General features: G+C 54.0%; 59 protein-coding genes and 1 tRNA gene (1 of these 60 cut by a window edge). 32 read left to right on the top strand and 28 right to left on the bottom strand.

The window, feature by feature from the left end:
- Window positions 1–1,414, top strand: the 3' portion of a protein-coding gene (locus V7Q41_RS06975; protein ID WP_333844676.1) for an aminotransferase class III-fold pyridoxal phosphate-dependent enzyme. 218 nt of this gene lie to the left of the window's left edge; the window shows 1,414 of its 1,632 coding nt (coding positions 219–1,632); the start codon falls outside the window, past its left edge; its stop codon occupies window positions 1,412–1,414.
- Between the two features lie 56 nt (window positions 1,415–1,470).
- On the opposite strand, the gene V7Q41_RS06970 is transcribed toward V7Q41_RS06975, so the two are convergent.
- Window positions 1,471–2,079 (bottom strand): hypothetical protein, encoded by a 609-nt coding sequence (locus V7Q41_RS06970; RefSeq protein ID WP_333844673.1) that lies wholly within the window; start codon window positions 2,077–2,079, stop codon window positions 1,471–1,473.
- Window positions 2,080–2,226: 147 nt separating this feature from the next.
- On the opposite strand from V7Q41_RS06970, the gene V7Q41_RS06965 reads away from it, so the two are divergent.
- From V7Q41_RS06965 to V7Q41_RS06955, 3 genes are read left to right on the top strand one after another with little or no spacing between them, the layout of a single operon-like run.
- Complete coding sequence (locus tag V7Q41_RS06965; protein WP_333844671.1) at window positions 2,227–3,420, top strand: glycosyltransferase family 4 protein; 1,194 nt, start codon at window positions 2,227–2,229, stop codon at window positions 3,418–3,420.
- 32 nt (window positions 3,421–3,452) lie between these two features.
- Window positions 3,453–4,145, top strand: a complete 693-nt coding sequence (locus V7Q41_RS06960) for a hypothetical protein (RefSeq protein WP_333844668.1) — start codon at window positions 3,453–3,455, stop codon at window positions 4,143–4,145.
- Window positions 4,146–4,156: 11 nt separating this feature from the next.
- Entirely contained in the window at window positions 4,157–5,101 is a 945-nt protein-coding gene (locus tag V7Q41_RS06955; RefSeq protein WP_333844665.1) for a cation diffusion facilitator family transporter, read from the top strand.
- On the opposite strand, the gene lplT is transcribed toward V7Q41_RS06955, so the two are convergent.
- The 3 genes from lplT to V7Q41_RS06940 are packed head-to-tail and all read right to left on the bottom strand — an operon-like array spanning window position 5,083 to window position 7,962.
- Window positions 5,083–6,324 carry a lysophospholipid transporter LplT gene (lplT, locus tag V7Q41_RS06950; RefSeq protein ID WP_333844662.1) on the bottom strand — a complete coding sequence of 414 codons (1,242 nt, stop codon included), beginning with the start codon at window positions 6,322–6,324 and terminating at the stop codon, window positions 5,083–5,085. The genes V7Q41_RS06955 and lplT overlap by 19 nt on opposite strands.
- 19 nt (window positions 6,325–6,343) lie before the next feature.
- A complete protein-coding gene (locus V7Q41_RS06945) occupies window positions 6,344–7,114 on the bottom strand; it encodes a UDP-2,3-diacylglucosamine diphosphatase (protein WP_333844660.1) in 771 nt (256 codons plus the stop codon).
- Window positions 7,114–7,962 carry a GNAT family N-acetyltransferase gene (locus V7Q41_RS06940; protein ID WP_333844658.1) on the bottom strand — a complete coding sequence of 283 codons (849 nt, stop codon included), beginning with the start codon at window positions 7,960–7,962 and terminating at the stop codon, window positions 7,114–7,116. The genes V7Q41_RS06945 and V7Q41_RS06940 overlap by 1 nt, the downstream gene beginning before the upstream one ends.
- Window positions 7,963–8,106: 144 nt before the next feature.
- Here V7Q41_RS06940 and V7Q41_RS06935 point away from each other — a divergent pair, with 144 nt between their 5' ends.
- Complete coding sequence (locus V7Q41_RS06935; RefSeq protein ID WP_333844656.1) at window positions 8,107–8,865, top strand: lysophospholipid acyltransferase family protein; 759 nt, start codon at window positions 8,107–8,109, stop codon at window positions 8,863–8,865.
- A gap of 6 nt (window positions 8,866–8,871) precedes the next feature.
- On the opposite strand, the gene V7Q41_RS06930 is transcribed toward V7Q41_RS06935, so the two are convergent.
- Genes V7Q41_RS06930 through V7Q41_RS06920 form a run of 3 tightly spaced genes read right to left on the bottom strand, consistent with a single transcriptional unit; the run spans window position 8,872 to window position 12,635 of the window.
- Window positions 8,872–10,674, bottom strand: coding sequence for a TRAP transporter large permease subunit (locus tag V7Q41_RS06930; protein WP_333844654.1), 1,803 nt, complete (start codon window positions 10,672–10,674; stop codon window positions 8,872–8,874).
- Complete coding sequence (locus V7Q41_RS06925) at window positions 10,674–11,699, bottom strand: TRAP transporter substrate-binding protein (RefSeq protein ID WP_333844651.1); 1,026 nt, start codon at window positions 11,697–11,699, stop codon at window positions 10,674–10,676. Before V7Q41_RS06925 ends, V7Q41_RS06930 begins: the two co-directional genes overlap by 1 nt.
- A 9-nt stretch (window positions 11,700–11,708) precedes the next feature.
- Complete coding sequence (locus V7Q41_RS06920; protein ID WP_333844648.1) at window positions 11,709–12,635, bottom strand: TRAP transporter TatT component family protein; 927 nt, start codon at window positions 12,633–12,635, stop codon at window positions 11,709–11,711.
- Between the two features lie 76 nt (window positions 12,636–12,711).
- Here V7Q41_RS06920 and ppk2 point away from each other — a divergent pair, with 76 nt between their 5' ends.
- From ppk2 to V7Q41_RS06900, 4 genes are read left to right on the top strand one after another with little or no spacing between them, the layout of a single operon-like run.
- Complete coding sequence (gene ppk2, locus V7Q41_RS06915; RefSeq protein ID WP_333844646.1) at window positions 12,712–13,593, top strand: polyphosphate kinase 2; 882 nt, start codon at window positions 12,712–12,714, stop codon at window positions 13,591–13,593.
- A 49-nt stretch (window positions 13,594–13,642) separates the two neighbouring features.
- The gene (locus tag V7Q41_RS06910) at window positions 13,643–14,038 is read left to right on the top strand and encodes a diacylglycerol kinase (protein WP_333844644.1); all 396 of its coding nucleotides are present in this window, start codon (window positions 13,643–13,645) and stop codon (window positions 14,036–14,038) included.
- Between the two features lie 51 nt (window positions 14,039–14,089).
- A complete protein-coding gene (locus V7Q41_RS06905; RefSeq protein ID WP_333844641.1) occupies window positions 14,090–15,388 on the top strand; it encodes a CorA family divalent cation transporter in 1,299 nt (432 codons plus the stop codon).
- 9 nt (window positions 15,389–15,397) lie between these two features.
- On the top strand, window positions 15,398–15,625 hold the full coding sequence (locus V7Q41_RS06900; protein ID WP_333844639.1) for a hypothetical protein: 228 nt from the start codon (window positions 15,398–15,400) through the stop codon (window positions 15,623–15,625).
- On the opposite strand, the gene phoR is transcribed toward V7Q41_RS06900, so the two are convergent.
- The 7 genes from phoR to pstS form a co-directional block, all read right to left on the bottom strand.
- Window positions 15,622–16,968 carry a phosphate regulon sensor histidine kinase PhoR gene (gene phoR / locus V7Q41_RS06895; protein WP_333844637.1) on the bottom strand — a complete coding sequence of 449 codons (1,347 nt, stop codon included), beginning with the start codon at window positions 16,966–16,968 and terminating at the stop codon, window positions 15,622–15,624. The two genes, V7Q41_RS06900 and phoR, sit on opposite strands and share 4 nt — an antisense overlap.
- Before the next feature lie 18 nt (window positions 16,969–16,986).
- Window positions 16,987–17,673 carry a phosphate regulon transcriptional regulator PhoB gene (phoB, locus tag V7Q41_RS06890; RefSeq protein ID WP_333844635.1) on the bottom strand — a complete coding sequence of 229 codons (687 nt, stop codon included), beginning with the start codon at window positions 17,671–17,673 and terminating at the stop codon, window positions 16,987–16,989.
- A 14-nt stretch (window positions 17,674–17,687) separates the two neighbouring features.
- A complete protein-coding gene (phoU, locus tag V7Q41_RS06885) occupies window positions 17,688–18,392 on the bottom strand; it encodes a phosphate signaling complex protein PhoU (protein ID WP_333844633.1) in 705 nt (234 codons plus the stop codon).
- An 11-nt stretch (window positions 18,393–18,403) separates the two neighbouring features.
- A complete protein-coding gene (gene pstB, locus V7Q41_RS06880) occupies window positions 18,404–19,180 on the bottom strand; it encodes a phosphate ABC transporter ATP-binding protein PstB (RefSeq protein ID WP_333844630.1) in 777 nt (258 codons plus the stop codon).
- Between the two features lie 20 nt (window positions 19,181–19,200).
- Window positions 19,201–20,055 carry a phosphate ABC transporter permease PstA gene (gene pstA / locus V7Q41_RS06875; protein WP_333844627.1) on the bottom strand — a complete coding sequence of 285 codons (855 nt, stop codon included), beginning with the start codon at window positions 20,053–20,055 and terminating at the stop codon, window positions 19,201–19,203.
- A gap of 9 nt (window positions 20,056–20,064) precedes the next feature.
- Complete coding sequence (pstC, locus tag V7Q41_RS06870) at window positions 20,065–21,057, bottom strand: phosphate ABC transporter permease subunit PstC (protein WP_333844624.1); 993 nt, start codon at window positions 21,055–21,057, stop codon at window positions 20,065–20,067.
- Window positions 21,058–21,155: 98 nt separating this feature from the next.
- Window positions 21,156–22,187, bottom strand: a complete 1,032-nt coding sequence (gene pstS / locus V7Q41_RS06865; RefSeq protein WP_333844622.1) for a phosphate ABC transporter substrate-binding protein PstS — start codon at window positions 22,185–22,187, stop codon at window positions 21,156–21,158.
- A 179-nt stretch (window positions 22,188–22,366) separates the two neighbouring features.
- On the opposite strand from pstS, the gene V7Q41_RS06860 reads away from it, so the two are divergent.
- The 3 genes from V7Q41_RS06860 to V7Q41_RS06850 are packed head-to-tail and all read left to right on the top strand — an operon-like array spanning window position 22,367 to window position 24,023.
- On the top strand, window positions 22,367–22,891 hold the full coding sequence (locus V7Q41_RS06860; protein WP_333844619.1) for a DUF2878 domain-containing protein: 525 nt from the start codon (window positions 22,367–22,369) through the stop codon (window positions 22,889–22,891).
- Window positions 22,891–23,436, top strand: coding sequence for a DUF3833 domain-containing protein (locus V7Q41_RS06855; RefSeq protein ID WP_333844617.1), 546 nt, complete (start codon window positions 22,891–22,893; stop codon window positions 23,434–23,436). The genes V7Q41_RS06860 and V7Q41_RS06855 overlap by 1 nt, the downstream gene beginning before the upstream one ends.
- 5 nt (window positions 23,437–23,441) lie before the next feature.
- Entirely contained in the window at window positions 23,442–24,023 is a 582-nt protein-coding gene (locus V7Q41_RS06850) for a histidine phosphatase family protein (RefSeq protein WP_333844615.1), read from the top strand.
- A gap of 12 nt (window positions 24,024–24,035) precedes the next feature.
- Here V7Q41_RS06850 and V7Q41_RS06845 read toward each other — a convergent pair whose 3' ends face one another.
- On the bottom strand, window positions 24,036–24,740 hold the full coding sequence (locus V7Q41_RS06845) for an SDR family NAD(P)-dependent oxidoreductase (RefSeq protein WP_333844613.1): 705 nt from the start codon (window positions 24,738–24,740) through the stop codon (window positions 24,036–24,038).
- Window position 24,741: 1 nt separating this feature from the next.
- Window positions 24,742–25,239, bottom strand: coding sequence for an RrF2 family transcriptional regulator (locus V7Q41_RS06840; protein WP_333844611.1), 498 nt, complete (start codon window positions 25,237–25,239; stop codon window positions 24,742–24,744).
- Between the two features lie 120 nt (window positions 25,240–25,359).
- Between V7Q41_RS06840 and V7Q41_RS06835 the strand changes: the two genes are divergently transcribed.
- Entirely contained in the window at window positions 25,360–26,346 is a 987-nt protein-coding gene (locus V7Q41_RS06835) for a MerR family transcriptional regulator (RefSeq protein WP_333844608.1), read from the top strand.
- Here V7Q41_RS06835 and V7Q41_RS06830 read toward each other — a convergent pair.
- Window positions 26,343–27,101, bottom strand: a complete 759-nt coding sequence (locus V7Q41_RS06830; RefSeq protein ID WP_333844606.1) for a hypothetical protein — start codon at window positions 27,099–27,101, stop codon at window positions 26,343–26,345. The genes V7Q41_RS06835 and V7Q41_RS06830 overlap by 4 nt on opposite strands.
- A gap of 146 nt (window positions 27,102–27,247) precedes the next feature.
- Here V7Q41_RS06830 and V7Q41_RS06825 point away from each other — a divergent pair, with 146 nt between their 5' ends.
- Genes V7Q41_RS06825 through V7Q41_RS06815 form a run of 3 tightly spaced genes read left to right on the top strand, consistent with a single transcriptional unit; the run spans window position 27,248 to window position 28,667 of the window.
- On the top strand, window positions 27,248–27,616 hold the full coding sequence (locus V7Q41_RS06825; RefSeq protein WP_333844603.1) for a DUF2237 family protein: 369 nt from the start codon (window positions 27,248–27,250) through the stop codon (window positions 27,614–27,616).
- Window positions 27,607–28,269, top strand: coding sequence for an SOUL family heme-binding protein (locus V7Q41_RS06820; RefSeq protein ID WP_333844601.1), 663 nt, complete (start codon window positions 27,607–27,609; stop codon window positions 28,267–28,269). Before V7Q41_RS06825 ends, V7Q41_RS06820 begins: the two co-directional genes overlap by 10 nt.
- Entirely contained in the window at window positions 28,266–28,667 is a 402-nt protein-coding gene (locus V7Q41_RS06815; RefSeq protein WP_333844598.1) for a dihydroneopterin aldolase, read from the top strand. Before V7Q41_RS06820 ends, V7Q41_RS06815 begins: the two co-directional genes overlap by 4 nt.
- 60 nt (window positions 28,668–28,727) lie before the next feature.
- Here the strand turns inward: V7Q41_RS06815 and V7Q41_RS06810 are convergent, their stop codons facing one another.
- Genes V7Q41_RS06810 through V7Q41_RS06795 form a run of 4 tightly spaced genes read right to left on the bottom strand, consistent with a single transcriptional unit; the run spans window position 28,728 to window position 31,745 of the window.
- On the bottom strand, window positions 28,728–29,117 hold the full coding sequence (locus V7Q41_RS06810; protein WP_333844596.1) for a COG4315 family predicted lipoprotein: 390 nt from the start codon (window positions 29,115–29,117) through the stop codon (window positions 28,728–28,730).
- Window positions 29,118–29,174: 57 nt separating this feature from the next.
- Window positions 29,175–30,437 (bottom strand): Y-family DNA polymerase, encoded by a 1,263-nt coding sequence (locus V7Q41_RS06805; protein ID WP_333844594.1) that lies wholly within the window; start codon window positions 30,435–30,437, stop codon window positions 29,175–29,177.
- 19 nt (window positions 30,438–30,456) lie between these two features.
- Complete coding sequence (locus V7Q41_RS06800) at window positions 30,457–31,311, bottom strand: endonuclease (RefSeq protein ID WP_333844591.1); 855 nt, start codon at window positions 31,309–31,311, stop codon at window positions 30,457–30,459.
- On the bottom strand, window positions 31,305–31,745 hold the full coding sequence (locus tag V7Q41_RS06795; protein WP_333844588.1) for a LexA family protein: 441 nt from the start codon (window positions 31,743–31,745) through the stop codon (window positions 31,305–31,307). Before V7Q41_RS06795 ends, V7Q41_RS06800 begins: the two co-directional genes overlap by 7 nt.
- A gap of 55 nt (window positions 31,746–31,800) precedes the next feature.
- Here V7Q41_RS06795 and V7Q41_RS06790 point away from each other — a divergent pair, with 55 nt between their 5' ends.
- The 4 genes from V7Q41_RS06790 to V7Q41_RS06775 are packed head-to-tail and all read left to right on the top strand — an operon-like array spanning window position 31,801 to window position 35,449.
- On the top strand, window positions 31,801–32,112 hold the full coding sequence (locus tag V7Q41_RS06790) for a 4a-hydroxytetrahydrobiopterin dehydratase (RefSeq protein WP_333844585.1): 312 nt from the start codon (window positions 31,801–31,803) through the stop codon (window positions 32,110–32,112).
- A gap of 12 nt (window positions 32,113–32,124) precedes the next feature.
- Window positions 32,125–32,292 carry a DUF2256 domain-containing protein gene (locus V7Q41_RS06785; protein WP_333844583.1) on the top strand — a complete coding sequence of 56 codons (168 nt, stop codon included), beginning with the start codon at window positions 32,125–32,127 and terminating at the stop codon, window positions 32,290–32,292.
- Window positions 32,289–33,872, top strand: a complete 1,584-nt coding sequence (locus V7Q41_RS06780) for a cryptochrome/deoxyribodipyrimidine photo-lyase family protein (protein WP_333844581.1) — start codon at window positions 32,289–32,291, stop codon at window positions 33,870–33,872. The genes V7Q41_RS06785 and V7Q41_RS06780 overlap by 4 nt, the downstream gene beginning before the upstream one ends.
- An 11-nt stretch (window positions 33,873–33,883) precedes the next feature.
- On the top strand, window positions 33,884–35,449 hold the full coding sequence (locus V7Q41_RS06775) for a cryptochrome/photolyase family protein (RefSeq protein WP_333844579.1): 1,566 nt from the start codon (window positions 33,884–33,886) through the stop codon (window positions 35,447–35,449).
- Window positions 35,450–35,518: 69 nt separating this feature from the next.
- On the opposite strand, the gene V7Q41_RS06770 is transcribed toward V7Q41_RS06775, so the two are convergent.
- Window positions 35,519–37,750, bottom strand: coding sequence for an NADP-dependent isocitrate dehydrogenase (locus tag V7Q41_RS06770; RefSeq protein WP_333844576.1), 2,232 nt, complete (start codon window positions 37,748–37,750; stop codon window positions 35,519–35,521).
- Between the two features lie 245 nt (window positions 37,751–37,995).
- Between V7Q41_RS06770 and V7Q41_RS06765 the strand changes: the two genes are divergently transcribed.
- From V7Q41_RS06765 to V7Q41_RS06720, 10 genes are all read left to right on the top strand, one after another.
- Window positions 37,996–39,786: a nitrite/sulfite reductase gene (locus V7Q41_RS06765; protein ID WP_333844812.1), complete on the top strand. Its 1,791-nt coding sequence runs from the start codon at window positions 37,996–37,998 to the stop codon at window positions 39,784–39,786.
- An 18-nt stretch (window positions 39,787–39,804) separates the two neighbouring features.
- Window positions 39,805–40,176 (top strand): DUF934 domain-containing protein, encoded by a 372-nt coding sequence (locus V7Q41_RS06760; protein WP_333844574.1) that lies wholly within the window; start codon window positions 39,805–39,807, stop codon window positions 40,174–40,176.
- A 6-nt stretch (window positions 40,177–40,182) separates the two neighbouring features.
- The gene (locus V7Q41_RS06755) at window positions 40,183–40,938 is read left to right on the top strand and encodes a phosphoadenylyl-sulfate reductase (protein ID WP_333844572.1); all 756 of its coding nucleotides are present in this window, start codon (window positions 40,183–40,185) and stop codon (window positions 40,936–40,938) included.
- 23 nt (window positions 40,939–40,961) lie between these two features.
- Complete coding sequence (gene cysD / locus V7Q41_RS06750) at window positions 40,962–41,912, top strand: sulfate adenylyltransferase subunit CysD (RefSeq protein WP_333844569.1); 951 nt, start codon at window positions 40,962–40,964, stop codon at window positions 41,910–41,912.
- Window positions 41,912–43,198 carry a sulfate adenylyltransferase subunit 1 gene (locus V7Q41_RS06745; RefSeq protein WP_333844566.1) on the top strand — a complete coding sequence of 429 codons (1,287 nt, stop codon included), beginning with the start codon at window positions 41,912–41,914 and terminating at the stop codon, window positions 43,196–43,198. Before cysD ends, V7Q41_RS06745 begins: the two co-directional genes overlap by 1 nt.
- Before the next feature lie 95 nt (window positions 43,199–43,293).
- Window positions 43,294–43,620, top strand: a complete 327-nt coding sequence (fdxA, locus tag V7Q41_RS06740; protein WP_333844563.1) for a ferredoxin FdxA — start codon at window positions 43,294–43,296, stop codon at window positions 43,618–43,620.
- 19 nt (window positions 43,621–43,639) lie between these two features.
- Entirely contained in the window at window positions 43,640–44,707 is a 1,068-nt protein-coding gene (locus V7Q41_RS06735; protein ID WP_333844560.1) for an NAD(P)/FAD-dependent oxidoreductase, read from the top strand.
- Window positions 44,708–44,942: 235 nt separating this feature from the next.
- Window positions 44,943–47,084 (top strand): TonB-dependent siderophore receptor, encoded by a 2,142-nt coding sequence (locus tag V7Q41_RS06730; RefSeq protein WP_333844558.1) that lies wholly within the window; start codon window positions 44,943–44,945, stop codon window positions 47,082–47,084.
- A gap of 133 nt (window positions 47,085–47,217) precedes the next feature.
- Window positions 47,218–48,192 carry a tripartite tricarboxylate transporter substrate binding protein gene (locus tag V7Q41_RS06725; protein WP_333844556.1) on the top strand — a complete coding sequence of 325 codons (975 nt, stop codon included), beginning with the start codon at window positions 47,218–47,220 and terminating at the stop codon, window positions 48,190–48,192.
- A 36-nt stretch (window positions 48,193–48,228) separates the two neighbouring features.
- Window positions 48,229–49,191, top strand: coding sequence for a fumarylacetoacetate hydrolase family protein (locus V7Q41_RS06720; RefSeq protein WP_333844553.1), 963 nt, complete (start codon window positions 48,229–48,231; stop codon window positions 49,189–49,191).
- Window positions 49,192–49,407: 216 nt separating this feature from the next.
- Here V7Q41_RS06720 and V7Q41_RS06715 read toward each other — a convergent pair whose 3' ends face one another.
- The 5 genes from V7Q41_RS06715 to V7Q41_RS06695 all read right to left on the bottom strand — a co-directional run bounded on the left by V7Q41_RS06715 (window position 49,408) and on the right by V7Q41_RS06695 (window position 53,908).
- Window positions 49,408–50,010, bottom strand: coding sequence for a DUF3299 domain-containing protein (locus tag V7Q41_RS06715; RefSeq protein ID WP_333844550.1), 603 nt, complete (start codon window positions 50,008–50,010; stop codon window positions 49,408–49,410).
- 1 nt (window position 50,011) lies between these two features.
- Entirely contained in the window at window positions 50,012–51,256 is a 1,245-nt protein-coding gene (locus V7Q41_RS06710) for an ABC transporter permease (protein WP_442918818.1), read from the bottom strand.
- A gap of 46 nt (window positions 51,257–51,302) precedes the next feature.
- A complete protein-coding gene (locus V7Q41_RS06705) occupies window positions 51,303–52,004 on the bottom strand; it encodes an ATP-binding cassette domain-containing protein (RefSeq protein ID WP_333844545.1) in 702 nt (233 codons plus the stop codon).
- A complete protein-coding gene (locus V7Q41_RS06700; protein WP_028820670.1) occupies window positions 52,001–52,504 on the bottom strand; it encodes a ZrgA family zinc uptake protein in 504 nt (167 codons plus the stop codon). Before V7Q41_RS06700 ends, V7Q41_RS06705 begins: the two co-directional genes overlap by 4 nt.
- A gap of 597 nt (window positions 52,505–53,101) precedes the next feature.
- Window positions 53,102–53,908: a molybdate ABC transporter substrate-binding protein gene (locus V7Q41_RS06695; protein ID WP_333844541.1), complete on the bottom strand. Its 807-nt coding sequence runs from the start codon at window positions 53,906–53,908 to the stop codon at window positions 53,102–53,104.
- 458 nt (window positions 53,909–54,366) lie between these two features.
- On the opposite strand from V7Q41_RS06695, the gene V7Q41_RS06690 reads away from it, so the two are divergent.
- Window positions 54,367–54,442 (top strand) — tRNA-Asn (locus V7Q41_RS06690).
- Window positions 54,443–54,591: 149 nt separating this feature from the next.
- Here the strand turns inward: V7Q41_RS06690 and V7Q41_RS06685 are convergent.
- Window positions 54,592–54,870, bottom strand: a complete 279-nt coding sequence (locus V7Q41_RS06685; RefSeq protein WP_333844809.1) for a tyrosine-type recombinase/integrase — start codon at window positions 54,868–54,870, stop codon at window positions 54,592–54,594.
- 319 nt (window positions 54,871–55,189) lie between these two features.
- Here V7Q41_RS06685 and dcm point away from each other — a divergent pair.
- On the top strand, window positions 55,190–56,104 hold a 915-nt coding region (gene dcm, locus V7Q41_RS06680; protein WP_333844539.1), incomplete at its 3' end, for a DNA (cytosine-5-)-methyltransferase.

Here is a 56,104-nt window from a genome sequence, read left to right as displayed (position 1 = left end):
CTTCTTCAAAATTGCAGAGGTGCTCAAAGCCCGCCACCCCTTGAGCATCCAAGCCAGCGCGGCGGCCCGTGAAGACATCACGGACATGCAGTTCATCGCGGCCTACCGCGTGCCCTTTCAATTCAGCCCCTTGGTGCAAGAGCACCTCAAGGTGGGCTCTTTCTTGCAGTCAGCCAGCGGCGTGCATGTGACAGACTTGGATGGCCAGTCGTTTTATGACCTGACCGGCTCCTATGGCGTCAATGTGTTTGGTGCGGACTTTTACAAAAAAACCATGGCCGATGGCCTTGCCAAAACACAAAGTTTTGGCCCCACGCTGGGCGTCTACCACCCCTGCGTCGCCAGCAACGCCGCGCGCTTGAAAACCATCTCGGGCATGGATGAGGTGTCGTTTCACATGTCGGGCACCGAAGCCGTGATGCAAGCCGTGCGCTTGGCGCGCTACCACACCAAGCGCAAAAACTTGGTGCGCTTTTGTGGTGCTTACCACGGCTGGTGGGAAGACGTGCAGCCTGGCCCGGGCAACCCCATGCCTCCTCGCGAAACCTACACCTTGAGCGACATGAGCGAGCGCAGCTTAGAGGTCATTCGCACGCGCAAAGACATTGCCTGCGTGCTGGTCAACCCGCTACAAGCCCTGCACCCCAACGTCAACGCACCTGGCGACTCCACCTTGGTCGACAGCAGCCGCAAAGCGGCCTATGACCGTGACGCCTACACCGCATGGCTGCACAAGCTGCGCCAAGCCTGCACCGACAACGGCGTGGTGTTGATTTTTGACGAAGTCTTTTTGGGCTTTCGCTTAGCGCGCGGCGGGGCACAAGAATATTTCGGCGTGCAAGCCGACTTGGTCACTTACGGCAAAACCCTGGGCGGTGGCTTCCCCGTGGGTGTGGTGTGTGGCAAGAAGGAATGGATGCACCGCTTTCACCCCGATCGCCCAGCAGACATTTGCTTTGCACGCGGCACGTTCAAAGAACACCCCGCGGTGATGGGTGCGATGGCGGCCTTTTTGGATGAGATCGAAACACCAGAAATTCAGGCCATTTACGACGGGCTAGACGAGCGCTGGAATGCGCGCTGCAAGATGTTCAATGACGCCATGAAGGCCCACGACATTCCCCTGCAAGCAGCCAACATGTCCAGTGTGTGGACGATGTTCTACACACAACCCAGCCGCTACAACTGGATGCTGCAGTACTACCTGCGCGTGCAAGGTTTGGCATTGAGCTGGGTGGGCACAGGCCGCCTGATCTTTAGCCTCAACTACAGCGACGCTGACTTTGAGGCTGTCTTGCAACGCTTTGTGGCAGCCACCACGCAGATGAAGAACGATGGCTGGTGGTGGTACTCGCCCGAGATGACCAACAAGAGCATTCGCCGCAGCATCTTGAAGGAAACTTTGTTCAGGTAAAGCAAAAGGCGTTCAGGTCCTCAAACCTGAACGCCTTGGTCTTGGGGGCGAAGCGCTTAGTTGCTGGCCTTCAAGAACTCTTGATCGAATCGCTGACCACGCAGCAACTGAAACGGTGCCTTGTGGTACAGGTACACATCATGAAAGGGGTCGGTGACGATTTTGGTCATCCACACCAAGCCAGTTTGTACATCTTTGATGAAGCACAGATGGATGGTGCGAAACAACAAACCACCCACACCCAAAGCCAACCATGAGTAACCCACTGCCTCTGAAAACTCCACCCATGTTTCATGGGTTGGCACCACATCAAGCGAGCCTGGGAAGTAGTAGATCACCAAAGGCAACAGCACCCAAATGCTCAGCAAAATAACTTTGCGGCGCAAGTTGTAGCCCACTTTGATTTCTTCTTTGAAGTCATTGGTGGCTTCATTCACATGGTCATAGCCCAGTGGCTCAAAAAAGAAGTGGCCCGATTGACGCGCTGTCATCGAAACCAACCAAGCCAACAAAGCAGCCCAAGCAGGGTTCACAAACAACAAGGCGTAGGAAACCAAAAAGCAAAGTGCACTGAGCAAATGCAAAGACTGGTTGATGCGGCAGTGGTGGTAGTAACGGTGGTCATCCCAGCGTTGAATGCGCAATTCTTCTAGAAAGTTTTTCACGTCTGTTCCTCATGTGTTTCAAGACACAGTAATGATGTCTCTGTCATGTGAAAATTTGGTGACAACTAAAAGAAATATAGATGAAATTATTTCCAGCCATCACCAAGTTGTCATCAAGTTGTTAAATTAATTAGCCATCATGGGTGTATGGACTTAACAAGCACGCCCCCTATTTTGGTCGAAAACTTCGAACCTGCGCAACGTTTTTTACGTATTGCAGTTGTGACAGAAACATGGCCGCCAGAAGTCAATGGCGTGGCAGTGACGCTCTCTAAGCTCATCCATCACCTAGGGCAACGACAGCACACCATCCAAGTGATCCGTCCGCGTCAAGACAAACATGATGCAGGTGTTGAAAACGCGGGTTGGTCTGAACTGCTGCTGCGAGGCTTACCCATACCCCGCTACCCCCAACTCAAGCTAGGGTTACCGAGCAAAAAAGCGCTGATCAAAGCTTGGAGCACGCGCCGTCCCGACTTGGTTCACATTGCAACCGAAGGCCCATTGAGCTGGTCTGCCCTGCAAGCAGCGCAGATACTTCGGCTGCCCGTGACTTCTGATTTCCGCACCAACTTTCACAGCTATTGCCAACACTACGGCGTAGGCTGGCTCAGCAAGCCCATCGTGGCTTACTTGCGAAAATTCCACAACCGAACTGCCTTCACCATGGTGCCCACCTTGGCCATGAAACACCAACTTGAGACCATGGGTTTCAAAAACCTCAAAGTGGTGGCACGCGGCGTGGATACGCAACTCTTTCACCACAACAAGCGCAGCCTGGCCATGCGTGAAAGCTGGGGCGTCACCCCAGACACCATGGTGTTGCTGTCTACAAGCCGTTTGGCCGCAGAGAAAAACCTCAACCTGACGATCCAAGCCTACCAAACGCTTTTGGCGCAGGGTAGAAAAGTCAAGATGGTGTTTGCTGGCGATGGCCCCATGCGTGCCCTCACCGAGGCCAAATGCCCCGATGCTGTTTTCGTGGGCATGTGCACGCATGAGCAATTGGCCACGCTTTATGCCAGCGCCGACTTGTTGCTCTTTCCTAGCCTCACAGAAACCTTTGGCAACGTGACACTGGAATCGCTGTCATGCGGCACGCCCGTATTGGCCTTTGACTGCGCAGCCGCAGGGGAGTTCATTCAAGACCGAAAAAATGGTTGGCTGGTGCCCAGTGACGAGCCGCACACCTACTTGCAGCGCGCACTCGAAATCACACAATCTAGCGCCACACTTGAGCAGGCACGAGAATTCACGCGCCCCAGTGTGGCGCACTTGGGCTGGGATGAAATCGCAGGCCAAGTGGAAACCATTTTTCAACGTGCCATCGAACTGGGCTAAGCTAACCAAGGCTTATTTTTCCCTCGTTCATCATGCGACACCTTGCAATTTTCCTGTCACTGATCATTAGCTTTTCTGCCTTTGCAGCCCGCCCTTTCATCACAGATGATGCGCGGTTGACCACGGCTGGAAGCTGCCAGCTAGAAAGCTGGACCCGGGTCTACAAAAGCAGCCTTGAGAAATGGGCCCTGCCCGCTTGCAATCTGAGCGGCAATTTTGAAATCACAGCGGGTGGCGGCAGCTCCAAAAACTCAGGTGAACCCGGGCTCAATGACTATGTGTTGCAAGGTAAATCTTTGTTTCGCGAACTCAACACCAATGGATACGGTTGGGGTTTGGCGGTGGGTCATATCAACCACCCCAGCGCAGCAGTTGGCCCCAACAGTCTGGGCAACACCTATGCCTACATTCCTGTGTCAATTTCCACGCTCAATGACAAGGTCATCTACCACACCAACATTGGCTGGTTGCGAGACAAACTCACGCATGAACATCGCATGACGTATGGCTTTGGCGCAGAAATTCAAACAGGCGAAAGAATGACGCTGATTGCTGAAGCCTTTGGCGACCACAAAGCCAAGCCCTTCTGGCAAGCGGGTGCACGTTTTTCCTTGATTCCCAATTTGTTACAAATCGACACCACGATAGGTCAGCAATACAACGGCTCAAGCAACACCCGCTGGATCTCGTTCGGTCTGCGCTACATTCCAGAATCTATTTTCTAAATCACCCACCTATGAACTTTTCTGAGTTCGAGCACGACTCGGAAGTATCGCCATCAGATGCCCAGGCGCGCTCGCAAGCGGCTTCGCGTTGTACCTGGGTGAGCGTAGGTGTCAACTTGGTGCTCACCTGTGTGCAAATTGCAGCGGGGATTTTTTCTAAATCTCAAGGCTTGATCGCTGACGGCATTCATTCCTTGTCAGATTTGGTGGCCGATTTCGTGGTGCTGATCGCCAACCACCACAGCCAAAAAGATGCCGATGAAGAACACCCCTACGGCCATCAACGGTTTGAAACTGCAGCCTCTTTGATTTTGGGTTTGCTGCTGTTGGCTGTGGGCGTTGGCATGCTGTTTTCGGCGGTTGACAAAGTTCAACATCCTGAGTCTTTGCAACAAGTCCATGTGCTGGCAATTTATGTCGCGGCAGGTGCGCTGGTGGCCAAGGAGTTGTTGTTTCGCTATATGTTGACGGTGGCAAAACAAGTCAAATCTAGCATGTTGGTGGCCAACGCTTGGCATGCAAGGTCTGATGCTGCTTCATCTTTGGTGGTGAGCATTGGCATCGCAGGCAACCTCTTGGGCTACCCCATTCTTGACCCCATTGCAGCCTTAGTGGTGGGCCTGATGGTCACCAAAATGGGGTGGCAGTTTGGATGGGATGCCTTGCACGATTTGATGGACCGCTCGGTCGACGAGGCTGAAGTGGTGGCGATTCGACACACCTTGCTGGAGACACCTGGCGTCAAAAACACCCACGACATCAAGACCCGAAAAATGGGCGACATGATCGTGGTCGACGCACACATCGAAGTGGACGCGGCCATCACGGTGGAGGCAGGTCATGACATTGCGGTTGAAGCCAGGCGACGCGTCATGCAACGCCACCGCGTGCTTAACTTGATGGCCCACATCGACCCTTGGCAAAAGCCAGATGCAGATCACCTCTCACGCACTTGACGCCAGAGCAGCAAGCACAGCGGCGTTATGCCGGCGATCAAGACGGCGGCAAACATCAGCATGATCCACGACAGCGACACGCCAAAGGCCAGCAAGCCGCTGTAAATACCCAGCATCACCAGCACACTCATGTTTTCGTTAAAGCCCTGGACAGCAATGGAACGGCCAGAGCTCAACACCTGCATGCCACGGTGTTGCAACAAAGAATTCATGGGCACCAACAACATGCCACCAGCCAGACCCGCACACAGCAGCAGCGGAATGGCCAACCAAACTTCTGTGACCCACACCATCACGGGCAGCAACACGGCCAGCAGCAAACCCCAAGGCAAGGATTGACGCGCAGAGTGCAACTTGAAGCTTCGGCCAGCCAAAAAAGCGCCCAAAATCACACCCAGGGCGACCAGTGCTTGTAAGTAAGCGCCTGACTTCAAGGTCAACTTCAAAGTTTGCTCGGCCCACAACAACACCGCAAACTGCATCACCGCGCCCACCCCCCAATACAAGGTGGTGACGTACAACGAGACACCGCCTAAAGGATCACGCCAAAGCCTCAGGTTGGTTTTCCAAAAAGCGCTCCAGCTGATGGACTGCCAAGTCATGGCCACCATGGCCACACGCCTTTGCATGGGCCGCAAGCCAAAGTTCAAGGCTGCCGCTGTCACATAGACGCACAACACCAAGGCCATCGCTGGCAAAGTTTGGGTCTGAACCAAAACACCCGAGGCAAACGAGAACAATTCGGCAAATTCAGCTGCAACGCCAGATTCCGTCAAACCCGTCAAAGCCCCTCCTAGGGCAATGCCAAACACCGCCGACAGCACCACGGACGCCTCAAGCCAGCCATTGGCGCGCACCAGCAAGCGAGGTTCTACTGATTCAGTGGCCAGCCCGTATTTGGAAGGTGCATAGACCGAAGCAGCCAAGCCGATCAAGGCAAAAGCCAGCATGGGCTGCACGCCTAGGAGCAACAACAACACGCCCACCATCTTGAGGGCGTTCATGTAAGCCATCAAACGGTTCTTTGGAAAAGCGTCTGAAAAAGGCCCCACCAAGGAGGCCAACAGCACATAGGCCAAAGTCAACGAAAACTTCAACAAAGGGGCCCACCAACCTGGGTAACCCTGCTCGTTCAAAAAGTAGATGCCAAGGATGAGAAGCGCGTTATCAGCCAGACCCGATGCAAACTGTGCACCGATCAAAAAATAAAAACCTTTGGGCATTCAGCTTACAACTGGCGTATCAAGCTACGTTGACTAATTCGGGGTTGGTAACCAACACAGGTTCAGTTTCCCAAAAGATCAAGGACAACTCGCCAGATTCGCTCTCCACCAAGGCGCTGCGGCTTTCCACCCAATCGCCATCGTTGCAATACAAAACACCATCCACGTCACGAATCTCTGCGCGATGAATGTGACCGCACACCACACCTTGATAACCGTGTTTGGCAGCCTCATGCGCGACAGCTTTTTCAAAATCGGTGACGTAGTTCAACGCTTTTTTCACCTTGTGCTTGAGGTAAGCCGAGAGTGACCAATACGGCAAACCCAAACGACCGCGCAAGTTGTTCAAGTAACGGTTGAGCTTGAGGGTGAACTCATACAAATAGTCGCCCACATAGGCCAGCCACTTGGCTTGCTGCACCACGGCATCAAAATAGTCGCCGTGGATGACCCACAATTTGCGACCGTCGGCGGTTTGATGCACCGTCTCTTCCAACACTTCAATGCCACCGAAATGGTGATTTAAGAAATGGCGCGCAAACTCATCGTGGTTGCCCGGCACATAAATCACACGCGTGCCTTTGCGCGCTTTGCGCAAAAGCTTTTGAATCACGTCATTGTGTGCTTGCGGCCAGTACCAACGGCGGCGCAATTGCCAGCCATCGATGATGTCGCCGACCAAATAGAGATAGTCGCTGTCATGCTCTTTCAAGAAGTCCAGCAAAGCCTCAGCTTGGCAACCGGGTGTGCCTAGATGCAAATCGGAGATGAAGATGGCTCTGTAATGCATCACGCACCCAAGAAGTGTTTGCGATAACGCGGGGGCATGTCATTGATTTTCATCAACATGGGCAGATCAGCTGTGTTGAAGTCTGGATCCCAGGCGGGTGCGCCCAATACTTTGGCGCCCAAGCGCAAGTAACCTTTGATCAACGCAGGAGGCTCAAACGCGGGGTTCACTTCCCACTGCTCCACAGGCAATGCCAAACGTGGTGTGACTTGATTTTCGATGTCAGCCAGATGTGTTTTCTTGAGTTGGTGCCAAATGCTGGCAGCCACTTCGCCGCTCACCACGCCTTGGTGCAACATGGGGATGCTGGCACAACCGATCATCACGTCTAGCTTGTTGCGCACCATGAACTCAGCCAAGGCGCCCCACAAGGCCATGATCACGCCGCCGTGGCGATGCTCTGGATGCACGCAGCTGCGACCGAGCTCGACCATGCGTTCGCGGTATTGACGCAAACGCGTCAGATCAAACTCCAGGTCCGAATAAGTGCTGCCAATGCGTTTGGCTTGGGCGGGTGTCAACACACGGTATGTGCCGATGACTTGCTCAGTCACATCATCTCGAATGATCAAATGTTCACAAAAGTCATCAAATAAATCAATGTCGTGACCGGGAATGCTGTCCTTCAAACGAGCGCCCATCTCAGTGGCAAACACGTCGTAGCGCAGACGTTGTGCCTCACGCACCTCATCTTGGTGCTTGGCCCACTCAACGATCAGGGTTGGACGTGTTTGAGTTTTTTGGGCAGAGACAGCAACTTCTTGAGTGTCATGATCGTTTCGATGAAGTGACCCCCGGGGCACATCGATGAACGACAAAGGCATCGTTGGATTTGGCAGTTCTTTCATGGTCTGTCCTTAATGAATCAATAACAAGGATTCTTGACAAAGCATGTGAATTCACCGCGAAGGTTGTGTGAAATATTCGTGACAAAATGAATTTCTAAATTCACCAAAATGTCACATATCAAAACTAAACTCATCCCCCTAAACATGTTGATGAAATACTTACGCCTCCTCTATACCTTTGGCGATGCCTTTTGGATTTTGTGGATCAAATTTCCTCGCTTGAGCCAAGAAAGCCAGCTTGAAGAGATCCGAAACTGGTCACAAAGAACTTTGGATGTATTGGGTGTCCAAGTGGTGCACGACACCTCTCTGCGCGTCACCGCTCAAGACGCTTCGCCCCGCTTGCTGGTAGCCAACCATGTGTCTTGGGTCGATGCGCTGATCATTCAAACCATTCAACCCAGCGTGTTTGTGGCCAAAGCTGAGGTCAAGCGTTGGCCCATCGTTGGCAGCATTGCAACTGGATGCGGTGTGGTGTTTGTCAACCGTGGCTCGCCAGCCTCTGCCCGCAACATGGTGGATGAATTGTCGAAAGCTCTGCACCAAGGCTATTGCGTGGCCGGCTTCCCCGAAGGCACCAGCAGTGATGGTGGTTCGGTCAAGATGTTTCACGGCAATTTGTTTGAAACAGCTGTCAAACACCAAATCCCTGTGCAACCTGTGGCCATCCGCTACAGCAACCCGCACACGGGTTCGATGTGTTTGAAAGCCGCCTTCATTGATGACATAGGATTTGTCCAATCCCTGCACCAGGTGTTGAGCGCTAGCGGCATTCATGCCAAAGTTTTGATAGGCGAGACGCTCTCGCCTGAAGGACATTCGCGAAGAAGCTTGGCACACTTGGCGCAACGCAGCGTCAGCAGTCAACTCGAGTTGCTCAGCACACAGCCCAAAGCGAATTGATAGAGCTTACTTAGGCGTCGACATCAGCAAACTAGGCAAACCTGTGGCGAGCAACGGTAGCCAAGAAATGAACAAGGTGCCAACAAAGATGGCTAGCAAGGCGGGTGCCACCGAGGCAGCCACCGTGCGAATCGGCTGTTTGAACACCGCAGATGCAAAGTAAATGTTCATACCCGCGGGGGGACACAAAAAGCCCATTTCCATGTTGGCTAAAAAGATGATGCCAAAGTGCACAGGGTCAATGCCGTAGCTGATCGCCAAAGGCAACAACAAAGGCACCAACACCACAATGGCAGCGTAGATTTCCATCAACGCTCCCGCAGCAAACAAGAACACATTGAGTGCCAGCAAAAACACCCATTTGTTTTGCGTAACGCCTTGTACCCAATCGGTTGCCAAATCTGGAATACCAGCATCCACCAAATAGTTGGTCAGACCCAAGGCCATGCCCAAGATCAACATCACACCGCCAATGATTTGGGTGCACTGCGAGAGGCAATCGCCTAGTTTTTTGGCATCCAATTCATGGTGCGCAAACGCTTGGGTGAGCACCGCATAAATAGCAGTGAGCGCAGCGCTTTCGGTGGGCGTGGCCAGGCCGCTGGCCAAAGAACCAATAGCCACCACCGGCGCCAACAGCTCCCACTTGGCTTGCCATGCAGCCTGACGCAAGGCAGACATGCTGAACTTGGATGAGCCGCTTGATGTTGAACCCACCACGTCTTGGCGCAAGTAACCCCCAAAAATCAGCAAACACACCACCATGACCACGGCTGGCACGATGCCCGCCAAAAACATGGTGTTGATCGGCACACGCGCGATGATGGCATACATGATGAGCGGCACCGATGGGGCCAACAACACACCTAAAGCACTGGCACTCGTCACCAAGCTGATGCCCTTGCGTTCGGGGTAGCCCACGCCTTGCAACAGCGGCAGCAGCAACCCGCCCAGAGCCAAAATCGTCACGCCACTGCCACCCGTGAAGGCGGTGAAGCAAGAGCACAGCACCGTGGCCGCAATCACAGTGCCTATTTTTCCGCCACCAAACAAGGCCACAAACACAGCGCCCAAACGCTGAGCGGCACCCGTGCTCGCCAAGATCAATCCCGCCAAGGTGAACAAAGGCAAGGCCGGCAACGAGGGGTTGACCGTAATTTGGTAATGCGACAAGGCAACAGAGGCCAAGGGCAAACCATCCTGCCAGAACAATGCCAGCGCCAAACCACCCAACACCACAAAAATAGGTGCACCACATGCCAGCAGCAACATCAGTCCAAACAACCAAGGCCACAGCGGCAGCACTTGCCCATCAAAGCTCAAGGCCAGCCACGCACCCATCAAAGGCGCAGCCACTGCACCAAGCCACCGCAGGCCCCAGTGCTGCGCGCAACGCGCACCGAGCTTGAATCCAAGCAATGCAAAGCCGATCGGCATGGCTGCTTGAAACCACCACACCGGCACGCCATAGGCCAGCATTTGCTCGGCCGTCATTTCGCTGAGCACCAGCTGGCCGCTGGCGCACGCCAACACACCGCACACCGCGGCAGCACCCAACTGACCCACTGCATAAAAACGCGGCACCAACACACCCAAACTGCTGAGATGGCCAAAGCGCTCAGCGGCAATGGCCCCAGCCATGGCCATGAGCAAGCCTAAGTGCTGCACCACCACCGGCGCGTTTTCCACACCCTTGCCCATCATGGGACGAGCCAAGATTTCAACCAAAGGGATCAAGGCCATCAAAGCCAACGCCAACGCCGCCAGCATGGTGTCGGCCTGCGTCAGGCCTTTGAGAAGCCTCACCATTATTTACCTTTGCCCGCGCGGTAGACCTTCAAGTGGCGAAACACCTCGTCAAAGGTCTCAGCCGGCACCAAGGTGCCGCGAATGCGGGGGTACAGCTTATCGGCCAAGTCGTTCCAAGCGCGCATTTGTTCGGCATTGGGTTTGTTGACAATCAGCCCGCGCTTTTTCATGGCGTCCACAGCCTCATCCACTTCAAGCCGCGCTTTGGCACGCAATTGCACACCCGCTTTGTCACCCGCAGCACGCACCGCCAATTGGGTCTCTGGGCTCATGTCGTCCCAAGCTTTTTTGGTCACCACCAAGGCGCCCACAATGGGGGCCCAGTTGATTTCCAACATATGGGGAGCCATGGTGTAGACCTGGCTGGCCAAGGCAAAGTAAGGCGTGGACGGCACCACATTGATCATTCCCGTTTGCACCGAGGGCAAGATGTCGCTGGTCTCAAGCGGCACCGGCGTGTAGCCCATGCTCTTCATGATCTCTTGTTGGTCGGCCTCGCCACCCCACGCAAAAAATTTCATCTTCTGGTAGTCGTCAGGCTTGAAGGCGGGTTCTTTCGAAAAGAAGCGCACCCAGCCTGCATCCCCCCAAGCCAACACCACAAATCCTTTGTCAAGAAACTTTTTCTCCATGGCAGGACGCATTTTTTCGCGCACGTAGTCCACTTCTTCCCATGTTTTGAACAACAAGGGCATGGATTGCAAAGCAGCAATGGAAGGCTCAATTTCACGCAGTCCCACCACCGACAGCAAGGCACCTTGCAATTGACCAATGCGCATGCGACGGGCCAACTCGGTCTCACCGCCTTGGCTGCCATCGGGATACACCACAAACTTGGCATTACCGCCTTGGGCGTTGCGCCAGACCTCACCCACCTCCATCAACTGGCGGTGGTAGAGCGAATTTTTGGGGGCCAAGGTGCCCAAGCGCAACTGACTCGCAGGGGCCGACCAAGACGTGGTTTGCCCGCACAACAAACCCAGGGCCACGCACACTTGCAAAAAAGATTTCAACAACTTAGACATTCACGGCTTTCAAAATAGGTCATCCACGGATGAGAGCAACCACTGCGCACGTTCGCGCATCACTTCATTTTGCAGGCTGCGGTGCTGTTGGCTGATGTCAATGGCTTGCCTCAACAACTGCTCAAACTGTTTGCGATCCTCAGCGGGCAATGCCACGCCCTCAGCTTTGGCCACAAATGGCCCCGCCTCTTGCCCCTTGCCAAACGCAATCGCTTGGTCGTAATAGGCCAAGGCTTTTGAGCGAGACCCCCCCACCTTGGCACTTTCCAAGGTTCCCATCAAACTGGCCAGGGCACCTTGTCCATACGCGGGCTCTACTTGCCAAGCCAACTCGGCCAAGCGCATGGACAGCGGCAAATCAGCCACCACTTCGGGATCGTCTTTGGACATTGAAACCCAGCCCCCCAATGATGCAGCAGCCCAATAGGCCAAGGGCACTTGGGCTGGCGTCAAACGGGGTTGTTGTTTGGCGTCCGCCTGTCGCAAAGCAACAGCAAAGCCAGGCTGGCTGAGCTCGAGCGCCCGCATGGCATGGCGATGTGCGCGAGCATACATGCGTCCTGCGCGTAAGCGCATGTCCGCTGCGATGGGGGGACTTTTGGCATCCATCTTCTCAGCATCAAAGGCCACAAAGGCGTAGGCGTATTGCGTAAAACCGGCCGACACCGATTCGGCTAATTTCAAGTGGCCAGGGGTTTGTATGAGCACCGACTCAGAGAACTTCAAATAAAAAGCACTGGCCTCACGTGCGAGTTGAAGATCATCTTCATTGGACATGCCCTGACCCGACAAGGCTTGCGCAGTCTGGTCCAACACAAAAGGGCGCACAGCACAGCCAGACAAGATCAGACATAGGGCCAAACAAGAAATGAAGCGATAAGTAATAAGCTCACCTTTTGGAGTGCGTTGCAATGGCAAATCTAAAATGTAAGTCATTCATGTGAATATTCAGTGACAAAGCGTCATGAAGTTGAAACAGTCATTGGAGACAATTCACGCAAAGGAAATTGCTATGACGGACCAACACAAACTCGACGAAGCACAAATTCAGCGCTTGCGCGATGACCTCTTGGACACGCTCGATGAAGAGCTGGAGATGTCCATCGATGAAGAGGGCAACAACGCCAACCGTGTCACCTACTTCCGCGAGTTGCTGCGCTTGCAAGGCGAGTTGGTGAAGTTGCAAGACTGGGTGGTGGCGACCAAACAAAAGGTGGTCATACTTTTTGAAGGCCGTGATGCAGCAGGCAAAGGCGGCGTGATCAAACGCATCACACAACGCTTGAACCCTCGCGTTTGTCGTGTCGCTGCCCTGCCGGCGCCCAACGACCGCGAACGCACCCAATGGTATTTTCAGCGCTACGTGGCGCACCTGCCTGCGGCTGGGGAAATTGTGTTGTTTGACCGCAGCTGGTACAACCGTGCAGGCGTCGAACGCGTGATGGGCTTTTGTAACGATGACGAGTATGAAGAGTTTTTCCGCACCGTGCCCGAGTTTGAAAAAATGTTGGCGCGCAGCGGCATCACGCTGATCAAGTATTGGTTCTCCATCACCGACGACGAGCAACATGCCCGCTTTTTAGGCCGCATCCACGACCCGCTCAAGCAATGGAAGCTCAGCCCCATGGACTTAGAGAGCCGCCGCCGTTGGGAAGACTACACGGTAGCCAAAGAAACCATGATTGAGCGCACCCACACACCCGAGTCACCCTGGTGGGTGGTGCAAGCAGTCGACAAGAAAAGTGCACGCCTGAATTGCATTCGTCATTTGTTGGACCATTTCGATTACCATGAAATTGAGCATCCCGAAATAGAACTGCCTGCCCGCGTCCGCAACCCCGACTACATTCGCCACCCCGTGCCACAAAACATGATGGTGCCTGATAAGTATTAAGTCACCGACTTCCCATCTGCGTCACAACCACGGGTTACAACTGCACCCAATGAACGACATTCATGAGAATCTGCAAAAGCAACGACGTGGTTTGAACCGAGTCATTCATGCACTGGGGTATTCATTGCAGGGTCTGCAAGCAGCCATGCATGAGACAGCATTCAAACAAGAAGCCTACTTGGCCTATGCATTGATCCCGCTGTCTTTTTTCTTGGGCAACAACTGGGTTGAAATTTCACTTCTTTCAGGATCGGTTATTTTTGTTTTGACAGTCGAACTCTTAAACACGGGCCTTGAGTCCGCCATTGACCGTGTGGGCCCGCAGTGGCACGACCTCTCCAAACGCTGCAAAGACTTGGGCAGCGCTGCTGTGTTGTTGAGCATTGTGTTGTGCATGGGCATTTGGCTGTCAGCTTTGTTTGTTAAGTTTTCTCATTACCTCTGAAGTCCCATTGCATCAGACAGAGGCGATGTTCATCGGCTGTTGGGTTATTCAATGTCACTGAAAAATCTCATCGAGATGCTGAACAAACAAAAACTGGTGGATGGCATGGTTCAAAGTCAGCACATGCACAAACACGACTTTGTCGCATCCTTGCTGCAAAAGCAGCACGACGCCGAGTTGCACAACTTCATTGCCAAGCAAACCGCCACTGAGCTGGGCGGCTACCTTGATGCGCTGCCACTCGAAGAAGCACAAAAGTTGTGGCGCAAACTCCCCACTGAGCGAGAAAATGATGTGCTGTGGGAGCTGTCCGAGGCAAGACGCACCGACCTGGCGGGTGACCGCCAGCCTGGCTTTGAGGACAGCAAAATCAATGTCTATGAACTCATCGAGGGTCGGCTTAAAAATATCCCCATCTCAGGTCGCAAAGACTTAGAAGGGGCCAAGCCCGTTTGGGTGGACTTGATCAACTCCACCAAAGCTGAGCGTTTGTTTGTGGGTTCACACTTTGGCGTTGCCTTGCCCGATCCAATTGAAGCCACCGATCTAGAGGTGAGTGCGCGTTTTCATGTGGATGAAAACGACGACATCCACCTGCACTCCAACTTTCTGCTCGATCGGGATGGCAACTCTAAAAGCGTGCCAGTTGCCTTCATCTTGCATGGTGGTGTTTTGTTTTCTCTTCGCAACGAAGAGCTCTCTGTCTTTCGGTTGCAACGTCGGCGCGCCCTCACGCAGCCAGGCTATGTGACTGACAGCGTGGATTTGCTGCTCGACCTCTACGGCGCAGATGTGGAGGTGTCTGCTGATTCGCTTGAAAACATTTACGCCAAGCTAGGCGTGGTGGGACGTCATGTGCTGAGTGAAGCCATCACCGACCAAGAAGCAGCGAGCATATTGGCAGATATTGCCGAAGAGGAAGATCAAAACGGTCGCATTCGCAGCAATATTTTGGACACCCAACGTGCGCTGAGCTTTTTGATGCGGGGCCGTTTGCTGACTGCAGATCAAATCTCTGACTCAAAACAAATTCTGCACAACATTGAATCACTCAACAGCCACACTGCCTTCTTGTTTGACAAAATCAATTTTTTGATGGATGCCACCATTGGCTTTATCAACATCAACCAGAACAAACGCGTGAATCAGCTGACTGTGTTCAGTGTGGTGTTCATGCCCATCAACATCTTGGCTGGCATAGGCGGCATGTCGGAGTTTTCGATGATGACCGAAGGAACGCCTTGGCCTTTGGCATTTGGCGGCTTCATCATTGGCTCTGCCGTGATTGGCTTGGTCACCTATGTGTTGCTGAAACATTTTGAAAAAAAACGTCTGAAAAAATCCATCTGATTGAACACCATGTCACACCACAAACACGAAACAACCCAAATCAGCGGCGACGGACTGCGCTACAGCAGCAAAAAAAATGGCTCGCCCTTTGAAGGCACGGGCAGAACTGGCGAAATGATGAGCTGCATCAAATGCGGCATTCACAAGCCTCGCGCCACAGGCTCGTTTCGCCGCTTCCTCAATGCCAGCCACTTCTTTTGCGGCGACTGCCGCGTGGTGCCTGCGGTCAGCGCTTAATCCGTGATGCGCCAGCGCTTGGCTGGAAAAACCAACTTGAAGCAGGAGCCCTGCTCAAGCTCGCTGGTGATCGACAGACTGCCACCGTGGCGCTGCATCACATGCTTGACAATGGCAAGGCCCAAGCCTGTGCCACCTGACTCGCGAGAACGGCTGCGGTCCACACGGTAAAAACGCTCGGTCAAACGCGGCAAATGCTCGGCGGCAATGCCAGCGCCTGTGTCACTGACCGCAATCGACAGACTTGCGTCAGCGGCTTGTTCCACACGCACATCGATGCGCCCGCCGACTGGCGTGTAACGCACCGCGTTGGTCAACAGATTGGATAAGGCACTTTGCAGCTCACGTTGCTCGCCCAAGAGCTCAGCTTGAGCCAGCGTGGGATGAATGTCGAACGCAATCACATGCGGCGACTCTCCCTTGGCAAGGGTGTCGGACAAACCACGCGCTTCAGACTCACAAGCCGCCAACAAGCTTGCTAATGGAATGCTGTTGACAAAGTTGGGCACAGGACTACCCTCTAAGCGCGACAGGGTTAGCAAGTCTTCCACCAAGCCTTGCATGCGAACGGCCTGCGTCGCCATCAAATTCAAATAGCGGTTTTGGTCCTGGGCTTCCAAGTCCAGAGTCTGTAATGTTTCTATAAAACCAGACATGACCGTGAGCGGGGTACGAATTTCGTGCGAGACGTTGGCCACAAAGTCGCGGCGCATGGCCTCGGCTTGCTCGAGCATGGTGACGTCGCGGGTCAACAACAGTTGTTTACCTTCGCCGTAACGATGACGCTGAACCGAGATGCGAACAGGGCTTGAAACACGGTGTCTGTGACCCGCCATCACCACCGGCTCCATCGGTTGCTCGACCGCCATGTAAGCCGTAAACACCGGGTCTCGCAACAGGTTGCCCACACGTTGCATCACATCACGCTCAGGATGAATTCCCAAATGCATGGCCGCGGTGAGGTTAGACCACTCAATCTGCGCATTGGCGTCCAGCATTACCACGCCATTGGGAGAAGCTTGAATAGCGGACAGGAAATCTTTGAGACGCTGCTCACCCATGGCAATGCTGCGTTCACGCTCACGCAAGAGCTTGCGGGCACGATCAGAAAGCACCCCCCACCAGCCATCCATCTGCGGCGCCGTAGCCAAATCGCCTTGACGAAGCCAAGACCGCACACGGTAGCCACGCCAAGAATCAAGCAACACCCACAAAAGCCCTGCCAACAAGGCACCCGCAAGCAAATACAGAGACTGCTGCTTGTCTCCAATCACAGCCCACGAATAACCGATTGCGGCGCCAAAAACTAACAGGGAAAGAAACGAGAGAAATCGACTGATCACAGAAACCTTGTGTCGGTTTTAGGGCTGGTGCGTGATCCTATATCCTACGCCACGCACGGTCTCCACCATGCTGCCCGCTTCACCCAAGGCTTCGCGCAAACGTTTGACATGCACGTCGACCGTGCGCTCTTCGATGAACACATGGTCGCCCCACACACGGTCCAGCAATTGACTGCGGCTGTGCACGCGCTCAGCGTGGTGCATCAAATAATTGAGCAACTTGAACTCTGTAGGCCCGAGTTTGATGCCATGCTCGTTGAAGCTGACACGGTGAGTCGAACCATCCAACTGCAAAGCGCCAATGCGAACCACATCACTGGCTTGCTCAGGTGCACGTCGGCGCAGCACCGCTCGGATGCGGGCCAACAATTCTTGGGTTGAAAAAGGCTTGGTGATGTAGTCGTCTGCGCCCGCATCGAGGCCCGCAATCTTGTCGGGCTCATCGCCACGCGCCGTGAGCATGAGAATTGGAGTGGTCTTGGTGCGTGGGTCAGCACGCCAGCGACGCGCCAATTCCAACCCGCTTTGACCAGGCAACATCCAATCTAACAAGATCACATCGGGCAGCACCTCATCAATGTGGGCCTGAGCCGCAGTGCCATCTACAGCCAGCACAGCCAACATGCCGTGATGACGCAGATTCACTGAAATAAGCTCAGCAATCGCTGACTCGTCTTCTACCACCAACACGCGTGCGATTTTCATCTTCCCAAAACCTTTTATTTGCTCATGGACGATTCAACATCAGCCAGTGGGATGTGACGAACGTCTTCGCCCTTGACGATGTAGATGATGAATTCGGCAATATTTTTGGAGTGGTCACCAATGCGCTCAATCGCTTTGGCAATGAACAACAAATCCAAACTGGCAGAGATGGTGCGTGGATCTTCCATCATGTAGGTGATGAGCTTGCGCACAAAACCGTCAAACTCTTTGTCAATGTCGCTGTCTTCACGCAAGATAGAAACTGCCATGGGAACATCCAAACGCGCAAACGCATCCAAGGCTTTGCGCAACAAGCCAGAAGCCATTTCAGCAGACACCCGCAAATCCGTTGAAGGCAAAGAACGCGGTGTAGTTCCGGCAATGATGGACTTGACCATGCGAGCAATTTTGGCGGCCTCGTCACCCACGCGCTCAAGGTTGGCGGTGGTTTTGGACATCGCCATGAGCAAGCGTAAATCACCAGCTGTGGGCTGACGACGGCCAATGATGGAGGCGATTTCGCGATCAATTTCCACCTCTAAGCTGTTGACTTTGTTTTCAGTAGACAGCACATCGTCAGCCGCTTCTGGGCTGAACTGAGACAAAGCGTAAACGGCTTGGCGAATTTGAGACTCGACCAAACCACCCAACTCCATCACATGAGAGGAGATGTTGTTGAGGTCAGCGTCGAACTGAGAGGACAGGTGTTTATCAGGCATGGGGTCTCCAATTAGCCAAAGCGGCCGGTGATGTAGTCTTCAGTAGCGGTTTTGTTAGGCTTGAAGAAGATTTGCTCTGTCTCGCCAAACTCAACCAATTCGCCCAAATACATGTAGGCGGTGAAATCGCTGCAACGGGCAGCTTGTTGCATGTTGTGGGTCACGATGGCAATGGTGTAGTCGGCTTTCAACTCGTGCACCAATTCTTCCACCTTACCTGTGGAAATTGGATCCAGCGCAGAGGTGGGCTCGTCCAGCAACAACACAGAAGGCTTCACAGCCACGCTGCGTGCAATGCACAAACGCTGCTGCTGACCACCAGAGAGTGACAAACCGTTTTGACCCAACTTGTCTTTGACTTCAGTCCATAAAGCAGCCTTGCTCAAGGCCCATTCGACGCGTTCATCCATCTCCGTTTTGCCGAGGTCTTCGTACAAACGCACACCAAAAGCGATGTTGTCGTAGATCGTCATCGGGAACGGTGTGGGCTTTTGGAACACCATGCCAATGCGGGCGCGCAGCAAGTTCAAGTCTTGATTGGAGCCCAAAATGTTTTGGCCGTAGAAATTGATCTCGCCTTCGGCGCGCTGACCTGGGTACAGGCTGTACATGCGGTTCAAGGTGCGCAACAAGGTGGACTTGCCGCAACCTGATGGGCCAATGAACGCGGTAACTTTGCGCTCAGCAATGTCCATGGTGACGTTTTTAAGACCTTGGAACTTGCCGTAGAAAAAGTTCAGATTACGAACTTCGAGGGCGTTTTTTTGTGTTGTTTGAGTTTCAGACATGTTGAGATTCCTGATTGAAATTAGGCGCTGACTTTTTCGCGGAAGAACACGCGTGCCAAGATGTTGAGCACGAGCACAGTCAAGGTGATGAGCAGTGCACCGGCCCAAGCCAAGCGCACCCAGTTGTCATAAGGGCTCATGGCGAACTGGAAGATCACCACAGGCAAGTTAGCCATAGGGGCACCCATATTGGTGCTGAAGAACTGATTATTCAAGGCAGTAAACAACAAGGGCGCTGTCTCGCCGCTGATGCGGGCTATGGCCAACAACACACCCGTCATCACACCGCTTTTGGCGGCACGCAGGGTAATGAAAGTAGACACTTTCCAGCGCGGCGCGCCCAAGGCAAAAGCTGCTTCACGCAAGCTGCCAGGCACCAAGCGCAACATGTTTTCTGTGGTGCGCATGATCACAGGCACCGCAATAAGCGACAAAGCCAAGCTACCTGCGTAGCCAGAGAAGTTACCCACCGTGGCCACCGCAATGGCGTACACAAACAAGCCCAACACGATGGAAGGTGCGGACAACATGATGTCGGTCACAAAGCGGGTGAGCTCAGCAGTTTTGCTTTCGTCACCGAACTCGGTGAGGTAAACACCCGCCAGGATACCCACGGGCGTGGAAACCACCACCGTCAAGCCCACAATCATCAAGCTGCCCAAGATGGCGTTGCGCAAGCCACCGCCTTCGGTGCCAGGTGCGGGCGTATCGCTGAACAACAAGTTGGCATCCATGCCGGCCAAGCCGTTGGAAAACAACACGAAAAGAATCCAAAGCAAGACGGCTAAACCAAGAGCCATGGCCGACATTGAAAACACCAAACCCAATGTGCTGACGATGCGACGCTTTGCGTAAAGTTGATTGTTAATTTCCATAAAAACCTCTTAATTGCCTTTGGCTTTTTCTGCACGCATGATCAGCACCTTCGCAGCAGCCAACACCACAAAGGTGATGACAAACAGCAAGAAGCCAAGTGCAAACAAAGTGGAGAAATGCAAGGCTTCGGCCTCGCCAAACTCATTGGCCAAGACTGATGCGATAGATGTGCCAGGAGAGAACAAGGAGGTGGGCATGCGGTTGGCGTTACCAATCACAAACGTGACCGCCATGGTTTCACCCAATGCACGGCCTAGCCCCAACATGATGCCGCCGATCACACCTTTTTGTGTGTAAGGCAACACCACCTTGCGCACCACTTCCCATGTGGTGCAACCCAAAGCATAAGCAGACTCACGCAAGATAGGCGGTGTGATATCAAACACATCACGCATCACCGCAGCGACAAACGGCAACACCATGAAAGCCAGCACCACACCTGCGGCCAAGATGCCCATGCCGTTGGTGGCACCACCAAACAGCCAACCCACCAGAGGCATGCCTCCCAGAACTTCCTTCAGTGGCACTTGCACGTAGTCGGCAAATAAAGGTGCAAACACAAACAAACCAAACATGCCGTAAATGATGGAGGGCACAGCTGCCAACAATTCAATCGACGTGCCCAAAGGACGACGCAGCCAAGTGGGGCAGGTCTCAGTCAAAAACACGGCCACACCAAAAGCCAGTGGAACAGCGATCAGAAGCGCAATGCCTGCACTCACCAAGGTGCCCACGATAGCGATAGCTGCACCAAATTCAGAATTGATGATGTCCCATTCGACACGCCATAAAAAATGAAAACCAAACTTTTGAAACGTTGGCCATGCATTTACAAACAAGGAAATGATGATGCCTAACAAGGCCGCCAAAACGATCAATGAAAAAGATTGCGTGACGCGATGAAAAATAGAATCTTGTGTGCGCTGCGTCTTAGCAATCGCCACCATGTCAGCGCTGACGGCTTGACCTGATTCTTCTTGCGATAAATTTTGTGAGTTCATGACAGACCCTAGACTCATTGAAACACCCTACTTCTTAAAAACTAAAATTCCGTCGGCTTTGAAACCAAGGCCGACGGAATTGGGTAGCTCAATTCAAATTACTTTTGAATTTGTGTCCACACTTTGGCGCGGATAGCCGTTGTCAAATCGTCAGGCAATGCAACGTAGTCGAGGTCAGCAGCCATTTTTTTGCCGTTGGTGAATGACCAATCAAAAAACTTGAGGGCTTCAGCAGCAGCCACTTTGTCAGCAGGTTGCTTGTACATCAAGATGAACGATGCAGTGCTGATAGGCCAGCTGTTGGCGCCCTTGGCGTTGACCATGGACACGCCCATGCCAGGCACGCTGAACCAGTCAGCGCCCGCAGCGGCAGCAGCAAATGTCAAATCATCTGGAGCAACGAACCTGCCATCAGCATTTTGAATTTGCATGAAGTTCATGTTGTTTTTCTTCACGTAGGCGTACTCAACGTAGCCGATGGAGCCTTTGACGCGGTTCACGTTGGCTGCAACGCCTTCGTTACCTTTGCCGCCCACTGATGAGGGAGCTGGCCACTTCACAGCAGCGCCCTTGCCTACAGTGTCAGCCCAGTCTTTGCTGATGACTGACAAGTAGTCGGTGAAGTTAAAGGTGGTGCCAGAGCCGTCAGCGCGGTGAACCACAGTGATCGCTTGGTCAGGCAATTTTTTGCCTGGGTTCAAGGCAGCGATCTTTGGATCGTTGAAGTTGCTGATCTTGCCCATGAACATTTCAGCCAACACAGGTCCTGTGATGCGCACTTCACCTGGCTTGAAACCGTCCAAGTTAAGGACGGGCACAGTGCCGCCGATGATGGCTGGGAACTGAACCATGCCGTCTTTTTCCAAGTCAGCGCCAGACATAGGCGCGTCAGTTGCACCGAAAGTCACTGTCTTGGCTTTGATTTGACGGATGCCGCCAGAAGAACCGATGGACTGGTAGTTCAAGCTGTTGCCGGATACGGCCTTGTAGGCTTCAGCCCACTTGGCGTAAATAGGGAAAGGGAATGTAGCACCTGCGCCAGTGATGTCGGCGGCAAAAGCAGAACCCATAGCCATGGTTGCCATTGCGGCAGCGGCAACGGATTTGATGAATGCGCGTTTCGTGTTCATGGAATTCCTAAAGAAGGTTGAAAGAGATGAAACTCTAACCAAGATTTATGACGGATATGTGACATATATGACAGTTTGAAGCTGCTCAAGTGGTGAACCGCTGCATGGGCTGTGACGAACGCGGCGCGGCGCAATGACCTCTGCCAACCAAAGGTTGCAGACGGTTTTTAGAATTCAGCATGCGTCTATTAATCAATGCCCTGGGTTTTCAAACCGCTTGGTGGGCCTGCATTGCGGGGATTGGTCTTGGGCTAGAGATCCAAGCCCTGCTCTATTGCCTGGTGTTAGCAGGTCTGCACCTTGCCTTTGCTGCACAGCCTTGGGCCGAAGCCAAGCTTGCGGCCATCGCGCTGTTGAGCGGCGTGCTGGCCGACACACTTTTGCAACTACTCCAAGTGATCAGCTTTTACGGCTGGGCGCTGGGCCCTGTGAGCCCGTTTTGGTTGTGGATGCTGTGGGTTTTGTTTGCGATGACCTTGAATACCTCCTTGGCATTTCTGCAAAAGTTGCCTCTTTGGCTATCCGCCCTGGCGGGGCTGGCGTTTGGCCCGGTGACTTACTATGCTGGAGCAAAACTTGGCGCGGCATCGCTTGACGGCTCGCTCCTTCACCTAGGCGCACTCGCCGTGGTTTGGATGATCGCGCTGCCCTTTTTGGTCTTCATGGCCAAACAACTCTTCACCCCCTCCAAAGGTCACACATGATGAACCGTCGAAAACTCTTACTCAGCAGCCTGGCCAGCACGGCAGTGGCCGCCAATCTCAGTGGCTGTGCCAGTCCATCCATTGATGACTTTGCCGGCCAAAAGCCCGTGCTGGACTTGCGTACCTATTTCAACGGCATGGTGGACGCATGGGGCATCTTCACCGACCGCAACGGCAAAGTGGTCAAGCGTTTCACCGTCGAGATGAAATGCGAATGGCAAAACAACCAAGGCATCTTGGATGAAGACTTTGTGTACGCCGACGGCAGCAAAGAAAAACGCATATGGAAACTCACCGACAAAGGCAACGGCGCCTTTGTGGGCACCGCGGGCGATGTGGTGGGCTTGGCCGAAGGACAGACCAAGGGCAACGCTTTCAATTGGCGCTACACACTGGCACTGCCCGTAGACGGCACCGTGATCCATGTGCAAATGGACGACTGGATGTATTTGATGAATGAGCGTGTCATGCTCAACAAAGCGCGCATGACCAAGCTAGGCATTCACTTGGGCGATGTGACCCTGTCGTTCACACGCAGGGCGTGAACACCATGCGTTGGCATTCTCTTGTCCTAGGCGCTGCGTGTTTGATGGCTTCGGTGCTGACCACCGCCAGCGAATTATCGGAAAAATTGCAATCGTCAGATCATGTGCTGCTGATGCGCCACGCATTGGCGCCCGGCTTGGGTGACCCCGCGCGCTACACCTTAGACGACTGCAAAACACAGCGCAACCTCAACGATGAGGGACGACAACAAGCTCAGGCCGCAGGCCAATGGCTGAGGCTCCAAGGCATCACAGCAGCCGATGTTCAGTCCAGCGCTTGGTGTCGATGCAAAGACACAGCCATGTTGTTGGGATTTGGCGGATTCACCGTCGAGCCTGCCTTGGGCTCGTTTTTTGATGAGATGCACAAAGCCAGATCACAAAACCAACAGCTTGAAAAATTCATCGCCAGCCGATTGAAGAACAAGGGCAACAAAGCCCTCATCTTGGTGACCCACCATGTCAACATTTATGAATTCACGGGCGAGAACATAGGTTCGGGTGACATGGTTCTAGCCAAAGTGGACGCCAGTGGCAAGATGCTGTCTTTCAGCCTGATACCGCGATCCGCACAACGAAAATTTTAGTCGGGTGCGCGCTCACCAAGCAATCAACTTACCCTTGTAATCCACGTAGTGGGCGCCTGATTTGGGGGTGAGCGACTTCAAGGCCGACAGCATGCCCGCCACCGACTCGGCGGGTTCCAACAAATGAGGCACTGAGCTGGCGAAAGGTTTTGACAGATTGGACCTGACCGTGCCTGGCTGCAAAGCCACCACTCGCAGCTCAGCATTTTTTCTTTGCAGTTCAATGGCTGCGGTTTGCAGCAGCATGTTCAAAGCCGCTTTGGCCGCGCGGTAGCCATACCAGCCGCCCTTGGTGTTGTCTGAAATACTGCCCACGCGGGCCGAGAGCTTGGCATACACCGACGGGCCCGCAGCCAACAAAGGCGCAAAGTGTTTGAGCAGCATCACGGGCGCAACAGCGTTGATGTGAAAGTTTGCCATCAACACCTCCTCACGCACACTGGCCAGCGCTTTTTCGGGCCCCACGCCATCGATGGTCAAGGCACCCGTGGCGTCAATGATGAATTGATAAGGGCCAGACGCACGACACACCTCAGCTTGGGCCTCAATGGACGCTGCATTCAACAAATCAAAACCCGGCGACAAAGAACGCGACACCAGCTCCACGTGGGTGCAGCGCGGGTCAGCTTGAAAGGCCGCCACAAAAGCGCCACCGATAGCGCCAGATGCGCCGATGACCAGCGCCTTGTAGTCGGTATCCAACATGGTCAATGGCATCTCAAAAAGACATGTGCAACTGAAACACAGAGTTCGGGGCTTTGGGTATGAAAGGCGTGGGCAACGGTTTGAATTTGAAACGTCCCAATTCTTGTGCGTAGGACTTGACCTCCACCAAAGCATAGTCAACAAAGTCTGCCAAGGTGAAATTGCTCAAGGTATCTTTGACGATTTGCTCCAGCCCCAACTCGTAGCTGGCCACGGGAACTGGCTCAACCTCATCGCTCAAGGGCGCTTCATTGAAGGTGCACTCAAACACAGCGGCAATGTCCCACACAGAGAGCAAAGACACATCGCCGCGAATCATGTAGCCACCCCCTGGGCCTTTCATGGCCGTGACGATGTCATGTTCTTTGAGGGGTTTCAAAATGTTTTCTAAATACGAAATGGACAAACCCAGGCGCGGTGACAACTCTGTGGTGGTCACGTAGCCAAGGCTTCTCTGGCTGGCAAGAAAGACGCAGACCTCAATCGCATTGATGGTTTTTTTCGAAATCATGGTAGTAACTCCTGTTTGATGCGATTCTGAGGCATATAACTACGCAAACCAAGAGTTATTTTCATAAAAACCCATATTTCAGCTTATTATCTACACAACCTCTACTCAAAGGCAAATATTTTGGCACTTCCTCCCTCATCCACAAGCCCGCTGTACCGCATTGGTGCGGTTTCTCACACCACAGGTATTCCTGTCACCACCTTGCGCATTTGGGAGACGCGCTACGGCGCGTTCAGCCCCATCAAGACCGAGGGCAAGCAGCGCTTGTTTGCTGAACACGATGTGTCCAAGGCGCTGTTGCTCAAGCAGCTCTCGCAAAACGGACACGCGATCAGCACAATTGCCAACCTGGCGCTTGATCAGCTTCGCCAGATGAGCAACTTGCCTCACCACACCGCTCACCGCTTGGCCCCCCCCGGCCAGCCCGTCTCTATGGCGGTGGTGGGACTGAGCATGGCCAACCGCATTGAATCCAAAAAATTTGCAGCGGGCTTGAAGCAAAACCAAATCAAAGTCACCGACGTATTGGAAGACTTGAACTCAGCCACACACGCTGAGTTGACTCAACAACCGCAGGTGCTGCTGGTCAAAGTCAACACCTTGCAAACCACGGTGCACACAGCCCTCCAAACGCTGATCGCCAAACACAAATTTGCCCAAACCATCGTCATTTACAACTTCGCACCGGAGCCCGTGGTGCAGGCCATGAAGTTTTCAGGTTTGATCGTGCGGCGCGAGCCCATCTCGGACAATGAGCTGGCAGAGTTGTTGCAATCGGTGCTGTTTGTCGACCCAGCCCGTGCGCAAGAGTTTGGGACATCGGGCGGCGTCATCGCGGCTCGCAAATACTCTGACACCACCCTCAGCCGCGTGGCTGGAATTTCCACCAACGTGCTGTGCGAATGCCCACGTCATGTGGCAGAGCTGATTGCGCAACTGGCCAGTTTTGAAGAATACAGCCAAGAGTGCCTGAATCGCAACGCAGAAGACGCTCACCTGCATGCTTACTTGCGATCGATTTCGGGCTCAGCACGTTCGCTGTTTGAAAACGCCTTAGAAAAAATAGCCCACCACGAAGGCATTGATTTGAGCGAGGCTGCGAGCTAAGCCGCTTGCAGCGTCTGCAGCCACAAGCGATCAATATCGCTGAGCTTGGATTTGTCAAACTCAGCCTCGCGCTCCCAGTAGCGGCCAGAGGGCACCATGTAGCCCAAATCTTGCTCAGCCTGCAAAACACGCGACACCACCTCTGTGTCAAACAGTTGGCTTTGGCGGTTCAAGATGTCTTGACAAAGTGGCTGGGTGGCAAACTCGGCCATGGAGACGCGAGGAAACAGCAAGCGCGACTCGGCAAGCTGCGACAAGTTGACCACCGCGCAGTTTTGTGAGTGCGCAAACGATAAAAAGCGAACAGACTTGGCCTCTAACGACTGCAAGGTCACATCTGCACGCAAAGGGTCTGGGGTGCCTTGGCCATAAAAATGGCTGGACGCACCCGCACCTTGGGCATAGACCATGTCGCACCCCAAAAACGCCAAAATATCGGGCTTTAGTGCACCCAAAACCCAATATCCCGTTGTGAACGCCATGGTGCCACCCGCATACACGAAGCCACCAAAGCTATTTTGCTGAGGCACAAACTCAGAGGCGGCAATCAAGCGCTGATGGGGCAACAAGGGCTCGGGTGGCAAGCGATTGACGGCGAAGTCTTCTGGGTAGACCAAGTAGTCCCAATCGGGCGTGATTTGCCATGCGTTGTTGATGGCCACACGGGATGTGAACACAGACAGATCCCAGTTTTTCGCCAGCACGGCATCAGGCGCGCTGCCAAGCACCAACACAATTTTCAAACCATTTGTCACGCCCATTTTCCTTCCATGGAAAAGCCTTCACACATCCATTAAGAAGCTATCTTGCCAGACAAATATGACGCCCATGAGCCAAGCAAGCAAGATCTTTCGATAGCCATTGCATACCCAAGGTTGGCAGGCCTTCATAAAATCAAACCATGATCTTGACTACCCTCGCACGCAATGTCTTGGGCACGGCACTTGTGCCCTGCTCTTACGACCCCCTCACTGGCTACTACCGCGACGGCTGCTGCCATACCGATGCCCACGACCACGGCAGCCATGTGGTGTGCGCCAAAGTCACGCAAGCCTTCCTAGATTTTTCATTGCAAAAAGGCAATGACCTCATCACCCCCAGACCTGACTACCGCTTTGCAGGACTCAAAGCGGGCGACCGTTGGTGCTTGTGTGCCATACGCTGGAAAGAGGCCCTGGAGGCCGGTGTTGCACCGCCCGTGGTGCTAGAGTGCACGCACGCCAAAGCGCTTGAGTTTGTGACGCTGGAGCAACTGCAATCATGCGCTTAAACACCCACACCCTCCCCGCCCTGTTGCTTGGGTTTTTATGGATGCAATCGGCCATGGCCACCGAAGAACCTCACTACGACGTGCGCATCTCGCAAGGCCCTTTTGAGCTGCGGCACTACGCGCCTACCTTGATCGCCGAAACCGTGGTGGACGGTGACATGGACGCCGCATCTGGCAAAGGCTTTCGCTTGATTGCCGATTACATCTTTGGCAACAACCGCGCGGCAGGCTCACAACAAGCCGCCAAAATTGCCATGACAGCCCCTGTGACGATGGAGCCCCAATCTTCAAAGATTGCCATGACTGCGCCCGTCACCATCGAGCCGCAATCAGGCAACACTGCGATGGCCGAGGCCACCCAATGGCGCATTCACTTTGTCATGCCCAGCCAATACACCCTGGCCAACATTCCCAAGCCCAACAACAGCGCGGTGACCTTGCGCGAGCTACCGCGCAAATACTTTGTGGTCTACCGCTACTCGGGCTTCAACACCTTGGCGCGGGTGCAAGAAAAAACCAACGACGCCTTGGCTTGGACCCAGCAGCAGTCCCTCAAGGTCGTGGGCACGCCGCAACTCTCGCGCTACGACCCACCTTGGACACTGCCCATGTTCAGGCGCAACGAAATCATGGTGGAAGTCGCTGCGCCATGACGGCCCAGCTTCCCCTGTCACTCAGTGCCTGCGTCGAACTGCGTGATCTGCACCTGCACACAGACATTGGCAGCGATGGCCCCCACGAAGTCGTGCCCGATGCACACGTGCTGGACCTCACGCTGTGGCTCGCGCCAGCCTTGGTGCTGATCGCCCAAGACGGCATGGCCCATGTGTTTGACTACGACCCCTTGGTGGTCGAGATCGACCGGCTCGCCGCGGATGGCCATTACGACACCCAAGAGCGCTTGGTCACGCGCATCGTGCACGCGTGTGCGGCCTACCCCGAGATCGCGGCGCTGGACATCGGCTTGCACAAATCGCCCGTGCGCCAAGGATCGGGCTCGCTGGGCGTGCGCGTGTCGGTGGATGCCCATACGCTCAACACCCTGCGCTGAGCCTCAAAAAGAAAACCGCCCGAAGGCGGTGTGTGACTAACGCATGAACTGCTGCAAAACTTAAAGCTTCGCCACTTTCCAAGCGCCTTCTGAGCGGCCGTCACCTGTCTTGTCGCCTGGCTTGACATCTTTTGTCCAGAAGTAAAGTGGCAAGCCCTTATAGGCCAATTGCTTTTTTCCGTCATCGCGCGTGATCACGCTGTAATCACCCGAGGCTTGCGCATTGGCTTCCACCAAGAGCGGTGGCCAGTTGATGGCGCACTGGGCGTTGCACACAGACTTGCCAGAACCCACGCCATCTTTGGCGAAGGTGTAGAGCGTCATGTTGTTGGTACCGACCAGCACACCGTCGTTGACTTGGGTGTAAGAGGTGCCGCCCATCCAGGTAGCGCAAGCGGACACGGCCAATATGGAGACAGAAGCGATCAAAAGACGTAGGAGTCGTGACATAAATTTCCTTTTATTTGACAAAAGATATTGCCCAATTCACTTTAACTGAATTTGATGTCAGACCACAGGCACTTGCTGCCAGTCCGTCGTGTAGCTGGGGGATTTGTGGTTTTGGTTCATTTGCCAGGCCTTGAATGCGCCTTGCGTTGACACCTTGACCGTGCCGCGGCCATAGCGTTTGTTCAGGCCATCGATCACCGCCATCAAGTGGCTGGGTGGGGCTTGCGGGGGTTCTAGCCAATCGGCTTGGTGCGTGGTGATAGGCGAAATATCGCTGAGCATGATGCCGGCCTTTTTGTAGCCATAGCCTTCTTTGAACAAGCGGCTCACCAAGTCATCGGCCCAGCGGTTGACCACCAAACTGTCTTGCGTGGGCTGCGGCAGCGGCAAGGTGAACGACGGGTTGTATTGAGGCTGGTCTGGGCGAAAACGGTTGGTGCGCAAAAACACATGAATGGCCCCCGCGTGCGAACCCTGCGCGCGCAGCTTGACGCAGGCGTTGGCCACAAAGGTGCTCATGGCGTCTTGCAGCACCGCCAACGCGTGGACAGTTTGACCGAAAGATCGGCTGCACACAATTTGCTGCTTGTCGGGTGCCATGTCTTGCAGCGCGAGGCAGGCCACGCCTTGCAGCTCGCGCTGCGTTTTTTCTAGCACCACACCGAAGTCGGCGCGCAAGGTGGGCGTGTGTGCACCGCGCAAATCAGCGGCGGTGTGAATGCGGTGTTCAGCCAGCCGCGCACTGAGGCGCGGGCCCACACCCCACACCTCGCCCACCTCAATTTGACCCAAAATGCGCGCTTGCTGGGCATGGCTCAAATCGTTGTAGTTAAAAACGCCTTTGGACCTCGGATGCTTCTTGGCGATGTAGTTAGACAGCTTGGCCAAGGTCTTGGTGGGGCCAATGCCCACGCACACTGGAATGCCGGTCCAAGCGATCACACGGTCACGCATTTGGTAGCTCAGGGCTTTGAGTTGGGGCATGCCTGTGAGGTCAACAAAACACTCGTCGATCGAGTACACCTCATGCTGCGGCGCGTAGTCAGCCAAGATAGACATGACGCGATTGGACATGTCTGCATACAAGGCATAGTTGGAGCTCAGGGCCACCACGCCTTGTGCTTTGGCTTGTTGCGCATATTCAAACCACGGCTGGCCCATGCGCACGCCCAAGGCCTTGGCCTCGTTGGAGCGCGACACCGCACAGCCGTCGTTGTTGGACAGCACCACCACGGGCACACCCTTCAAGTCGGGGCGAAACAAGCGCTCGCAACTGACGTAAAAGTTGTTGCAATCGACCAAGGCAATTTGCGCGGGCATGGGGGTCAGGGTGTTGGGCTTACAGCGCGGATGGCGCGACCGGCTCCACCACCGCTGTTTTCAGCATGATGGGTCGCACCAAAATTTTGTAGCTGTCCAAATCAAACGCACGCGGTGCGGCGTCGCTCAACGTCACGGCTTGGTCCAGGTGACAAGGCGACAAAGCCCGCGAGCACTGCGTGCCCAAATAACACCAGTTGTTCACACGGTGGCGCTGCATCCAAGTGCCCGAGGTCTCCACCACATCCACTGCACCTGCAAAAGGCCACACCTCAACCTGCGAATCACACAAGGCCGAAAACAATCGCGCGTCGTGGATGCTGCGCTCTTCTTGCCCCACACACACACCCAAACAGCTTTTGATTTGCACCCCAAAGCAACCGCGCTGGCCCGCTTTCTCAAGACCCAACACCGACAAACACAAGCTGTGCTGCTCCGCCAAGGCTTTGAGCTTGGTGGCCGCCGCATGTGGCGATGCAAACAAACCATACAGCGCAGGCGTGACACCCAAATTGACCGACTTGCTGTCCACCACCTCAGGTACCCACCCAGCGGGCGACTGCACCAAGCGAATCGAACACAAGCTGCGAATGCGGCGCAGCCGCTGGTTGAACAGCGGGTTGTCGGTTTTGATCAGGCGCGACTCCAGCAGCAAAGCGCCCATCTCACCCGCGGTTTCGATGAAGTCAATGCGACGCGTTTGCGCCACCATGCGGGCCTCGTCGGGTGCGCGCAAGTGGCTCATGACGCGACTGCGAATGTCCACACTTTTGCCGATGTACAAAGGCAGCGGGCTGTCGCCTCGAAAAATGTACACACCTGCGCCGCGTGGCAGCGCAGCCAAACTGTCGGGGTCAATTTGGTGGGTCAGCACAGCTTGTGGATGTTGTGGGTCACCACGCCCCACACCACGAAGTCGTCTTCTTCTTTGATGCGTCGGGGTTCATAGCTTGGGTTTTCGGCCATCAGCTGCACCACGCCCGCGCGTCGGTGCAAGCGCTTGACCGTGAACTCGTTGTTGAGCTGTGCCACCACAATGTGGTTGTGCTTGGGGTCAATGCTGCGATCCACCAACAAGGCATCGCCCTCGTAAATGCCCACCCCCGTCATCGAATCGCCCTTGACACGAAACACATAGGTGGCCGCCTTGTTGCGAATCAAATGTTGGTTCAAGTCGATGCGCTCTTCGGTGTGGTCGGCCGCTGGCGACGGAAACCCCGCAGGCACCAACCAGCCGCACACATCCAGCCACAAGCGGCCCACATCGAGAGGCAAAATAGGATGAGAGAGTTCTTTTAAATGTGACATTTGCTTATAATACTGTACAAATAAACAGTCTAACCATTTCTCGATTTTTCACACCATGCCACAACTCAACCTCACAGACGCTCAGCACGCGCTGACCTCCCTCACAGGATGGTCGCTAGACACCGACGCACAGCACAAGCCAGCCTGCCTTCACAAAAGCTGGAAGCTGCCCAGCTTTGACGCGGCGGTGGCGCGGTTCAACCAAATCGCACAGTTGGCCAAAGACCAAGACCACCACCCCGAAGTGCTGTCAAGCTACACGCACTTGCAGGTGCGCGTCTGGACCCATGATGTGGCGGGTCTGACGGACAAAGATTTCAAACTGGCCCACAGCATCGATGTGCTTTTTTCACAAACACACGCATGAAGGAGCCACCCTGTGCCGCAAAAACCCAGCTTCAAAGGCAACAAACAAAGCCTGCCCAGCAAGCCTTGTAAAAGCTGCGGGCGTGACATGACGTGGCGCAAAGCCTGGGCTAAAAATTGGGATCAGGTGCTGTACTGCTCGGACGCCTGCCGCAAAAACAAAGCGGCCACGCCCCCATGAGCTACGCGCTGGTTTGGTTCAAGCGTGACTTGCGCTGGCAAGACCATGCGGCCTTGGCCCAAGCTGCACAGCAGGGGCCTGTGCGCTGCATCTACGTGGTGGAGCCCGAGCTGTGGCTGCAACCCGACGCCGCCTTGCAGCACTTTGAGTTTGTGCGCGAATCGCTGCAAGCGTTGGATGCGCAATTGCGCTTGCAAGGCGGCTGCTTAGAAGTGCACACGGGTGAGCTGCCCGAGGTGTTGAGCCGTATTTGGCAAGAGGCGCCCTTTCGTCAGCTGCACGCGCACCAAGAAACTGGCAATGGTTTTACCTACGCGCGTGACCTGCAAGTGGGCGCTTGGTGCAAAGCCCACGGCGTGGCATGGCATGAGACCCCTCAATTTGGCGTGGTGCGTGGGCTGAAAAACCGCAACCTGTGGCAACCCGCGTGGGAACAGCACATGGCCGAGCCTGTGCAGGATGTGGGCGAGTTGCGGTTTTGGCAGCCGCTGGCCAGCACACCCGACAGCGCTTGGTGCACCCCGACGCACATGCAAGCCCCCGCGCACCTGCAACACAACCCGCCCCTGCGCCAACGCGGTGGTCGCCCCTTGGCTTTGGCCACATTGCACAGTTTTTTGCACGCCCGCAGCTTGGGCTATCGCGGCGGTATTTCGTCGCCGCTGTCGGCCCCCGATGCGTGCTCGCGCTTGTCGGCCTATTTGGCATGGGGCTGCATCAGCATGCGCGAAGTGGTGCAGCACACGCGTGCACACCTCGCCCAGTTGCCGCCGCAGGCCAGTCGCCACCGCGCAGGACTGACAGGCTTCATCAGCCGTTTGTATTGGCACTGCCACTTCATCCAAAAGTTGGAGAGCGAACCCGCCATCGAGTGGCACAACATGCACCGCGGGTACGACGGCTTGCGTGAACACGATTTCAACCCCGCGCACTTGGAAGCCCTCAAAGCCGCCCGCACCGGCTGGCCCATGGTGGACGCATGCGTGACCATGCTGCGCGAGACGGGCTGGCTGAACTTTCGCATGCGCGCCATGCTGGTGTCGGTAGCCGCCTACCCGCTGTGGCTGCACTGGCGGCCCGTGGGTGAGTGGCTGGCCACGCAGTTTTTAGATTACGAGCCGGGCATCCACTGGAGCCAGCTGCAAATGCAGTCGGGCACCACAGGCATCAACACCACCCGTGTGTACAACCCCGTCAAGCAAGCGCAAGACCACGATCCGCATGGCCGTTTTGTTCGCCAGTGGTTGCCCGAGTTACGCCAAGTGCCAGACGCTTGGCTATTTGAACCTTGGCTCATGCCCCACACCATGCAAGCGCACCTTGGTGTTTTTGTGGGCAGCGCTTTGGCTCAGCCCGTGGTCGACTTGACACCAGCCACACGCCAAGCCAAACAACGGCTGCACAGCCGTCGTCAAACCGACGACGTCAAAGCGGCCAAGAAAGCCGTGGTGGACAAACACGCCTCGCGCAAAAACTGGGGCACACAGGCAGGCGCTCGCAGCACACCTTCGCGCAAAGCAACACGCCCCTCTGCCGATAACATCCAAGCCGCCAAAGCACAACTTGGATTTGATTTTTAAAAGCATCTCACATGACCACACCTCGCCAACGCCTCGTCCTCATCTTGGGCGACCAACTCGACGAAGACGCTGCCGCTCTGAGCGACTTCGACCCTGCACACGACACGCTGTGGATGGCCGAAGTGCTGGAAGAGTCCACGCACATTCCCTCGTCCAAACAACGCACCACGGTTTTTTTGAGCGCCATGCGCCACTTCGCCGCGCACTTGCAAGCGCGCGGCTGGCCGCTGATTTACAGCCAACTCGACGACCCCCACAACACAGGCACGCTGGCCGGCGAACTCAGCAAAGCCATCGACCACGTGCAGCCGCAACAACTGGTGATGACCGCCCCCGGCGACTGGCGCGTGTTGCAAAGCCTGCGCGCTGTCGCGCAGAAACACGACTTACCTCTGCAGTTCAAAGACGACACGCACTTCTTCAGCACCGTGCGCGACTTTGCTGCGCATGCCGAAGGTCGCAAACAGCTGCGCCTTGAATACTTTTACCGCGAGCTGCGCCAAAAAAACGGCATCCTGATGGAAGGCAAAAAACCCATCGGCGGCCAATGGAACTTTGATGCCGACAACCGAGGCAGCTTTGGCAAACAAGGCCCCGGCCTGCTTCCCGCCCCCACACGCGTCGCGCCTGACACCATCACCCAAGACGTGATGCATTTGGTGAACAACAAGCTGGCGCATCACCCTGGCTCGATTGCGCAGTTTGGCTGGCCCGTCACGCGCGCGCAGGCCTTGGTGGCCTTGGATGAATTCGTCACCCATCGGCTGCCCAGTTTTGGCTTGTACCAAGACGCGATGTGGGAAGGCGAAGTGTGGCTGTACCACTCGCACCTGTCGTGCGCTTTGAACCTGAAGCTACTCAACCCACGCGAGGTGTTGGCTGCGGCTGAAGCGGCTTTTCACAAAGGCCACGCGCCGCTGCAAGCGGTAGAAGGTTTTGTGCGGCAAATTTTGGGCTGGCGTGAATACGTTCGCGGCATCTACTGGACCCACATGCCCGACTACGCCGAAGGCAACGCACAGCAAGCCCATGAACCGCTGCCTGATTTTTATTGGACGGGCAACACCGACATGGCCTGCTTGCGCGATGCCATCAGCCAAACGCTGCAACATGGCTATGCGCACCACATCCAACGCTTGATGGTGACTGGGCTCTACGCCTTGCTGTTAGGCGTAGAGCCCAAGCAAGTACACCAGTGGTACCTAGGTGTCTACGTGGATGCTGTGGAATGGGTCGAGCTGCCCAACACACTGGGCATGAGCCAGTTTGCCGATGGCGGCCTGATGGCCAGCAAGCCCTATGTGGCCAGTGGCAAATACATAGACCGCATGAGCAACCATTGCAAAGGCTGCCGCTTCAACCCCGCCGAATCCACGGGCGACACGGCCTGCCCATTCACCACCTTGTATTGGGATTACCTAGGCCGGCATGCCGACATGTTGGCCAAAAACCCGCGCATGTTGATGCAACTGAAAAACCTCAACCGCCTCACACCTGAACAACGCGAGGCCATTGCCACGCAGGCACAGACACACCGTGCCCAAGCTCTTGCCCAACAAAAAGCCCCCCAAGCCTGAGGGCGTGGAGGGCCTAGCGCGCTTGGGGCTAGCCAGCTCGGCGACTTGAGGCCAGAGCCTTGGTGATGCTCAGACGCTCGCCAAAGCAGCGTTGAGCGTGGCGCTGGGGCGCATCACTGCTTCAAGCTTCTTAGGGTCAGGCAGGTAGTAGCCGCCAATGTCCACGGGCTTGCCTTGCACCGCATTGAGCTCGCCGATGATTTTCTTTTCGTTATCGGTCAGGTTCTTGGCCAAGGGCGCAAACTTGGCAGCCAACTCTGGGTCGTCAGTTTGCGCGGCCAACTCTTGGGCCCAGTACATCGCCAAGTAGAACTGGCTGCCGCGGTTGTCGAGCTGGCCTGTTTTGGGCGATGGGTTCTTGTTGGTGTCCAACAATTTGCCAGTGGCTGCATCCAAGGTTTTGGACAACACGGTGGCCTTTGCATTACCGGTCTTGAGACCCAAGTCCTCGAAGCTCACTGCCAGCGCCAAAAACTCACCCAATGAATCCCAGCGCAAGTGGTTTTCTTCCACCAGCTGCTGCACATGCTTGGGCGCCGAGCCACCAGCGCCCGTTTCGTACATGCCGCCACCCGCCATCAGGGGCACGATAGACAACATCTTGGCCGAGGTGCCCAACTCCATGATCGGGAACAAGTCGGTCAGGTAGTCACGCAAGATGTTGCCCGTTGCGCTGATCGTGTCAAAACCGCGCACCACGCGCTCGAGGGTGTAACGCATGGCACGCACTTGACTCATGATCTGGATTTCCAGGCCTGCCGTGTTGTGTTCATGCAGGTACATCTTGACCTTGGTGATGAGCTGAGCTTCGTGCGGACGGTATTGGTCAAGCCAAAACACCACCGGCATGCCAGAGTTGCGAGCGCGGGTCACGGCCAGCTTGACCCAGTCGCGAATCGCAGCGTCTTTGGTCTGGCACATGCGCCAAATGTCTCCGGCTTCCACATTTTCAGACAGCAAGACTTCGCCTGTGTTCAAGTCGGTGATGTTGGCCACGCCGTCTTCAGAGATTTCAAACGTCTTGTCGTGCGAGCCGTACTCCTCGGCTTGCTGGGCCATCAAGCCAACGTTGGGCACGGTGCCCATGGTCTTGGGATCAAAAGCGCCATGCCATTTGCAAAAGTTGATGATCTCTTGGTAGATGCGCGCAAAGGTGGATTCGGGCATCACGGCCTTGACGTCTTTGAGTCGCCCATCGGCACCCCACATCTTGCCGCCATTGCGAATCATGGCAGGCATGGAGGCGTCCACGATCACGTCGTTGGGGGAGTGAAAGTTGGTGATGCCTTTGGCCGAGTCAACCATGGCCAATTCAGGACGGCCCTCATGGCAAGCATGCAGGTCACGGTTGATTTCGTCTTGTTTCGACTGAGGCAGCGCGGCGATCTTGTTGTACAGATCTGCCATGCCGTTGTTCACGTTCACGCCCAATTCCTTGAACAAGGCCTCGTGTTTAGCAAAAGCTTCTTTGTAGAAAATTTTCACGCAGTGGCCAAACACAATGGGATGCGACACCTTCATCATGGTGGCCTTGACGTGCAGCGAGAACATCACGCCCGTTTGGTGTGCATCTTCAATTTCTTTTTCATAAAACTCGAGCAAGGCTTTCTTGCTCATGAACATGCTGTCGATGACCTCACGGTCAAGCAAAGCCACTTTGGGTTTGAGAACGATGGTTTTGCCACTCTTGGTGATCAGCTCCATCTTCACCTCACGCGGACGGTCCAAGGTCATGGACTTTTCACCGTGGTAGAAGTCGCCCGCGTGCATGTGCGAGACATGCGAGCGGGAAGCTTGGCTCCACTCAGCCATGCTGTGGGGGTTTTTTCGGGCAAATTCTTTCACAGCGCGCGGCGCGCGGCGGTCGGAGTTGCCCTCGCGCAGCACGGGATTCACAGCCGAACCGGTGCACTTGGCATAGCGCGCCTTGAGGGCCTTTTCTTCGTCCGTCTTGGCGTTCTCTGGGTAGTCGGGCAGCGCATAACCCTTGGACTGCAATTCCTTGATCGCGAGCACCAATTGCCCCACCGAGGCACTGATATTGGGCAGTTTGATGATGTTGGCCTCAGGCTTGAAGGTCAGCTTGCCGAGTTCGGCCAAGTTGTTGGTCACGCGCTGCTCAGGCGGCAGCAAATCGGAAAATTCACCCAAGATACGGTTTGCCACCGAGATATCGCTGGACACCACGTCAATGCCAGCTGGGGCGGCAAACGTGCGAATGATGGGCAAAAACGACGCCGTTGCCAAATAGGGGGCTTCATCGGTCAGGGTATAGACGATTTTGGATTTTTCAGCTGACATGGCTCGGTCTCAGTCTTTGTTTGGATGGTGTGAAAGAAAAGCAGTTCAAGGGCTGCATTATCTACGGCACTTTAGCCCACCTTCACCTGGATTTGGCTGACAAGCTGCCGTGTTTATCCATCCTTATTCCAATTCCGCATATGTGTAGAACTAAGTAATCGTTGGCATTGGCATAAAGCCCACCTACAGTGCGTACCATACGAGCGCCACTTGGTATGGCTTCATTTTTTCGTTTGAGTAGTTTGATGTATCAATACACCCCCTTCGATTCAGAGTTCGTCAAAGCCCGCGCCGCGCAGTACCGTGACCAATTGAGCCGCAACTTGGCTGGCAAATTGGCCGATGACGATTTCCGCCCTCTACGTTTGCAAAACGGCTGGTATATCCAACGCTATGCCCCTATGCTGCGCGTGGCGGTGCCCTATGGCGAGCTCAACAGCGCTCAGCTGCGCGTGTTGGCTCAAATTGCACGTGACTACGACACCCCTTCGGCTGAGCTGATTGAGCGCGCACAAACCACGCAAGACAAGATCGGCGGCATAGATGCACCGAAATTAACCACCAACTACGGCCACTTCACCACCCGTCAAAACGTGCAGTTCAACTGGATCCCGTTGGAGAAAAGCGCGGACGTGATGGAGTTGCTGGCCAGCGTCAACCTCCACGGCATTCAAACCAGCGGCAACTGCATTCGCAACATCACCAGCGACGAGCGCGCCGGCATCGCGGTAGACGAAGACGTCGACCCCCGCCCCTATGCCGAGGTGTTGCGCCAGTGGAGCACCCTGCACCCCGAGTTCGCCTACCTGCCCCGTAAATTCAAAATCGCCATCACCGGCGCCACAGAAGACCGCGCAGCCATTGAGTGGCACGACATTGGCCTGCGCTTGCTGCGCGACGACGAAGGCAACGTGGGTTTCAAAATTTACGTGGGAGGTGGCATGGGCCGCACGCCCATCATCGGCACAGTGATTCGCGAGTTCTTGCCTTGGAACCAAATCATCAACTACCTCGAAGCCGTGGTGCGCGTCTACAACGGCTGGGGCCGTCGCGACAACATCTACAAAGCGCGTATCAAAATTTTGGTCAAGGCCGAGGGTCAACGCTACTTTGACGAAGTCAACGAAGAGTTTGACCGCATCTTGGAAAGTGGCGCACACCACACCATCCCGCAAGTCGAGCTCGACCGCGTCAGCGCCTGCTTTGTGCTGCCACCCGTGGATGTGGTGTCAGACGAAGCGCAAGAAAAAGCCGAGCAAGCTTTGTTGGCCCAAGCCAAAGCCGACAAAGAATTCACCCGTTGGTTGCAACAAAACGTGACCAGCCACCAAAACCCTGGCCTGCGCGTGGTCACCCTGTCGTTCAAGCGTTTGGGGCAAGCGCCAGGCGACGCCACGGCAGACCAATTGGCCACAGCCGCTGACTTGGCAGATCAGTTCAGCTCTGGCGAAGTGCGCGTCAACCATGACCAAAACTTGGTGCTGCCTTGGGTGCGCATTGACCAACTGGCTGCGCTCTACCTTGCTGCCAAAGCCGCTGGCTTTGCACGCGCCAATGTGCACTTGCTGACCGACATGATTGCCTGCCCCGGCGGCGATTACTGCGCCTTGGCCAATGCCCGCTCACTGCCTATCGCGGCCGCGATCACCGAGCGTTACCAAGACCTCGACGAATTGTTTGACCTGGGCGAGATTGACCTGCACATCAGTGGCTGCATCAACTCATGCGGCCACCACCACAGCGGCCACATTGGCATCTTGGGTGTGGACAAAGACGGCCAAGAGTGGTACCAAGTCACGCTCGGTGGCTCGGATGGTTCGTTCCTGAGCGGCCCAGCCAAAGCCGGCAAAGTGGTGGGGCCGTCTTTTGCAGCGACCGAGGTGGTGGACGTGATCGAAGCCGTGCTCGACACCTACCGCGACCAGCGCGAAGGCCACGAGAGCTTTGCACGCACCCTGAACCGTGTGGGCTTTGAGGTGTTCAAAGTGGCGGCCAATTCGGCCCGCAACACCACCGCGCGTGCGGCATCAGTCTGAAACAGATACGAGATAACCATGAGCCTGCAAATCATCACCCAACACACGACCGACGGTCACCATGCACGCGCCTTGGCCAACGACGTGGACGTGCAAACCCTGGACCTCGAGGGCTTGGAGCGCATCGACTTGAACTTTCCCAAGTTCACCGATGGCCGTGCTTTCAGCCAAGCCTTTGTGCTGCGCCGCCGCGGCTTCACGGGCGACATCCGCGCCCACGGCGATGTGCTGATAGACCAACTGTTGCAAATGCAACGCAGCGGCTTTTCCAGCGCTGTGCTGCGCAACGACCAAGACGCGGCTCACGGCGCCACGCTGCTGGGCCACTACAAAAGTTTTTACCAAGGCGACGCGGTGCATGCCACGCCTCACTTTGCGGACTTGGCTTAAACATCCATGAGCCAGCTCTCTTTTCTGTCTGCCAGTGGCACCTCCAAAGCCACCACGCTGAACGCTCGTGCCAGCGACACCTACGCAGCCAAACTGGCTGACACCCAAGCCTTGCTGCAACGCGCAGCGGCCGAGTTTGCACCCGTCACCCAAGCGTCTAGCCTAGGGGCAGAAGACGTGGTCATCACCCACCTCATCAACAGCTTGCAGCTCGACATCCCTGTGTTCGTGCTCGACACCGGCGCGCTGCACACCGAGACCTTGGCGTTGCTCGAGCGCACCGAGGCCACCTCACGCGCCTCCATCCACGTGTATCGCCCCGCGCATGAATCGGTCATTCAGTTTGTGCGCACACAAGGCCAAGACGCGATGTACCAAAGCATCGAGTTGCGCAAAGCCTGTTGCGGCATTCGCAAAATGGAGCCGCTCGCGCGTGCCCTGCAAGGCCAACGCGCTTGGATCACCGGCTTGCGCCAAGAGCAATCCACTGCACGCGCCGAAGTGCCATTGCAAGACGACAGCGAAGTGGCCAGCAAAAATTTAAGCAAATTCAACCCCTTGGCCCAATGGACCTGGGGCGATGTGTGGCACTACATCGCCACCCACCACGTGGACTACAACCCACTGCACGACCAGTTTTTCCCCAGCGTGGGCTGCGCCCCTTGCACACGCGCCATCAGCATGGGCGAAGCGTTTCGCGCTGGGCGCTGGTGGTGGGAAGACGAGGCCGCCAAAGAGTGCGGCTTGCACGTGAAGAACTAAAAATTTAAGAACCAAGAAACGTCATGAACGCTACAACACACACTGAGCAGCACCACTTAAGCAACACCCACCTCGATGCGCTAGAAGAAGAAACCATCTTCATCTTGCGCGAAGTTGCCGCCACTTTTGAACGCCCCACTTTGTTGTTCTCAGGTGGCAAAGATTCACTGGTCATGCTCAAGTGCGCAGAAAAAGCCTTTGGAGGAAAAACCACCCCCTCCGGTAGAGGCCGCATTCCTTACCCACTGTTGATGATCGACACGGGGCATAACTTCAAGGAAGTGACCGACTTTCGAGACGCGCGTGCCAAAGAGCTCGGTGCTGAGTTGATCGTGCGCAGCGTCGAAGACTCCATGAAAAAAGGCACGGTGCGTTTGGCTCACGCCGGTGAGAGCCGCAACGTGCACCAATCGGTCACCTTGCTCGAAGCCATCGAAGAATTCCGCTTTGATGCGCTGATTGGCGGCGCACGCCGTGATGAAGAAAAAGCCCGCGCCAAAGAGCGCATCTTCAGCCACCGAGACAGCTTTGGTCAGTGGCAGCCTAAGGCACAACGCCCTGAGCTGTGGACCTTGTTCAACCACAAGCTACAACCCGGCGAACACTTTCGCGTGTTCCCCATCTCCAACTGGACTGAACTGGACGTGTGGCAATACATTGCCCGCGAAAACATCGCGCTGCCCTCGATCTACTACACGCACAAGCGCGAAGTGGTCAACCGCCGTGGCCTGCTGGTCCCTGTCACTGAACTCACGCCACCCAAAGACGGTGAGCAAGTGGAGATCCGCGATGTGCGTTTTCGTACCGTGGGCGACATCACTTGCACCTGCCCCGTGGAAAGCACCGCGGCCACACCCGAGCAAATCGTCATCGAGACCTTGGCCGCCGACGTGAGCGAACGCGGCGCCACCCGCATGGACGACAAAACATCTGAGGCTTCGATGGAGAAGCGCAAAAAAGACGGATATTTCTAATGAACGCACTCAAATTCATCACCTGCGGCTCGGTGGACGACGGCAAAAGCACCCTGATTGGGCGCTTGTTGGTCGACACCAAAGCCGTGTTGCAAGACCATCTGGCGGGCGTGCAGCGCGCGGGCCAACATGGCCAATACACCGACCTCGCCTTGTTGACCGACGGTCTCTCTGCCGAGCGCGAGCAAGGCATCACCATCGACGTGGCGTATCGCTACTTCAACACCGAAGCACGCAAGTTCATCATTGGCGACACGCCCGGCCACGAGCAATACACCCGCAACATGGTGACCGCCGCCTCTAGCGCCGACGCCGCCGTGGTCTTGGTAGACGCCATCAAGCTCGATTGGAAAAACCCTGCGCTCGAGTTGCTGGCGCAAACCCGTCGCCACGCGTTGTTGGTCAAGCTGCTGCGCGTGCCCTCCATCGTGTTTGCCATCAACAAACTCGACGCAGTTGAAGACGCTGCCCTGGCCTACCAAAACATTGAAGCCGCCTTGCGCAAGTTTGCAACTGAGGCTGACATCACCATCACGGCCATGGTGCCTGTGTCCGCCCTCAAAGGCTGGAACGTGGTGACCACCGAAAACAATGACCAAGCCAACTGGTGCGGCTACCGTGGCCCTAGTTTGTTGAGCCTGTTGGAAGAATTGCCCAACATACCGGCTGAAACTGAGGTGGCTTTTAGCTTTCCGGTGCAGTGGGTGGAAAAGTTCCACGACTCTGGCGTGACCACCCAAGGTCGCCGCGTGTTCTGGGGCCGTGTGGCCACGGGCTCGATTGAGCCAGGGCAAACCGTGCAAGTGTTCCCAAGCGGCCAAACCGCTGTGGTGTCGCAAGTGCTGTCAGCCACACGCGAGCCGCAAAGCAAGACAGCCGGCCACAGCGCTGGCATTGTGCTGGACCGTGAAGTAGACGTGTCACGTGGCGACTGGTTGCTGGCCGACACATCCGAATCTTTGGGTCACACCGAAGGCCAACGCCAGCTCAACACCACCATCGCTTGGATGGACGACGAGCCTTTGGTAGCTGGCCGTGTGTACTGGGCTTTACATGGTCACCGTTGGGTGAAAGCCAAAGTGCAACGCGTGGTGCACCGCTTGAACGTCAACACCTTGGCCGAAGAAGACGCCACCGAATTGGCGCCCAACGCGATTGGCCATGTCACGCTGGCCCTGCAAGAGCCTTTGATGACGTTACCGTTCAAGCAGTCGCGCGTCTTGGGCGCGCTGGTGTTGGTCGACACAGCCACACACAAGACCTCGGGGGCAGTGTTGGTGAACTGAGCCTCTGACGGGCCCAACAACCAAGCCGTTTAAAATCTCTGGATTCCAGCCAACGCGATTGGTTGGACCCCTTTTTCCTCATTGATTGAATTGACATGACGCACGTAGTCACCGAAGCCTGTATCCAATGTAAGTACACCGACTGTGTGGACGTCTGTCCCGTCGACTGCTTTCGTGAAGGCCCCAACTTCCTCACCATCGACCCTGACGAGTGCATCGACTGCGCGGTGTGTATCCCCGAATGCCCTGTGAACGCCATCTACGCCGAAGAAGACGTGCCTGAAGGCCAAGAGCACATGACCAAGCTCAATGCAGAGTTGTCGCTCATCGGCTGGCCCAGCATCACCAAACGCAAAACGCCGATGGCTGACGCAGATGCGTGGAAAGACAAAACCGGCAAACTCGCCGAACTCAAGCGCTAAATTCTCCGCGCTGAGCACCATGACGGCACCCACGGTGACAGTCAACACGATTCACACCGACGCCGTCATCGTGGGCGCAGGCCCAGTGGGCTTGTTTCAGTCATTTCAACTTGGGCTGCAAGACATTCGCAGCCACCTCATCGACGCCCTGCCCTATGTGGGCGGCCAGTGTGTTGAGCTCTACGCCGACAAGCCCATCTACGACATTCCTGGCATCCCGGTGTGCACGGGCCGTGAGTTGGTGGCGCAGCTCCAAGCACAAATCAAACCTTTTGCGCCGACATTTCACTTAAACCAAGAAGTGACCAAGGTCTCGCGGCTAGAAGACGGTTCCATTTCGGTCAACACCTCCACTGGGCAACACTTGGTGTGCAAGGTCTTGGTCGTCGCTGCAGGCGTGGGTGCCTTTCAAGCGCGTAAGCTGGCCACAGAGGGTGCTGCAGAACTTGAAGGCACGCATGTGCATTACCGCATGGGCGACGCATCTCGTTTTTCGGGTCAAGATGTGTGGGTGTTGGGCGGCGAAGAAGCGGCAGTGGCTGCTGCGTTAAAACTCTCGCACCAAGCACAAGCACCCGCATTCAAGCCGCGCAGCGTCACGCTGATGCACCGCCGCGATGTCTTCGCCGCCGAGCCTGTGCTGCTGCAAGCCATGCGCGATGCCGTGGCCAACGGCCACTTGCAATTGCAAATTGGCCAACCGATTGCCTTGCTCAGCACCGCGCAGCATCTGAACGCCGTGCAAGTGGCCACGCCCGATGGCCAAACCATAGAGTGTCCCGCCCAACACTTGGTGGCATTTTTGGGCCTTTCGCCCAAGCTCGGCCCCATTGCCAACTGGGGCTTGGCGCTGGAGCGCAAACAAGTGGTGGTCAACACCGAAACCTTTGCTACCGATGTGCCGGGTATCTTTGCGGTGGGTGATATCAACACTTACCCAGGCAAAAAGAAGCTCATCTTGTGCGGCTTTCACGAAGCCACCCTCGCCGCCTTTGGTGCTGCAGCCATCGTGCACCCCACACGAAAAACCCTGCTGCAATACACCACCACATCCACCGAGCTGCATCGCTTGCTCGGACTCGTTTAAAATTCACACCGCGCTAGCAATAGCGCATTCGCTAGGGGTGTTGAAGCCGTTACCGGCTTCGACTGAGAAAGTCCCTTTGAACCTGTTGAGATCCGCCCGCAGCGGATCTCAAAGTCCGCAAGGACTTGAGGTAATCCTCGCGCAGGGAAGCTTGGTCTTATGACGAGGCTCTGTCACACAGAGCAGCCACTCGTTTCAAAGTCAGCCGACCTGCCATCACGTTGAAGGAAACGTCATGGCACACCATTTGTCATTTTTTAAAATAAGCCGCGTCCATGCGGCCGCTGCGCTGTGCATGGCATCGTGCACCTGCGCGTGGGCACAACAAAACCCAAACGAAATCACCATCACCGACAAGCTGCCCGCGCGCGTGTCAGGCTTTGGGGATGTGCCAGCCCAAGCGCTGCCTTTTTCAACCACCATCATCACCAGAGCCACCTTGCAAGACTTAGGTGCGCAGCGCGTGTCCGATGCTTTGCGCTTAGATGCCTCCGTCAGTGACAGCTACAACTCGCCCGCGTATTGGGACATCCTCAGCGTTCGCGGCTTCACCTTAGACAACCGCTACAACTACCGCCGCGAAGGTTTGCCCATCAGTGCTGAGACCATGATTCCTATGGACAACAAAGAGCGTATCGAATTGCTCAAAGGCACCAGCGGCATTCAAGCTGGCACCAGTTCGCCCGGTGGTTTGGTGAACTATGTGGTCAAGCGTGCACCCACCAACGCAGAGCAAACCATTCGAAACATCACGCTCAGCTATGGCCCAGGCAACAACCGCTTGGTGGCAGCAGACTTAGGAGGTCGCTTTGGAGAAAGGGCTGAGTTCGGCTACCGCTTCAACCTCGCGCACGAAGACCTCAACCCCTACATTCGCAACACCCAAGGCCAACGCGACTTGGTCGCTTTGGCCTTGGATTGGCGGCTCAAGCCTGGCACCGTGGTTGAGTTTGAATTTGAACAATCACACCGCGAACAAATTGGCATCAACGGCTACAGCTTGCTGGGTGGAAAGCTTCCCTCCCCAGTGGATCCACGTGTCAACCTCACACGCCAATCTTGGAGCCAGCCAGGCGTGTTCGATGCCATGACTGGCTCCGTGCGCATTCGTCAAGCCTTAGATTCGGGCTGGCGATGGACCACGCAGTACGGCGGTCAACGTTTGAAAACTGACGACCGACTCGTCTTTGGTTATGGCTGCGCCTCTCCCGCCGACTTCACCCAATACTGTGCAAATGGCAATTTCGCGCTTTATGATTTCCGCAGCAACAACGAACGCCGCCTCAGTGATTCACTTGAAAGCGAAGTCTCGGGCGAATTAGAAATGATGGGGTTGAAACATCACCTCACTGCGGGTGTGCTGCGCCAGAGACAACTGGACAGACTTCCAACGTATCAGGCCTATGCGCCCATCTTGCAAACAGGCCATGTGTCCTCGCCATTCAACAGCACCCCCAACCCAGATTTCTCGACAGTCAATACAAACCGCAGCGAATACGCAACCGAACTCAACCTGAAAAACCGCGTAGAAGTTTCTGACCGCACCTCTGTTTGGGCTGGGCTACGCCATGTCATGTTCAATCGCAGCAGCTCACGCAATGATCCGAACGATCCCAACAGCATGCGCTACCTCGACCATGTCAGTGCGCCTTGGCTCGGCATGTCCACCAAACTTTCTGGTGCTTTGGCGTATGCCTCATACGGACATGGCGTCGAAAACTTTGTGGTGCCCAATAGCAGCGGCACTTACTGGGTGAATGCTGGGCAGCAGTTGGGCGTAGGCAAAAGCCGCCAATCAGAAATAGGTCTGCGCACCTTGAATGCACAAATGCCTGTGCAATGGCATGCTTCCCTGTTTCAAATTGCACGACCACTTGCCTACGACGATGGCAACGGCAGCCGCTTGCTAGACGGCAAGCAAACACACCAGGGTCTCGATGTAGGAGCCCACCTTCTTTCCGCTCAATGGAAACTGGGCTCCCAAATCCAATGGATGCAAGCAAAGATCAGCGACGTCACACAAACCTCGGGCGTGGTCGGCACCACCCCGCTCAACGTTCCAAAATTTGTTTTACGCGGCATGGCCGAATACCGTTATGCCAGTTTGCCGGGCTTGCGATCTGGACTGCGTGTGTCACATGAAGGACAGCGCCAGGTGCTTGAAAACGGCAGTGTGCAACTGCCCGCGTGGACCACCGTCGACGCCACTGCACATTACGATAAAAAATTCAATGGCCTTGCCTCTACATGGTCCTTGGCCATCGACAACTTGGCTGACACACGCTACTGGCGTGAGTCTCCCAAGCAATTTGGTCACTACTACCTCTACCCGGGTGCACCGCGTACTTTGAGGGCGAGCGTGCAATTTCGCCTCTGAACTTCAAGGTTCTTTGCCGCCTTTGGCTAAACCCCCACCCGCCGATTGGTACAAGCCCAGCCCCCAAAAAAACAATATGATCGGCTGAAATAGATGGTTTCGCTCAACACATCAACACCAGGAGATCAAGGCAATGCAGTTATATCACAAGATCAAGGTCAGTCTTTCCTTAGCAGCCCTGCTGCTGTCAATGGCAGCATCAGCTCAAAATTTCCCTGAGCACCCCCTGACCATTGTGGTTCCCTTCACACCGGGTGGCGTGTCTGACATCACCGCCAGACCCTTGGCCGCTGCGATGTCCACAAACCTTGTACAATCCATCGTGATCGACAACAAAGGTGGCGCAGGAGGCGCCATTGGCATGGCCGCTGCGGCCAGAGCCAAGCCTGATGGCCACACCCTCATGATGGCCTTGCCCAGCATGATCACCATCCCGATCTCAGACCGCATCAGCGGCCGCGCCTCTAGCTTTCAAATCAACCAATTCAAACCCATTGCACGCCTAACGGCTGACCCAACGGTTTTGGCCGTGCGCACAGAGAGCCCGTGGAAAACCTTGGCTGACTTTGTTCGTGATGCACGTGCCAAGCCGGGCACCATTTCATACAGCAGTTCTGGCCTTTACGGCACCACCCATGTGGCCATGGAAATCTTGGCCTACGCGGCGAATTTGAAAATGGTTCACGTTCCCTATTCCGGGGGTGGCCTTCAAATCAATGCACTTTTAGGTGGCCATGTAGACGCCACCATGCAAACACCAGGTGCCATTGCGGGCCAAATTGCAGCTGGCAAATTGCGGGTCTTAGCCGCGTTGAGCAAAGACCGCATTGCTTCTTTGCCCGATGTGCCTACAGCCACTGAGTTGGGCTACAAAGGAGAGTTTTATTTGTGGACGGGGATTTTTGCGCCTGCAGCCACACCCGACGCTGTGGTGAATCGTTTGCGCGCCTCGGTCAAAGATGCTTCAAATCACGCCATTTTCAAGACAGCCATGGCGGGACTGAACACACCCATTCAATACCTTGACTCTGATGATTTTACCAAGTTCATTGTGGAAGACACCAAACGCCTAGACACCGTCCTCACCAGCATGGGTGAAATCAAGTAACCACACGCATTCTTTTTAAAAAATAAAAAGCTCTTTATGAAACTGATCAATCTTTGCGTCAATGGCGCCACGCGTGTTGGAATTTTGGATGGCGAGCATGCTGTCGATTTGCTGGCGGTCCATGAGGCAAGCCCCTTTCTCAGCATCAGCGACATTGCAACTTTAAGCAGCACCTCGCAAGTCATTGCAAGTTGGGATCATTTGAAACCCTTGTTTACAAAGGGTGTGGAACTCAGCAAAACAGGCATGGGGCGCACAGCCATTGAACAAGCTGAATTGCTTGCACCGCTGATCCCCTCCACCATCTTGTGCTCGGGAAGTAATTATTTAAGTCACAACCAAGAAAAAGCTAACGCAGACACCAGCGGCAAAGAGCCTGAGTTTTTCGTCAAAACAGGCGACTGTGTGGTGGGTCACAACCAAGCCATCGTGTGGGATCCTCTTCTTACGAAGAAACTAGATGGAGAAGTTGAATTAGCCGTTGTGATTGGTAAACCCGGTCGCCACATTGCCATCGAAGATGCCCTCGACCATGTGTTTGGCTACACCATCGTCAACGATGTGACAGCGCGTGACCGTCAAGTGCGCAAGCGCCCTGATGGCTCTTACTGGTACGAACTCGGTCGCGGTAAATTGTTTGACACCAGCGCCCCCATGGGGCCCTGCATTACCACGCAAGATGAAATCCCCGATCCACAAAACATCATGATTCGATCTTGGGTCAATGGTGAGCTTCGTCAAATCAGCAGCACCTCCCAAATGATTTGGACCGTCGCTGAATTGGTTCACTTTTTCTCCATCAACATGACCTTGCGTCCTGGCATGGTCATCATCACAGGCACGCCAAGTGGCACCGCATGGTCCAGCGATGAAGAATTAGGCGGTAAGTGGAACGGTACGGATGGCATGGTCAAAGCCCAAGGCTATCTAAAAACGGGCGATACCGTTGTGTGCGAGATAGAAGGTATTGGCAGACTTTCTAATCCTGTCACTCTGTAAAAAAAGAAATCGCAAATCCTAGGATTTGCGACGGTTTCAAAGTTTCTTTGCCAAGCAAATTGCGTCATTTTTTTGTTAAAGTGTTTGTCTAGTAAGTCATGAACAAGCCCAGTTGGGTGTCATACCAAATTCTTCATTCTTGCTAGAACAAACCGAATACATTCCTCGATAGCTCAGTCGGTAGAGCGCCGGACTGTTAATCAGGGGTTCTGTGCCTTATTTCTTATTTTGATGCAACGCTTTGTAGGGATAGATTTGAATTGCTTCAAGTGAATAGCCCGACACACCAGACTGAGTTTGTGTTCTGGCTTCTTTCAATTCACCCTCAACCCACACCACGTCCATGGATTCAAGGGGTTTCGATAACTTGAGTTTTGAATGGGGACTGACCAACACAATTTGGTTTGCAGGGGGTGGTGGTGTATGAATGCATGCGCCAAAATATGGAACCAGTAAAAACTCTCTGCGACCATCCCGAACAGCATCGAGTGGCACCACAAAACCTGGCATTCGAATTTTTCGCCCAATATATTTGGGTGCTACTGGCGCTTCATCCAATTTTTGGCGCAAGCTTTTCATCAATTTTTCGGCCTCTTCAGAGCCATCTTTTAAAAAAGCCATGCGTTCATAACTGGCCACATCTTTGCGCATTTGGGCATACCACTCCTCATTGAGCAGATCATCCCAAGTGATTTTTTCGTAACCAGGAGTTTGGGCGAATGCCACAGGGCCAAACGAAATTTGGGCAAGCATGATCAACAGAACTACGCCCAACTTGCGCATCAGATAAACAGAATGATTCAAAGTTTGAGACTCCATTTCAACCCATTGAAGGTGGGTTTAATCCATCAGAGAGTGACATTCGATAGGCCCTGATAGCTGGTATCAAACTGGCTATCAACGCCCCTAACAATAGCAAACCAATACTGCCCCATGCAGCCAAAGAGGGCCAGCCCATATGAACTTTGATACCGTAAGTTGACAACAAGACGTCATGGAAAATAAACGCAACCAGTTGCGTCATGACTACTCCCAAAGCAATACCAGCAACACCAATTAAAAATGATTCCCAAACAATGAGCATCAAAATAGACTGTGGTCTAGCACCCAAGGCACGGTAGATGGCCAACTCTTTTCGGCGAGCCGCCAAGCCCACAAGGAGGACCGCCACCACGCCGAGCAAAGCGCAAACAGCGACCAAAACTCCCATCACAATAAGCGCATTTTCTACCACGCGTACCACTTGCCAAAGTTCGTCAAGCGCTACCCCAGGCAAAACAGCCATGAGCGGTATTGAGGTTTGAAGGCTCGCAAAATCTTCAATTTCTTTTCTTGCCTTGAAAACTGCGGTTCTAGACTTCAAACCAACCCAAGCCGCAGTCAACTCGGTGGGCAGTACCACTGAGACTTGTGACTCTGAATTCGTGGTGGACTTTGGGCTGTCAAATGCAGAAGGACGCAAGCCCAAGCCCCAGCCAGTATGCAATGCCTCAAAGCCCTCTAAAGAGATAAGCGTTGTTCGGTCAAGGGGGGTGCCCGTCGCTTGCAAAATACCCACCACGACAAAGGGATGGTCTGCATGCTCTGCATCCAAACTTTGATAGCCGTGCGTTAAAACAATGCTGTCATTCAAAGTCAACTTTTTAGACTGAGCCACTTCTGCGCCCAAGACCACTTGGCGCATGCCCTCAGGGTTGATTGAGGGGTCTACAAAAGATTGCCCTTGTCGCCAAGTGAGTGGCCCATTCATGGTTCGGTAGTGCTTGAAAAAATCGATGGACGTCCCTAGAACAGGAAAGCCCTCAAATGAATCGCCAAGTTGAATGGGCAAGGCCCATGACACGGTGGGCAAAGACTTGATTTTTTCAAAATCAGCATAGGCCATGTTTTGAGTGGGTTGTCCAATTTGAAACACACTGTAAAGCAGTAAGTCGCTGGCACTGCCACGCGGACCCACCACCAAATCGACACCTGTCAGTGCGTTGGAAAAGCTCTGTCTAGCGTCTTGTCGCAATTGCTGCACGCTTAACAATACCAAAACCGACACAGAAATAGAGACCAACACCAAGCTCAGTGAATAGCGGCGCGACCAAGCACTTCGCAATGCCAACTTAAGCCACAGCACTCTGATTCTCCAAGCTAGACAAAAAATAACGGTGGTCAAATTGATCAGCCAAGCGTGTGTCGTGACTTACAGCAATGACACTGGCATTTTGCGATTGCGCTGTTGACAACAAGAGCGTCATGAAGTTGGCCTTGCTCTCCTCATCTAAAGCAGATGTTGGCTCATCTGCAATGATCAGAGCAGGGCTTCCCATAAGGGCTCTGGCTGAGGCCACTCTTTGCTGCTCCCCTACAGACAATTGGTGAGCTGGGCGAGCCATGAGTTGCCTAGATAAATGAAGGGAGTCACACAAAGAATGAACTTGAGCAGTCACACTACCGTGTAGGTCGATTGCGTGTTGCGCTCGGCTGGCAAAAATTTGGGTGGGTAATTCAATATTTTCCTGAACTGTCAAATAAGGAATCAAGTTAAATTGCTGAAACACTAGTCCAAGATTTCTGCCTCGAAATAAATCCCTCTGGGACGCAGACATTTCAGTCAAGTTGTAGCCCAAAACTTTGCAGAGCCCCTTCTGAACAGAGTGCACACCCGTTAGAAGACTTAAAAGAGTGGTTTTTCCACTGCCACTGCGACCGCCCACAAACAAGGTCTGCCCTTGCTGAAGACTCAATGTGGGAACGCGAAGAAAAGCTGCCTTACAAGGCCAAGCAAACTCAAGATCTTTAACTTCAATGGCCAATTCGGTCATGGTGAAAAATAAGGTTTGCTTGAGCGAACAGTGAAGGATTTTTGCCCTTTGTCCCCTACCCATTCCACCTTGAGTTGATGCGATTTGATGTGAGATTTGAAAAAAGGAAACGAAATTTTAGTGAGCGCTTGGGGATTTAGACAGACGAAGTGAAAGCTGTAATCGAGATCACTGTGGCCTTTTGAGGCAACACCTTGGAACATCGAAGATTCGGCTTTTGCTTCTTTTTGCTGACACTTGGCATCTGCAGGCAATTCAATGAAATAGGAAGCGTCTTTTGCTGCGTTTTGCAGACGGGTCATGGCTTCGGACTGGGCCTTGTTTTTAGGCAGATGCTCAAAACCCAAAAGTGCTTCCATGGGCATTTCCATCTCGCCCATCAGTGTTTGTCCTTCCAATTTCAATTGCAATTTACCTTTACCGTGGGAGTGCTGGGCAAAAGCACCCGTTGCCAAAAAACAGCCAAGCAAACAAACACCTATTTTTTTGATTTTTTTCATGACGAGCTAATTCTGAATTTTTAAACGCAAATCTTCGCACAAGGAGGTAGGTTTTGACCCAAATAGCCTCATTTATAAAAAGATGCTTTATCGTGAAAAGATAAAAATATGGAGTCGAACTTTTACCCCAACTGGTTCTAGCGCCGCGCATGGCTTCAAATTTCCGCCTGACAAGTGACGCGGCTGAGTGCAAAATCAACGAAATTACTGGGAAAACTGTAATTTACAGTTTTCATTCAATTACACGAAATATTACACGTTTGCCATTTTCACCTATAAGTCATTGATTTATAAGGATTTTTCACGAGCCTGGCTTTCTGTTAATCCACAGAAGCCAGCAATTAGCTGGCTTTTTTATTTAAAAATCTCTATAAATCAAAGACTTAGCGCAATCTTCTATATATAGAGTCAATTACACATATATTGCACAGTTATTCCGTAGGTCTCTCAAATACAGCCTCATTTTTACTCTGGACGCTTAACCAATTTACGCATTGATAAAGCGCTAATACTGGTCAAAATTTGCAATGAAAAACAACTACAAGCCGTCCAGGGCAACCCCAGTGCAGGTAATCGGTATTCAGCGGGATTAAAAAATCAAGGACTGCCAAATCCATAACGCGAGAAAACAGCCTGAGCACTTGGCGAGAGCAGTGCTTCTGCAAAAGCCTGCGCAGCAGGATGAGAAACACGACGTACTGTTAAACCATAGTCGGCATAAACCTGCAAAGCAGGCGGCACTGAAACGATCTTCAAGCGCGGCACCTCGCGCTGTGCAGCCACCGCATTCGTGCAATAGGTGAGAAAAATGTCTGCTTGGCCCTGGTCCATGACCCAAGCATATGTGCCACGCCCTGTTGGAGCTTTGGGAGAGTTGGGGCCACCAGTAAGCTGCAATGCCTTACGTTCAAGAATACTGAAAGCGCCTGCGCGCAGAGCATCGGACTTGCGAAAAAGCTCCCAAGCATAGTCGCCGGATGGATCAGCCTTGGGAGTGCTGGTACCTAGACGAATGGCTGGGTCGAGAAGTGCATCGAGCAATCGCTCAGGCGTGAGATTGAGATTGGCTTGGGTCAATGCGCAAAGCTGATTACGAGCGAAGACACGGGGCGCACTCCAGTTACCGCTGTTAGCAAGTCTGAGTGGATGCCCCATATCGGCCGAAGCAAAAACCTGAGCAGCCTCACCTTTTTCTATACGCTCGCGAAGCAGCCCAGAGGCTGCGAATGAAAGGGTTAGCTTTTGACCTGTTCTAGTCTCATGCTCTCGAGCGATTTCGGAAATCGCATCACGCAAGCTACCCGCAGCGACAACGCTAATGGGATCAGGGCTCAAAGGTGGGTGGGACACGGAGCATGCAGTGACTAAGCCTGCGGCGACAAGCGCTGTAGTTGTGAATCGCATAGTGATCTTGGGGGCCTAGAAAGTTGCAAAGATTTACCAAATATAAACATGCTGCATTGCACTGTTAATAAGTAGAGACACTCTAAGAAACACCTTTCATAGGCACTGGCTTTGCGAACGTTCCAACCCCAGCGCAGCGACCTGACCGCCGCATCTAACTCATCGAGAATTCTCAACCTTTAAAGGTCGTTTCCAACGTAAAGTAACTTTGACCTGTCCATACTCTGGACACCCCTGCACTGTCCAGATTGCCCCAAGCGTCCAGAGTACCTGTACCGTCCAGAGCAACTCAAGCGTCCAGAATCTGGACGCCCATAGACCGTCCAGAGAGCCAGAGCAACCCAACTGCAGCAACGCCCTCTTCATATGGAAAAGCTGAAAACGAGCCTTTAAAACACGTTTTTTTTGCTATACTGTTCGTCTTGAAAGTTCACAAAAGTGTTCTTCAAATCGAATATTCCTCGATAGCTCAGTTGGTAGAGCACCGGACTGTTAATCCGTAGGTCCCTGGTTCGAGCCCAGGTCGAGGAGCCACTACACAAGGCCTAGCACGTGAAAACGTGCTAGGCTTTTCTGTAACACGGTTGTCGCACGGTTTAGCACACAGCACTGTGTGAAAAAGTTTGGTTGTTTGCAGCCACTCTGCCCCCACTCCCCCACCCACTCTTTTGCTGCTTTGTATATTAGGTATACAAGTGGGTAAAACACGCAGCTAGTGTGCTGTTGCACGTGCAGCATACACAAACCCCACCCCCACACAAACAAGCTGCTGTAGCTGCTGAATACACGCAGTATTCTGCTAACACGTCACAAATGCGTAGTGCTGCAACTTCCCCTACCCTCATACCCGCCATATGTGTGCAAAGCAGCATTGCACGATTGCGAGTAGCGTGTGGTTGTTGGCTGCAGTAGTTCAAAACTTTACGCAGTTCTCTTTCAGTTAATACACGTGCTTGTGACATAGCGTTTTCTCCAAATGTTGTGTTTACACGTGTAAAAGTATGTTTTCTTTGTTTTGTTTGGGCAACCTCTTTTTGTCGTTGCAAAATGTTGTTCAAATTCAATGAGATACGCTGTAACCAAAGCATTTATGTATTTCCTTTGTTTTGCGTGTGGCTCTTTTGCTACTGACTGCATAGCAAGCCCTACGTGCTGTCGTTTGTGCTAGCTGCTACCCAACACTAGCTTGCAAGTATTTAGTTGCTTGTAGGGCTTGCTAGCTTGCTTTTCTGCTTTAGTGCTGTGTATACTTGATATACAAATTTTCAACCAATTGGCACAATGAAAAAGTTTACATTTATAGATTTATTTGCTGGAATTGGCGGAATTAGACTAGCATTTGAAGAAGTTGGTGGTGAATGTGTTTTTACATCTGAGTGGGACTCATATGCACAAACAACTTATGCTGAAAATTTTGGACTAAAGCACGATATAAATGGAGATATTACTGAGATAAGTGAAGCTAATATTCCAAATCACGACGTGTTACTTGCTGGCTTTCCTTGTCAACCATTTTCAATTGCTGGTGTTTCAAAAAAAAATGCATTAGGTAAAGCACACGGTTTTTTAGATGAAACACAAGGCACATTATTTTTTGACATTGTTAGAATAATTAAAGAAAAACAACCTGCAGCTTTTTTATTAGAGAATGTAAAAAACTTAACTTCTCACGATAAAGGAAAGACATTTAGTGTTATCAAAAATGCACTAACTGACGGACTTAATTACAAAATACAATTTAAGGTAATTGATGCAGCTCACTTTTTACCTCAGCACAGAGAACGCATCATAATTGTTGGCTTTAGAGAAGAAAACAAATTTGATTGGGAGAAAGTTATTCTTCCAAGTAAAGGCATTCACACACTTAAAGAAATATTGCACAAAACTGATGGAACTGAACCTGTAATTGCCTCTGATGAAAATAAGTATTTTGATAATGCAAAGAAAAAACCACTAGAAAAATACACGCTTACAGATAATTTGTGGAAATACTTGCAAGCATATGCTGCAAAGCATAAAGAAAAAGGTAATGGATTTGGTTTTGGCTTAGTTGATAAAAATAGTGTTAGCAGAACACTCTCAGCAAGATACTACAAAGATGGTTCTGAAATTTTAGTATCGCAGGGTAAAAATAAAAATCCACGCCGCTTAACTCCACGTGAATGTGCACGTTTAATGGGCTTTCCTGACACTTAT

This window comes from Limnohabitans sp. (genome assembly GCF_036804465.1).
Taxonomy (GTDB): Bacteria; Pseudomonadota; Gammaproteobacteria; order Burkholderiales; family Burkholderiaceae_C; genus Limnohabitans.
This window is presented reverse-complemented; position numbering and strand designations above follow the sequence as displayed.

Coding starts and splice junctions, on each gene's coding strand:
- V7Q41_RS06965 (WP_333844671.1), top strand. CDS start 2,227: ATGGACTTAACAAGCACGCCCCCTATTTTGGTCGAAAACTTCGAACCT.
- V7Q41_RS06960 (WP_333844668.1), top strand. CDS start 3,453: ATGCGACACCTTGCAATTTTCCTGTCACTGATCATTAGCTTTTCTGCC.
- V7Q41_RS06955 (WP_333844665.1), top strand. CDS start 4,157: ATGAACTTTTCTGAGTTCGAGCACGACTCGGAAGTATCGCCATCAGAT.
- lplT (WP_333844662.1), bottom strand. CDS start 6,324: ATGCCCAAAGGTTTTTATTTTTTGATCGGTGCACAGTTTGCATCGGGT.
- V7Q41_RS06945 (WP_333844660.1), bottom strand. CDS start 7,114: ATGCATTACAGAGCCATCTTCATCTCCGATTTGCATCTAGGCACACCC.
- V7Q41_RS06940 (WP_333844658.1), bottom strand. CDS start 7,962: ATGAAAGAACTGCCAAATCCAACGATGCCTTTGTCGTTCATCGATGTG.
- V7Q41_RS06935 (WP_333844656.1), top strand. CDS start 8,107: ATGTTGATGAAATACTTACGCCTCCTCTATACCTTTGGCGATGCCTTT.
- V7Q41_RS06930 (WP_333844654.1), bottom strand. CDS start 10,674: ATGGTGAGGCTTCTCAAAGGCCTGACGCAGGCCGACACCATGCTGGCG.
- V7Q41_RS06925 (WP_333844651.1), bottom strand. CDS start 11,699: ATGTCTAAGTTGTTGAAATCTTTTTTGCAAGTGTGCGTGGCCCTGGGT.
- V7Q41_RS06920 (WP_333844648.1), bottom strand. CDS start 12,635: ATGACTTACATTTTAGATTTGCCATTGCAACGCACTCCAAAAGGTGAG.
- ppk2 (WP_333844646.1), top strand. CDS start 12,712: ATGACGGACCAACACAAACTCGACGAAGCACAAATTCAGCGCTTGCGC.
- V7Q41_RS06910 (WP_333844644.1), top strand. CDS start 13,643: ATGAACGACATTCATGAGAATCTGCAAAAGCAACGACGTGGTTTGAAC.
- V7Q41_RS06905 (WP_333844641.1), top strand. CDS start 14,090: ATGTCACTGAAAAATCTCATCGAGATGCTGAACAAACAAAAACTGGTG.
- V7Q41_RS06900 (WP_333844639.1), top strand. CDS start 15,398: ATGTCACACCACAAACACGAAACAACCCAAATCAGCGGCGACGGACTG.
- phoB (WP_333844635.1), bottom strand. CDS start 17,673: ATGAAAATCGCACGCGTGTTGGTGGTAGAAGACGAGTCAGCGATTGCT.
- phoU (WP_333844633.1), bottom strand. CDS start 18,392: ATGCCTGATAAACACCTGTCCTCTCAGTTCGACGCTGACCTCAACAAC.
- pstB (WP_333844630.1), bottom strand. CDS start 19,180: ATGTCTGAAACTCAAACAACACAAAAAAACGCCCTCGAAGTTCGTAAT.
- pstA (WP_333844627.1), bottom strand. CDS start 20,055: ATGGAAATTAACAATCAACTTTACGCAAAGCGTCGCATCGTCAGCACA.
- pstC (WP_333844624.1), bottom strand. CDS start 21,057: ATGAACTCACAAAATTTATCGCAAGAAGAATCAGGTCAAGCCGTCAGC.
- pstS (WP_333844622.1), bottom strand. CDS start 22,187: ATGAACACGAAACGCGCATTCATCAAATCCGTTGCCGCTGCCGCAATG.
- V7Q41_RS06860 (WP_333844619.1), top strand. CDS start 22,367: ATGCGTCTATTAATCAATGCCCTGGGTTTTCAAACCGCTTGGTGGGCC.
- V7Q41_RS06855 (WP_333844617.1), top strand. CDS start 22,891: ATGAACCGTCGAAAACTCTTACTCAGCAGCCTGGCCAGCACGGCAGTG.
- V7Q41_RS06850 (WP_333844615.1), top strand. CDS start 23,442: ATGCGTTGGCATTCTCTTGTCCTAGGCGCTGCGTGTTTGATGGCTTCG.
- V7Q41_RS06845 (WP_333844613.1), bottom strand. CDS start 24,740: ATGCCATTGACCATGTTGGATACCGACTACAAGGCGCTGGTCATCGGC.
- V7Q41_RS06840 (WP_333844611.1), bottom strand. CDS start 25,239: ATGATTTCGAAAAAAACCATCAATGCGATTGAGGTCTGCGTCTTTCTT.
- V7Q41_RS06825 (WP_333844603.1), top strand. CDS start 27,248: ATGATCTTGACTACCCTCGCACGCAATGTCTTGGGCACGGCACTTGTG.
- V7Q41_RS06820 (WP_333844601.1), top strand. CDS start 27,607: ATGCGCTTAAACACCCACACCCTCCCCGCCCTGTTGCTTGGGTTTTTA.
- V7Q41_RS06815 (WP_333844598.1), top strand. CDS start 28,266: ATGACGGCCCAGCTTCCCCTGTCACTCAGTGCCTGCGTCGAACTGCGT.
- V7Q41_RS06810 (WP_333844596.1), bottom strand. CDS start 29,117: ATGTCACGACTCCTACGTCTTTTGATCGCTTCTGTCTCCATATTGGCC.
- V7Q41_RS06805 (WP_333844594.1), bottom strand. CDS start 30,437: ATGCCCGCGCAAATTGCCTTGGTCGATTGCAACAACTTTTACGTCAGT.
- V7Q41_RS06795 (WP_333844588.1), bottom strand. CDS start 31,745: ATGTCACATTTAAAAGAACTCTCTCATCCTATTTTGCCTCTCGATGTG.
- V7Q41_RS06790 (WP_333844585.1), top strand. CDS start 31,801: ATGCCACAACTCAACCTCACAGACGCTCAGCACGCGCTGACCTCCCTC.
- V7Q41_RS06780 (WP_333844581.1), top strand. CDS start 32,289: ATGAGCTACGCGCTGGTTTGGTTCAAGCGTGACTTGCGCTGGCAAGAC.
- V7Q41_RS06775 (WP_333844579.1), top strand. CDS start 33,884: ATGACCACACCTCGCCAACGCCTCGTCCTCATCTTGGGCGACCAACTC.
- V7Q41_RS06770 (WP_333844576.1), bottom strand. CDS start 37,750: ATGTCAGCTGAAAAATCCAAAATCGTCTATACCCTGACCGATGAAGCC.
- V7Q41_RS06765 (WP_333844812.1), top strand. CDS start 37,996: ATGTATCAATACACCCCCTTCGATTCAGAGTTCGTCAAAGCCCGCGCC.
- V7Q41_RS06760 (WP_333844574.1), top strand. CDS start 39,805: ATGAGCCTGCAAATCATCACCCAACACACGACCGACGGTCACCATGCA.
- V7Q41_RS06755 (WP_333844572.1), top strand. CDS start 40,183: ATGAGCCAGCTCTCTTTTCTGTCTGCCAGTGGCACCTCCAAAGCCACC.
- cysD (WP_333844569.1), top strand. CDS start 40,962: ATGAACGCTACAACACACACTGAGCAGCACCACTTAAGCAACACCCAC.
- V7Q41_RS06745 (WP_333844566.1), top strand. CDS start 41,912: ATGAACGCACTCAAATTCATCACCTGCGGCTCGGTGGACGACGGCAAA.
- fdxA (WP_333844563.1), top strand. CDS start 43,294: ATGACGCACGTAGTCACCGAAGCCTGTATCCAATGTAAGTACACCGAC.
- V7Q41_RS06735 (WP_333844560.1), top strand. CDS start 43,640: ATGACGGCACCCACGGTGACAGTCAACACGATTCACACCGACGCCGTC.
- V7Q41_RS06730 (WP_333844558.1), top strand. CDS start 44,943: ATGGCACACCATTTGTCATTTTTTAAAATAAGCCGCGTCCATGCGGCC.
- V7Q41_RS06725 (WP_333844556.1), top strand. CDS start 47,218: ATGCAGTTATATCACAAGATCAAGGTCAGTCTTTCCTTAGCAGCCCTG.
- V7Q41_RS06720 (WP_333844553.1), top strand. CDS start 48,229: ATGAAACTGATCAATCTTTGCGTCAATGGCGCCACGCGTGTTGGAATT.
- V7Q41_RS06715 (WP_333844550.1), bottom strand. CDS start 50,010: ATGGAGTCTCAAACTTTGAATCATTCTGTTTATCTGATGCGCAAGTTG.
- V7Q41_RS06705 (WP_333844545.1), bottom strand. CDS start 52,004: ATGACCGAATTGGCCATTGAAGTTAAAGATCTTGAGTTTGCTTGGCCT.
- V7Q41_RS06700 (WP_028820670.1), bottom strand. CDS start 52,504: ATGAAAAAAATCAAAAAAATAGGTGTTTGTTTGCTTGGCTGTTTTTTG.
- V7Q41_RS06695 (WP_333844541.1), bottom strand. CDS start 53,908: ATGCGATTCACAACTACAGCGCTTGTCGCCGCAGGCTTAGTCACTGCA.
- V7Q41_RS06685 (WP_333844809.1), bottom strand. CDS start 54,870: ATGTCACAAGCACGTGTATTAACTGAAAGAGAACTGCGTAAAGTTTTG.